Consider the following 57,671-nt stretch of genomic DNA (forward strand, 5'->3'; position numbering starts at 1 on the left):
TAATCGTATAGAAAAAAGCGTTCATTGCCCTTGTGATCCACTCGGCCTTCGATAACACGAGAAACGAGGAAAGGACGCCCCATTGGACGTCCTTTCCTTCATGTAAGTCTGCATATATGTATTGTACTAACTGATGCATCCGTTACACTATTTCAGCATTTGATACACTTGCTCAACATCCTTATCCCCGCGACCAGACAGATTAACGATAATGATCTGATCTTGACCCATCGTCGGTGCCAACTTCTTCGCGTATGCAACCGCATGTGCACTTTCTAATGCTGGGATAATTCCCTCCGTGCGGGACAGCTCTTGGAAGGCTTCCAACACTTCCTCGTTGGTGACCGTTGCGTATTCTCCGCGGCCCGTCACCTTCAGATGGCTATGCTCCGGCCCAATACCAGGATAGTCCAAGCCCGCTGCGATCGAATAGGTTTTCCTCGGTTGGCCTTCTTCGTCCAGCAACACAAGACATTTAAAGCCGTGAATGATGCTCGGGACACCTTGCGTTAAAGATGGTGCTTGATCCGGCTCAACACCGATCAGGCGAACAGTCGGTTCATCTATGTAATGAGCGAATGCACCAATCGCATTGCTACCGCCACCTGCGCAAGCGACGACCGCATCTGGTAAACGGCCTTCTTTTTCCATAATCTGACGCTTCGATTCTTCACTAATAATAGCCTGGAAGTGCTTGACCATCGTCGGAAACGGATGTGGACCCACTGCCGAACCGAGCAAATAAAATGTATTTGTATAATTGCGAACCAGATCGTCTAGCGCCGCATCTACTGCATCCTTCAATCTGCCTTGGCCATTGTGAACCGGTACGACCGTTGCGCCAAGCAACTCCATGCGGAATACATTTAGCGCTTGTCGGCGCGTATCTTCAGCTCCCATGTAGATGACACAGTCCATTTCAAACATAGCGCAAGCTGTTGCCGTAGCCACACCATGCTGACCCGCACCCGTCTCGGCAATGATCCGCTTAGCCCCCATTCGCTTAGCGAGCAGAATTTGGCCAATGGCATTGTTGATCTTATGCGCTCCGGTATGATTCAAATCCTCGCGCTTTAAGTAAATTTTCGGTCCTCCCCAAGCTTTGGTCAAGCGCTCTGCATAGGTCAGTGGATTCTCGCGACCGACATACTCGCTCAAGTAATAGCGAAGCTCTTCCTTAAACTCTGGGTCGTCTTTAAACTTGTTGAACTGCTCACTCAAATAATTCAACACTTCCTGCAATTCTGGTGGAACGAAGCTCCCGCCAAACTCTCCAAAGTATCCCTCTTGCTGCAACTGTTGATCCATAAGTAAGCGCCTCCATAAATTATAATAGGAATGATACTCTCTAAATATATTACCATAATTTTCCCATGCCGTATTTAAAAGAACATAGGATGACAAGCCCTCCTAGCTTGCCTGCAGAGTAAAATAAAGAGCACCCTACGTGGGTGCCCCTACATAAAATCTGATCCGTTCTACATCTCATTCAAAACGCCTCCTCTATAAAATCATATTGAAATTTAGTTTCACTATCATGTCGTTCAAGATGTTTGGATTTCTACAAGACTAGAAAAAAAACTATTGATTTGCCTGCGTCTTCACCAATGAGGCCTGTAGCAGTCCCGATCACACTGTAAAATAGTGTCCCTGCTCAAGGTCCTGCATGAGCGAGACTTGGACTGGACGCCACTCTAGAAGAACCTTTGTATCTACGCTCGACCTAGGAATATCGAGTGCCGTAAGAATGCCCAGGAAGCCGAAGTGCGCATTCGCGTCTTCACGTGAAATACTCACCACTGGCAGGTTGAGATGCTTACCAATGACACCTGCGATGTCGCGAAATGGCACGCCCTCATCGTCCACACCGTCCAAACGTGACCCTGCTGGGGCTGACTTCAGCGCCAAGCGGAACAAAGACGCTGCATCTAAACGATGTACAGCCGGCCAGCGATTAGTTCCGTCGCCGATATAAGCGGACACACCTTTATCCCGCGCGATTTGGATCAATCTCGGCACAAATCCCTTATCACCTACGTCGTGTACGGTTGGTGCTAGCGAAACGATCGATGTGCGCACGCCTTGCTGCCCGAACGCAATCGCGGCTTTCTCCGACGCTTCGCCATTGGCGTGAGCCGTTATCACGAAAGGCTTGCCTGAGCCTTTCAGCGCTTCGCCCATCGTTTCGATGGCACGAAGATCGGTCCTAAGCGCACCAGCGAAATCCGCGAAGTTATGCTCAAACGCCAGGTGAATGACGCCGTCTGCAGCGGCTGCTCCACTGCTCAGGCTCTCGAGGTCATCAAGCGACCCGACATGCACGATCGCACCTGCTTGCTCTAATTGTGCAGCACCACGATCTGAGCGAGTTAAGCCGACCACCTGATGACCCGCTTGGATAAGTTCATGAACGACAGCGGAACCAATATATCCTGTTGCTCCTGTTACGAAAATACGCATCTTATGTGCCTCCTAAGCCTTTTTTTGAAAAACCACAACTCTACTGTAAACTATAGAGTGAACTCTAAGGCAAGCATTTAGAAGGAGGCACTCTCGATGAAAATACAGGAATTAGCTGAAAAAATAGGATTATCGGTCCACACCATCCGTTACTATGAGAAGGAAGGATTACTAGACGAGCGACATGTCCAAAGGGAGACAAATAACTACCGCACCTATTCGGACGAAGCGATCGAGCGTTTGAAACTCATTAAAAAGTTCCAAGGAATCGGTTGTTCACTTATTGAACTGAAGGACATTTTGCAGGATCACGATACAAACACTCGTACCAATCAGCAAGTTATCGAATGGATTTTACAGAAAATAAACGAAATCGAACGTAAGAAAGAGGAATTTGATCGGATGCTAGAAACACTTAACTTTATGTTAACGTACCGAGTAACACTAGAGACCGACCCGGAGAAAGCTCGTTCGTTATTAGCGGCGGCCAAGTTAAACAGCGATAAGTGAGTGTACTTTATCCTACTTCCTACTTGTTGACTGAGATGGATCCTCGTTATTCAAGTAAATCGGCAGCAAAACCTCATCAACCAATAAACGCAAGTAGGAATCGGTCAGCTTGCCACCTTGAATCATAAATTCATATCTCATCATGTTAAAAGGTATCTGTAACTGCATAGGCGTGAAATTATCCGTTATTTCTCCACGCTTCTGTGCGAATTCCCCAATCTTTTGAATGATTTGCACGTTTTTTTCGTGCGCATGAAGCAAGACTTCCTTCCAACTTTCCTGGTTTCGACTCAGTTCCAACAAGACAGTACCGAACAGTTCGGGGCCAATCGCATCCAAGAAACGTTGATACACATGAACAGCCGCGAGTAAATCTGCGCGTAGGCTTCCATGGTCTTCTATGAGGTCAAGTAACGTAGACTCACCGAACACTTGTGATATGCGATAATGTGCCATGGCATGTAGCAGGTGCATTTGGCTTTCATACTGACGATATAAGACGGTACGACTTGTTTGCGCCTTTTTGGCGACATTTTGGAATGTCATCTCTGGATAGCCAGACGTTTGGAAAATCTCAAATGCTGCTTCCAATATGGCGCTCTCAAGCTCTTTCCCTCGTTTTCTTATACTTGGCATTTCAAAACTCCTCATCAAATTCTATGTAATGAGTATAACATGAATTTAAGATACATATTGTACCTTGCAACTTCGTTCAAAGCGATGTATAGTTCATTATGTAAATAAGGTTCAATTTGTACCTTATATAGAAAGGAGCTTGTATCATGGCTACAAAAGAAGATGAAAAAATACCTAGGCCCTTGTTAACTATGGCATTTGTACTTGTCCTTGGTGCGATTGCCCCCATGTTGGATGGAACTATGGTGAACATCGCACTGAATGATTTTGCCAAGGCTTTCGGTGCCTCACTCGATAACATTCAATGGATCGTGACTGGCTATGTATTAGCTACAGGAATAGCAGTTCCCTTTTCGGGATGGTTAATTCAGCGATTTGATGGGAAAAAGGTGTATATCGCCGCTCAGATCGTTTTCCTGATTGGTTCGGTTACCTCAGGACTCTCATGGAATTTAGCTAGTATGATTGCTTTCCGTCTTATTCAAGGCTTTAGCGCAGGTTTAATTATGCCACTGTTAACAACACTTTTAATACAAGCGGCCGGCCAAAAAGTGCTCGGTCGATTAATGTCTATTGTCGGTCTTCCCATGGTTCTAGGGCCAATTCTGGGACCCGTTATTGGCGGGGTCCTTGTCGACTATCTTTCCTGGCATTGGATCTTCTTCATCAATGTTCCCGTCGTGTTCATCACGCTATACTTTATTCATAAAAAGCTGCCCAGCTTCCCCCCTGCCAACCACCAAGCGAAACTTGATTGGCTAGGGATCTTATTGCTCGGTGGTATTTCGGTTAGTTTTATCTACGGTATCACTGCAGCTGCGGAGATGGCGGGTTTTACTAATACGAAAACCATAACGTTCATCCTTATTGGCGCTGTATTAACAGTCATTTATGTCATGTACGCACTTTGGAATGAGAAAACAGTCATTATGCCCTTAAACTTATTTAAGTTTAGAAGCTTTAGCGCATCTTTCTGCGGCTTATTCCTAACTGGGATCGGCACAATGGGTCCAATGCTTCTGCTGCCGCTATTATTTCAGAATGTGCGCAATGATTCCATCATCGTCGCTTCCTTATCTTTAATCCCTCAGGGGGTCGGCATGTTGCTTGTAAGGCCCCTAATCGGGAAAATGATTGATCGCATCGGTGCCAAGATTGTTGTCATCATCTCGATCGTAATTTCTTTAGTTGGAACAATTCCTTTTATTTGGTTTGATCAACATACGAGTTATTGGATGATTGCAATTGTACTCCTTATTCGCGGCATCGGCGTTGGCGGCGTAGCAATCCCATTAATGAGTGATGCCTATACAGGTTTAGCCAAAACGCAAATTCCACAAGCCAGTATCGCCACCCGCATTGTTCAAAATATCGGCGGCGCCTTCGGTTCAGCCGTATTAGCAACCATTGTCGTCAATCAGTTGAAAGTTGCGACTCCGGATGTTTCCCAGTTGGCATCTGCCTACCAAGCCGGTTTCTTAACAGCGAGCATCCTCATGGTCATCATGATCGTTCCTTCCCTATTTTTAACTAGTAAGGTGGCCTCCAAGGTCGCTGCGAAGCAGTAAAGTGACTAATCTAATTTACGGCTGTCTCAAAAGAAAATGGCGTACGACCTCATTTCTGGGATCGTACGCCATATGATGGCCCTGTATTCAGTAAGCAGCTATTCATTCCTCGAAGTATTTATGTCTAATACAGAAATATGCCGGCCTTTCTCCTTCTTGCTCCACTTTGTCGAAATCACATTTGAAACCTTAATATTGTCCTTTAATCACAAAGAACGAACCTCGAATCGTCCCAGCTAGTTTAGACTTCTGTCTAGCAAATTTAAACTTCTTCTCTTCCAATTCCTTAGGTACTTCCATCCCCTCAGAAAGCTTAAAACCAACAGCCCGCTTCTTAGGGTCATCAACCGTATACATGACATTGATCCCAAGACCATCCTCATAAAAGACGTAGGTAAATTGGATGTTTTCCACTTGAAAACGAGACGTTTCTAACGGTTTAGCCGCAAACTGAATATCACGTTCTTTCAGAACGAGGTTTACATAATCAAGATTGTCCTGACTTTCACTAGCGGGTATCACCGTAAATTCATGTTTGTATTTGTTCATAAAATAACGGGCTTCATTCGCACGTAAACCAGCAAGTGCTTCTACTACTGGTGATGACTCTAAACCAACCGTAGACACATTTTTAAAATCAACGATCTTCGACACGCTCATCCCTCCCATGACCTCGCTTATTTCCCAACTACAGGAATCCAAACTTCTCCATAGACGAGGCCATCTCGCTGCCCCATCTCAACCGTTGCATTTGGCCCGCCAACATAAGCGAAATTGTCGGCTGCTGGCAAGACTTGACCAAAGGCAATGCCAGTGAGCCTATTACTCAACTCATCCGCTGTCTTTCCTTCGCCTTTAACGACGAGGTATTGTCCCTTAGGGAATTGAATCACCCTGTGTTCTTCCGGTACCGTTGCTCCTGTCATAACTCCGGCATAATACATCATCTTGTGATTTACTGCTTCGTTCACAGCAAAAATATACTCATTTGTGGCAAGCGATTTTAAAACTTCTAGCCTTCCATCTTGCTCAACGGCCCGCCAAAAGTTTTCTTTCTCCTGGTTGATACCAACATAATCCGTGTAACTGCTCTTCAGCTCCGTGCCAATACCTAGAACGATAAAACTGTCTTTTTCCTCAAGGGTATACATTGTCATAATTAAATCTCCTTTTTTTTAATGGATGAGTTACTTGATACGTTTATCTTAACCTTAAATAGTGTCAAAATGTGATACTGTTTAGAGGACCCAATGAAATCCCTACTACTTATTAAAGTTTGCGGTTTTTCGGACGCAGTGCCCAAGAGGCAATACTTAGGGCCGCATAGAAAAGCGGAAGAATAATATGGAATCCGTAATCACCGTAATCGTTAGCGAACACATGAGATAAGGCCGCACCCGTCATTAGAAAAAAGATACCGCTATAAGCCCATTCCTTAAGCCTAGGGAAACCTGGCATTACGATTGCAATGACGCCAAGCAACTTCCAAGTCCCGAGAATGTTAGTAACATATAACGGGAAACCTATATCGGTCACTAAATCCACATTCCCCCCATATCGCATGAGTTGCCCGATACCGCTTAAGGCAATTGAGCACGCGAGTATGATTGTAACAGTCCAATAAACGGCCATACTTCCAAAAGGGCGGGTCTCTATTTTCACCATTTTTTCATTACTGATGATCGTACTCATCTTATTCCTCCTCTAATCTAGTTTACTTCATAACAACCGGAATCCACATTTCCCCAAATACAAAGCCATCTCGTTGACCCATCTCAACCGTTGCATTAGGCCCGCCAACATAGGCAAAATTGTCGGCTGCTGGCAAGACTTGACCAAAGGCAATGCCAGTAAGCTTACTACTCAACTCATCAGCCGTCTTCCCTTCGCCTTTAATGACGAGGTATTGTCCCTTAGGGAATTGGATCACCCTGTGTTCTTCTGGTACAGATCCTCCTGTCATAACGCCAGCATAATACATCCTCTTATGATTTACGGCTTCATTCACCGCAAAGATGTAGTCGTTCGTAGCGATAGCCTTTAAATCGTCAAGCCTTCCATCTTGGTCAACTGCCTTCCAAAAGTTTTCCTTCTCTTGATTCATGCCAGCATAATCCGTGTAATCGCTCTTCAGCTCCGTGCCAATACCTAGAACAGTAAAACTGTCTTTCTCCTCAAGGGTATACAATGTCATACTTACATCTCCTCTTTTCAAATGGATGATTTGTTTTTCTATTTGATAGGTTTATAATAACCATAAACCATGTCAAAATATGATACTGTTTAGAGGACCCGATGAAAAAAGTAGAACGAATCAACATCATCATGCGGTATATCAACAACCGCGCCCACTTTACCATTTCTGAGATTATGCGGGAATTTCATATCTCTCGTTCCACAGCCATTAGAGATATCAGAGAAATTGAGTCGATGGGAATGCCGCTTGTCGCCGAAGTCGGGAGGGACGGGGGTTATTTTGTCATGAAAAACTCCGTCCTACCAACTGTCCGCTTTACCGATAATGAGATCAAAGCCTTGTTTATTGCCTTTATGGCCACTAGAAATCAACAACTCCCCTATCTCAAGAGTCGCCACTCTTTAGCGGAAAAATTACTCGGACTCATCTCGGAAAACCAGCAAGATGATCTTGTTCTGTTAAATCAAATCTTGCTATTCGAGGGAACCAACCCCCTCAATCCCGACCTGCTTGATCTGTCAGATCTGCCCCATCCTATGTTAGAACAGCTTATCCAAATCATTATTATGGATAGCTACTTAGTGGTTTCCGTAGAAATAGGAAGGGAAATAAAAACTTATCCCATTTATCTCTTGCACTTATATCGTGAAAAAAGTTCTTGGCAAATTGAAGGCTTTGACCTAGAGGAAGAGAAGCCGCGGATTATACCTGTCGACAATCTCACCGATGTTACACCCTACTCTGGGAAAAAAAGAATTACCAAGAAGAAGATTCTAGAACAACTGAGCAAACAGGAAAAAGTCATCAATCTTATCCTTGAACTTGGTCCAAAAGCGATTGCTCAGTTCAAAAAATACCATCCGTTAAACATGTCCATTTCATACACGAATCCTTATCAGTCTACGGGTATTTTAAAAACTTTTATCAATGTTCATCACTCAGATGAGTTGGCCGAAATCACAAATTGGCTGCTTTTCTTAGGTGGAGACATCACGATTAGGGAAGTGCCTAAAGAGGTTATGGAAGGTTTACGGGAGAGATTGGTTCTTTTGGGGAATACGTAAAATAATTAATGAAGAAGAAGCATCATAGAAAATCAGATCGATATCTTGGCTGATGCCATTCTGGCTGGCCGACAGCATGTAATGCCATAATCTAAATGCAGACCCTCTTCTATCCGTTCGTATACGGTTGTGAAGTGGGTCTTTTGGCGCATAAAGGGATTTGTAAAAATTTGTCGGAGACGAAAGGATGTATGCATAATTTTGTCGAATCTATAGGTATACATGAAAATTTTGGTATTCCCCCATGAGGTGCGCAAATGAAGCGTTTTCAATTAATCTTGTTACTACTCACATTAGGCGGAGCTGCCTTCTTGGCATTGCTCTTGTATCCCAATTTAAGCTCATCGGAGAATTCCACCAATACTCCAATAACCACCTGGGAAGTACAATGGATTCCTGTGGGAGCTCCAGAAGAGGCCCTACCTGACATAGGCGGAGAGTGGCTGTCTGCCACGGCTGAGCACCCGTTCGATGCCATACCCGAAGGGAATGTCGGCGCATGGATTCACCTGACGGTTCCCCCGACGTCCAACCTTTCCAAACCCGGTTTGTATATTGAACGCCTATACGCCATGAACGTAATGGTTTATGAGAACGGCAGGCCCGTCTATCAGGTTAATCACAACTTTGACTTCGAGCGCACCCTTCTCCAACTGCCGCTTGATCATACTGAGATAACTAGCGATCTCTATCTACGGCTCACGGCAAAGGAACGGGCAGGCATCAGCAGTGCTGTCCAGCTTGGTGAGCTTCCTGAAAACTCCCGGCAAGCTGTCCGCAAGGAACTGCCTAACTTGTTGCTGGGAGGAGGCTTCGTTTTCCTGTCATTCTTGATGCTTCTCTGCTCCTGGTACCTAAACCGGTCCCAACGCAGCACCGCCTTGGCGCTGACCCTATTCGTCATGTGCAGCGGCATCTTAATCATGACCTACTCGGCTATGCCTTACTACTATTTTCCTGAGCTTGGACACTTTTTCGTATTTCTATTTGATACGTCTATTTATATTTTGTTTCCTGCCCTGCTGTACTTCGTCATCCATATATTTGAAGGTCGGTACCCATGGTTTAAGCGGGTGTTCAGCTGGCTCGTCGTTTATTATTTGATTAGCTTCTGCATAATGGTATTGTATAAAATCATCGGAACTCCCTTGTATTCTCTTTACGGGTTTCTGACCTTCTGGCTGGGTGCACCGCTCATTATCGGACAATTAATTCTCGTCAGCGTCCTCGCCTTTCGGAACGCCATGCAGAATCCGCTTTCCCTGATCCTCTCCCTGGGTATTCTGAGCTTTACCCTTTGCAGTGTGGCAGATCTCTCGCTGATGTACGCGATAGATACACTTCGTATATTCAGTTTTTGGAAGCTTGGCATCATCATTCTGATCGCTTCCCTAGTGATAATCCTGAACCGCCGCATTGCATCTGACTATGCCCGGCTCCTATCCTACTCCAAGGAGCTAGAGCTTTACAATCACCAACTGCAACGGACGGAGAAAATGGAGATCATCAGCGAACTGGCCGCATCCATTGCTCATGAGGTGCGCAATCCGCTTCAGGTCACAAGAGGCTTTTTACAGCTACTCTCTGGAAAATCAGTGGATCACGACAAGTCCTACTTTAGCTTAGCCATCCAGGAGCTGGATCGAGCGTCAAGCATCATAACGGACTTCCTGACCTTTGCGAAACCAGAGCTGGATACCCTGGTAGAGCTGAATTTGCAGCATGAACTCGCACAGATCGAAACCATGATGACGCCGCTGATCTTGCTGAACAATGGTGAGCTGGAGGTCCACGTGCCCGAACCCCAAATCATTCTGGGCAACTCATCCAAGTTCAAACAAGCATTGATCAACATCATCAAGAATAGTATCGAGGCCATTCAAGAAAATGGCCACATTACCATCAACGCTTGGGCCGAGGGAGGAACCGCAGTCCTCCGAATTGTAGACAACGGTGAAGGCATGGAGCCGGAGCAGATCGCGAAACTAGGAGAGCCTTACTTCTCAACGAAATCGAAAGGAACCGGCCTTGGCCTGATGGTTACCTTTCGTATCATCGAAGTCATGGAGGGCACCTTAGAATTCTACAGTGAAAAAGGAAAAGGAACCGAAGCCATCGTCCGATTCCCTCTAGTTTCCAACCCTAGTTCCAAGAAAACTTCACTTCTGCCCCAGTAGGTTTCAATTGATCCATTTCCTCTGGTTGCGGGGGAATGACCAGCGCATAATGAGCTGGTGTTTCTGCCAGTACACTTAGCTCAATATCTTCAGGAACTTCAATGCCGAAGTCCTGCTTCAGCGCACTACGGGGATCTGCCAACAAGCGTGCCTTGAAATCGGCGTCTTCCCAAGCTTTCTGAATAATCTTCACTCTCAATGCATCCGTGGACATGACAACACAACCCTTCAAAATTTAGGATATCCTGCATTTTCATAATACCATGGAACTAGATCTTTTGTACCATTGTTTTCCATTTATAGACAAATAAATTTTAAATTCGCCATTATTCAACAAATCCAGGTGCCCTGAAATTCCATAGTTACACAGGAAAGGAACCGAAGCCATCGCTAAGCCATCGCTCGGTTCTTTTCCTGTTTTACTCTAGCTCCAAGTAATGAACATAGGTGTACATATTTTACTACAGCTGAAACCGGCTCACGCCATCATCTAGCTCGCCAGCGAGTGAACGGAGCTGGCGAGCGGCTCTGGCGACTTCTTCGACGGAGGCAAGTTGCTCCTCCGACGCCGCGGCCACTTGCTGTGAATGGCTGGAAGCTGCTTCGGCGTTGCGTCCTGATTCCTCAAGTGAAGCGGCAATCTGCTCGCTGCAAGCGGACATTTGCTCGGAAGCGGCGGATACTTCCTGCACCTGCTCCGAGACTTGCTTCACCGATTCCAGAATCGCGCGGAACGATTTACCGGATGTCCCGGCAAGCTCCGTGCCGATGCGCGCCTGTCTGGCGGATGTGGACAAGGCCTCGCTGACTTCGCCAGCCTGGGAGCTAATGGCATGCAGAATAGCGGCGATTTCCTCCGAGGACTCTTTGGAGCGCTCGGCCAGCTTGCGAATTTCTTGAGCGACGACAGCGAAGCCTTTACCATGCTCGCCGGCTCTGGCCGCTTCAATGGAAGCGTTCAAGGCAAGCAGATTCGTCTGGTTGGCGACATCGGCAATGTGATTAAGAATGTCGCCGATTTTACTGTTGGACGCATTGAGTTCCTCCATTGTTGCCGCCGCTTGAACGACTTGATCCTCGATCGTCTGCATCTGATCCACGGTGCGGTTGATAACCTGCTCGCCATTTACGGCTTGCTCCGTCGTCTCCATAGCCAAGTCCGAGACCGACGACGATGATTCCGCGATGCGTTGAATGCCGACGGCCATCTCAGTCATTGCCCGCAGGCATTCGTCCATGCTTACCAACTGCGTGGAAGCGCCTTCCGCCACCTGTTGGATAGCCAGCGTGATTTCGTTTGTGGCCATAGCCGTTTGACCAGCGGTTTCTTTCAGATTGCCGGAAGAAGAGGCGACTTCGCTGGCGGTTTGTTTAATATGGACCGTCAAGGTGCGCAGGCTGCCGATCATTTCGTTGAATGAGCTTGCCGCCTGACCGATTTCATTCTCTCCGAATGCGGGCACCGTGACAGTTAGGTTGCCTTGAGCGGCAATTGCAGCCGTTTGCGCGAGCAAGCGGAGCGGCCGGACGACAAGGCGGACGAGCACCAGTACAAGCGCGATAGCAAGCAGAGTGACGAGCAAGCCGACCCCAATGGCTTTGGCCAGAATGAGATGTATTCGATTCTGCACTTTCCCATAATCGTAGTCCAGCCCGATCACGGCGATTGTTTGGCCATGCGCGTCGACGATCGGCGACAGGTAAGAAATCCATGTGCCAAATTCATCTTTGTACGTAGCCGAAAGGGAAGCTTGTCCTTTAACCGCTTGTTTGAACGCATCCAGCAACACGTCTGGAGGGAGAACTTCGCTGCCGATGGTTACGCCCGCGGCGGCGAGCTCCTTACTGGCCAGCACGTCGAGCAGGTAAGTGCCGTCAGTTTTAGCTATGGAGACGGTTGATAATAAATAAGCATTGGTCATGATATCCTTATCCGTCATGCTATCGAGCATGAGCTGTAAGGTTTGCACATCGTTATCCGGCGTGGGCCCCTTGGTATTGACAGCTTGTGTGAGCAGTCCAATATGGTTAAGATTCGCTTGTGCTTGGGCGCTGAGCTTGCTTCCGAGGTCGATAAACTCGTCATACGCGGCGTTCTTCTGCGTGTTGTAGAGGAGAAAAGCCATGATCCCGATGATAAGTAAAAAAACGAGAGACAGAATCAGCGAGCTGCTGAACAGGAGACTTTTTCGTTTGAACCAGCGTAACAAAAACATACACCTCTTCGTTATAGGTCATAAGGTAGGCACAGCCATTCCAATATCACAAACATTATAATATTGCATGGAGATGATCAAACAAGAGATTATTAACTCTGTGTACAGAATTATTTAACAACTGTTATTTCCACTCTCCGCTTTACCACTATTTCAAAATGTTCGTAACGATTCGATTATTATTGCTGCATTATCCTTAATCCCTCAGGGAGTAGGCATGCTGCTTGTTAGACCTTTGATTGGGAAAATGATAGATCGCATTGGGGCTAAGCTGATTGTCATCATTTCAATTCTATTTCTTTAGTCGGCACCTTCCTTTCATTTGGATCGATCAACATACAAGCTATTGGATCCTCGCCTTGATCCTTCTTATTCGTGGTATCGGCGTTGGTGGCGTCGCAATTCCATTAATGAGTGATGCCTATACGGGTTTGGCAAAATCGCAAATTCCTCAAGCCAGCATCGCCACTCGCATTGTTCAAAATATCGGCGGCGCCTTCGTCTCGGCTGCATTGGCAACCATTGTCGCAAGTCAACTCGATCGTGCAACGCCAAATGTCCCTCATTTGGTATCCGCTTGTCAGTCTGGCTTCTTGACTGCTAGCATTCTCATGGTTGTCATGATCGTTCCAGCGTTATTCTAGACCAATAAGTTGGAATCCAAGGTTGCTGTGAAGCAAAATTAAACGCAAAAGGGCGCCCTATCGGACGCCCCTTCGTTCATACATTTATAGTAACTTAATCAGCTCTTCTAATTCCTCAACCAATACTTTTGCAAGTTCAAAATTAGTATCTTTTAAAGCCAGTTCAATTTTAATTTCAACTGCTTTTTTATTTTGTTCTTTTTCTAGATAGTCTCTATCAAAATGGCTCGCATAAATCATCTGTCTAAATTTGCGCATACTCATCTTTCTAATCGTCTTATCATCAATGATTAACACATAATCCATCCCATTAACGACAGAATAGAAATCATGAGAAATCATGAGAATCGCACCTTTATAGTCCGTAATCGCTTTCTCCAGTGCAATTTGTGTATAGGTGTCCAAATGGCTTGTCGGTTCATCAAGTAGCAGCAGGTTTGCTTTACTAGCAGAAACTTTAGCCAATTGAAGCATATTTTTTTCTCCACCAGATAAAGATGCAATCTTTTGATTAACGATTTCTCCTTCAAAGCCATAGTTTGAAAGATACGATCTAACTTCATCATACGTTTTAAACCCAGCATCGATGAATTCTTCTAGAATAGTATTAGAATCCTTTAGCACTTCGCCTTGATTCTGAGATAGATAAGCCACTTTAGCATCAGCATTTATTTCAATTGAAGCATGATTATTAGTAAAGATATCTCGGAGTAAAGTCGTTTTCCCAGTGCCGTTTGGACCAATAATGGCTACTTTATCTGTAGATTTTATCTCAAAGTTAACATTGTCTAAAAGCAACTCTTCAAAAGTAACACTGTAATTATTAACATTTACAACAATGGTGTCTTCCATCTCATTTTCAATACCAAAGCTAATTGTAGGTTGCTTAATATCAACAAATGGCGCTTTAATTCTACGCGCTTCCAATCTCTCTTGAAACCTAACTCTAGCTTTTAACGCTCTACCTCTAGAGGCTTCTGAATTATACGTTGCGATAGCTCTAAGATTATCAATAATGTTATCGTATCTCTCAATTTCCTCTTGTTCAGCGACTGCGATTTCTTGCAGCTCTATTTTTGTTTGAAGTAATGAGAAATTGTATTCGATATATCGCCCATCAAACTCTTGGATCTCCATGTTTTCAAGATGTAGAATTTTGTTGAAACAATGATTCAATAGATATCGGTTGTGCGTAACGACTAGCAGCATACCTTTGTGAGAATTAATCAAATTTTTAAGTGCATTTAGGTTTTCAAAGTCTAAAAATACATCGGGTTCATCCATAATCATTAAATCTGGACTACTAAGCATTTCCTTCATCACTTGAATCAGTTTGAATTCCCCACCACTCAGATCGGATACCCTTAGATCTTTTAGCTTCATGAGGTTTGCTAGATTTAGTTTCTTATTAATGTTACTTTCAAAATCAGCCCCACCGATTGTATCAAATGTGTCTAAAGCTACTTGATACTTTTCTAATAACGTATCCATATCCGATGATGTTTCCATCTCCGTACAAATAGCTGTTATTTCATCTTGTATCTTAATAAATTCTTCCCCGATATATTCAAAAACCGTTGTTTCTTTCGTTTTGTCGAATTGTGGGAATTGACTTACATGCCTAATCTTGCAAGCCGGGTCTATTTCTAACTTGCCCTCGAACAAATATCTTTCTGGATCCATCAGTATATCTATTAATGTACTTTTCCCACTGCCGCTTGTTCCTATGAAAGCGCAATGTTGTCCCTCTTCAAGCGTAAATGAAATGTTTGTATATAGTTCTTTTTGCGGAAATGAGAAGGATAAGTTATCAACTTTTATCATAGTATTACCTTTCTTTATAACTAAAATAGTGACTATTAGTAGGTGTTTTGCAAATCATAGATGTTGAGTTTACCGTTGTTAGACTAACACTGTTTACAACCAACTTCAATCTATTTGTATTTCCATCCCTCAACTGTTTATTGATTTACCTCGTTGAATTAACCGGCACGATATCATAATCCCCAAATCGCGTCTCGTCAAGAGATACTGTGCGAATGTGCGACATAGCGGGAGATCCCCCCTTATGCTTTCTAAATAGGAATGAAATTGCGAATATGCAGGGCGATATCGCTTTTTCCAATTCATCCCGTGTCACGTAAAATATTATTCAGTTCGATGAGAAGATGTGGAATAAGGAAAGGGGATCTGCATGAATAGCCTGGACAAAATCAGATTTTTGCTCTTATACAACAAAGCGCCCGAGGCAGCTTGTTACGGGTATCTGGAGCTGAATCGGGATGGCAATATGATTGCGCTCTACAATAGTTACGGTGAGGAAATCGATATGTTTGGCGGACATGAATTTGTCAGGGTACGGCCGCTTGGCAAATTCGATGATGAAGACCGCGACAATTTTTACTCCTTGTTGGAAAGTGATGGTGTAGGATAACCTGCAAGACAGACAGGTTACGATTAGGTGTCAAGACACTGCGTGGCACGCAATGCCTATTCTCTGGAGGTAGAAGATGAGCAGAAGGGAGTCTAAAGGGATGAATGATCAGCAACTCGTTTGCCAGTATAAGAGGGGTCCACGATACACAAGCATTCAATAATTTTTAAGGCAATCGAATTCGGGCTTTTTCCATAGGGGTTCATCTCCGAGATAAATACACCAGGGTCGAACAAGTTAGCCCGAATACCGTGCCTCCCTTCTTCCTCAGCGATAACGCGTACAAGAGCTTCCAGGCCGGCCTTACTCGCACTATACGCAGCATATCCTGCATAGCCATGCGTGGCCAGACTAGACGTGATACTCAGAATATCCCCTCCGTTGTCTCGGAGAAATGGAAGCGCGGCATGAATCATCAGAAATGCCCCTGTCAAATTCGTGTCTAATTGGTCCTGCCATTCGCTCACAGTCATATCAAAAACGGTGGATTCCATAGCTATGCCAGCGTTATTAATAAGAATATCGATTTGACCAAAATGATCTAACGTGCGCTTGATGACATCTACGGTATCGGACTCTTTGCGAACATCAGCCTGAACACACAGGGCATGACCTCCTAAATTGCCAATGTCACGGGAAGTGGATTCCAGCTTTTCCAAACGACGACCCGTGAGCACCACGTTCGCACCGGCTTCAGCTAGTGCAAGACTGGTTGCATAGCCAAGTCCCGTTCCTGCTCCTGTTACGACAGCCGTCTTCCCATTCAATCCATGGTGTTTTTTCAATACCACCACAACCTTCCTTGGTTTTTCCGCACCCTCCGGCATTAATGGGCCGCGGTATCCTAGCAATACTTCCCTCTGATAAGAAAGTTGATTTATAGCGCATCATCAAGTATATTGATTGTAAAGTATCTTGATGATCAAGACACTTTACATTTTAAGAGGAGGGCCACCAGTTGTCCAGTGATCAGCAATTACAGCCAACGGTGCAGCAAGAGAATCTCACATTGCGCATGCGAAGCTTAGGAACTCGAACGGTGCTCTATCAGCAAAGCGTCGCGACCGCTCTCGGGTTATACAATAATGATTTCTTATCCATCGATATCTTACACGAGAAAGGCCCTATCACGGCAGGCGAGCTCTCGAAGCTAACCGGGCTCACGACAGGGAGCGTTACTGCGTTAATCGATCGGTTAGAAAAACACGGCTTTGTCCAAAGACAGCCTGATCCACAAGACCGTCGCAAGGTGATTATCGTCCCGCTATACGAGAATAATGAGGACGTAAGCAGAATATATTTTCAGCTTCATGCGGAGATCGTAAAGCTAACCACTTTCTACTCAGATGAAGAGCTCGCACTCATAACAAAGTTCCTTGGCCAAGCAAGCGCGGTCCTGGAGGATCAGATCCATCATCTTAATTCGAATGCGCGTAACAAATCATAACGAGATAAGGGTGAAGAAAACATGGTTGTACTCGTTCTATTCGCAACAAAAACCGGAGCAACGGCGCAATGCGTAAACGTATTATCGGAGCAATTGTCGAATTGCACGACATGCAACTTGGAGACGGACAAGCCCGCCATACGAGAATTTGACCGTATCATTCTGGGGGCGGGAGTAAGAGACGGGAAAATATATAAGCCGATTCGAGACTTCATCAAAAAAAATCATGACGAGCTCCTTAAGAAAGGCATGGGATACTTTATTTGTAACGAGAAGCCCAAGGAGACGGAAGAGATTATCCAGAGGAATATTCCAGCCGACCTTAGAGAAGCGGCGCTCTGCATAGAATCATTCGGAGGCTATAAAGCCTACAAAGCACCAAAGGAAGGCACCGATCAGTTGCAAGGGATTTTCGTCGATCGGATTAAGGCTTTCGCCGAGAAGTTCGCGCAGTAACAGGGTCCCTCCGCGCGATGTGAACCTTGTTACTGTTTATTTAAGCTAACCCTATTTTAAGTTAGTCAGCCTCTGGCGTATCTTCTCAAGACTTTCCTGATTAATCTTGCTTCCATAACCGTTCAGTTTAAGAAAATATCTTAGTTTCTGCTCTTCAGAAATTCCACTCAGGACTGCAAATCTGGTTGAATAGAATATAAAACTACCTTGATCATTGTCACACAAATCGCTATAAAGCATTCCTTTATACGAAAATCTATCTTCATAAAACTCTAGAATCGTTTTAATTCGTTCTTTTCCATCTAAGATTTCATACTCAAACATTCCTTGATTTTTTGATTCTAATCGAACAAAGACAAATTCTCCAATCCCAAATCCATTAAATATTGAGTCAATCAATTTCTCCTTTTCATCTAAGCTCCAAATAAATTCGCTTTGATAACTAGGTGATAAATCCACACCAATGTAATAAGCCTTATCAATAATTCCTTGTAGAAATATCTGAGAAAAATCCAAATGTAAATCAAGGTTTTTAGTCATTTGTTCAGGAATTACATGCATTTTTTTTCTAATTTCTGTCCAGAGAACTATTCTTTTTTGATTCTCCTTTTTAACTAGTCTCCAGCCTAGCTGGTTAGGCTCATATGTAGTATATGAAATTTCATATGCCTTACCATCAAACAATACTCTTTCAATTTTTATATCTTGAGTATTCCCAATCCTTATAGGACTTCCAACATCAAAAATATACGTTGGCTCTGGTATTAATTCAAGGGACTTCTCAATACGATTAATTGATTCTTCCAGAGCCAGTTTTTGCATCTCTAACTCTTCAGGTGAAACTATTTTCTCTTTCTTTTTAGACATTTCTTATACACCTCAAAATTTCATAGTAGCTTTTTAAATGAAATCCATGTTTTACTGTATATCTTAGAATCATCAAAAGTATTAGTAGACAACTCTTTATTTCATACAAATCCAAATAGCCGAATTTCCCATTTACAGGTCTTAATGCAATAGGGATACTCAATGAGAATGTCGTATTTGAATAGAAAATCATATATTCTTTCACCTGTGTCTCTAAATCTTGAGTTAGTCATAGCTTAACTTCCTACGCATTTCTAGATAAATTCATTCTTTTCTTAATGACTCTTCGCTCCCTATTTATTATAGCATCAACTTACAAATTAAGGATAATGGCAGAACACTTTTTCCGAAAGATACAATAATGCTTTTCAACGCAAAAAAAGCCCCTCAAAGAGGCTCTCCGCCATTTCAATTAGTCATCGTATCGTTAGGTCACAAGAGAATGACTTCTTGCTATGTCAATCAAATCAGCTCTCACTTCAACTCTCTGCTTTACCACTACTTGTGATACGGTTCCCCCCGATTTATCCGCATCGCGCGATAAATCTGCTCCACCAGCACCAGCCGCATCAGCTGGTGCGGCAGCGTCATGCGGCCAAAACTCAGCCGCATATCCGCACGGCGCAGCAGCTCGCTGGACAGCCCCAGCGAGCCGCCAATAACAAAAGCCACCTGGCTCCGCCCATAGGTGGCCAACTTATCGAGCGAGCTCGCCAGCTGCTCGCTCGACCACATCTCGCCGTCGATGGCCAGCGCCACGACGTACACATCCTGGCGCAGCGCAGCCAGCAGCCGCGCGCCCTCACGATCCCGCACCTGCTGCTCCTCAGCAGGGCTCATGTTCTCTGGTGCCTTCTCATCCGGCACCTCTATCATTTGCATCTTGGCATACGGGCCAAGACGTTTTATATACTCCGCGATCCCGTCCACGAGATAGCGCTCTTTCAATTTACCAACGGTCAGTATCTGTATCTGCATAACGTTTCGTGCCCCTTTTCATCTCTCCATCGTTCTACCCATCATACCATTCGATCTACTAACACAACAAACACCCGACGCCACATACGGTAAGCAAGCTTATTGTTCTTATTCTTTGTTCTTTCCAGACAAAAGGCGTAATAAGACCTCGCCAAATGCTTAATTTCATGATTTTGCTTCAATCTGCCCCCGCTTTCAGCAAATAAGCTCACCCAGCTTGCTTATTACCTCTCTGATTCGGCTTTTTACACATTAAGCACTTTTGGTGTGTCTATTTAGTGTGCCTAAACACGCCTGACAAAGAAAAAAGAGGCCCTCAGGCCCCCCTCATACGATTAGAAAACGTGATAATGACTGGCAATGCTCGCAGTGCTCAGGCGGTGCCCAGTGGGCAAAGTGGGTTTTCTGCAAATCCACAACGTCTGGAGCTTCCTCGTACTCATCAACAAATTCATCTATGGCTATTTCCACATGATCTTTACAAACGACATGCATGTTTAGTACCTCTCATCCGTTGGCGGCTCTGTAGATTTCTTTTCTTTCACTTGATCTTTTCTCCTAAACTACTTATCCGTCGCCTCAACCAGCGTCAGCACCGTCGACAGCTTCTTTCCGCCGCGATAGTACACCACGTTGATCTTATCGCCGATTTTCTTTTCGTTATAAAGGTACTTCCTCAATCCAATCGTGCTCTCAATCTTGCGATCATCCAACTGTACGATCACATCTTGCGCTTTCAGTCCCGCTTCCTTCGCAGGCCCTGACACGTCAAAGACGATAACTCCAGTTTTGACATCTGCAGGCAGCTTTAATACATCCGTTCCCTTAAAAGCTTGCAACTCCTGTGTCGACACCCCAATCAATGGTCGTTTCACCTTGTGATCCTTGATAAGACTATCAATAATCGGTTTGACACTATTAATCGGAATCGCAAAACCTAAACCTTCTACACCCGTATCCGATATCTTCATGGAATTGATGCCGATGACTTTGCCCTCGATATTGACCAGCGGTCCCCCACTGTTGCCTTGGTTAATCGCGGCATCCGTTTGGATGACGTCCATTTCCCAGTCATAATCCGTACCCTCACGGGAAAGGGAGACAGGTATCGTCCGTTTCGGTGAAGAAACGATGCCTTGCGTCACCGTGGGTGAGAAGCCCAGACCTAGCGGATTGCCCACGGCAATCGCCATCTCACCCGCACGCAGCGTGTCAGAGTCCCCGAACTCGGCAAGTATTTTAATGTCTTTGCCATCCGCCTCTAACACAGCAAGATCCGTAATGCGATCGCGGCCAACCAACGTAGCTTTGCGATGCTCGCCTTCAAAGTTCACGATTTCGAACTGGTTCCCGTTCTCCACGACATGACTATTCGTCACAATGCGAACTTTATCCCCGTTCCGCGCAAACATAACGCCTGATCCGATGCCGATGCCCGACTCTTGCCCCGCTTCGTCCTTCTTCGAGGAGATGACGCTGACCACGGCTGGTTTTATTTTGTCCGTTGCCGCAACAACCGAGTCATTGCTATTCATTGGATGGACATCCGCTTTGGCCACCACAGGAATCGCAAGTGCGTTCCCTGACGAATTACTTCCTCCGATAGCATGAACGATCCCTACGACTATGAGCATGCCTAGTGCCCCGATGAACCCTGCGATGAGGGCAACATACCGTCTTCGACCAGCAAAACTCGTGAAACTGGATAAATTCCCTGTCCCTTTGGGACGCCAAACCGGCTCGCGCCTTCTGGATCTTTTGGTCGAATAAAAATCATCATCAAACAAACTCATTTCGGATCCCTCCTCGCTGACGGGGCCAACTTAACACTCGCGTTGCTTTATTTCAATCGGTGGACGCGTTCAAGACATCCTGTGATTGTTTTTTTGCAAAAAATAGGAATGTTTCGCTCGCTTCTTGCCTACAATAATAGTAAACCAAATCTCTTACCGAATTACTAGAGTGATAGAAAATTTTTAATAGACCTTATTTAAAGGAGAATGCCAAGATGAACCGTATTCCTTCTCATTTTGAAGAAATTAACATGATCGGTAAGCTAGCTGACCTCAAGGAAAGCCACTATCACCAGTCCCTCGTTCTCTCATCTCTCATTCAAGTATTGATTGATAAAGGTCTCATTACCGCACAAGAACTTCAGCTCAAATCCCAGGAGCTTGACGCAGCGCTTACTCCGAATCCAATACATCCCATTTCGTAGAACGGTCAAAATACGTATCCATCAGCCGCAGCTGCTTCGCCTCTGGCGCCCGCTCTTGTACTATATTATTCACGGTTAGCCTGGCCAAATCCATTAAGTTATGATCACGGCTAAGGTGCGCCATATAGACAGATTTCGTCTTATTCGTCATGATATCACAGAGTGCTTCCCCTGCGGCTTCGTTGGATAAATGTCCCTTGTCTCCGAGAATGCGTCGTTTAATGCTCCATGGATAATGACCCACGCGCAGCATGTCTACATCATGATTTGTTTCCAAGACCAAGGCATCTGAATCCGAGATCTTTTCTTTCACCTTTTCGCTCATATAGCCGAGGTCCGTCACCACGCTTAACTTCTGTTCCCCTTCATAAAAGACGTAACCAACCGGCTCCGCCGCATCATGTGAAATCCCGAAGGATTCCACTTTGAGCGTTCCAAATTCCTCTACGCCGCCCGTGTCCATCACGCGCTTGTTACCTTCAGCGATGACGCCAATTTGGCGATCCAGCTCTACCCACGTCTTTTCATTGGCATAAATCGGCACATCATACTTACGAGCGAACGCACCCAACCCTTTAATATGATCAGAATGCTCGTGTGTGACCAAAATGCCATCTATACTGCTCGCCGCGAGCTCCCGCTCCTTCATAAGCAGCTCCATCTTCTTCGCACTGAAGCCTACGTCGATCAACAGCTTAACTTCACCGTTATCGACAACCGTTGCATTCCCCGTAGAACCACTTGATAATACCGTAAATCGAATTCCCATCTTCCCTACTCCTCTATGCCTACCTATGTGCCAGTTCGTTAATCCTTGCTACTTCTTAGGCGTACTCTTATCGCCTGGAGATGGAGAAGCTACTCCACCTTCTGATTCAAATGGTACGGGCTCAGAACCCTTTTGCAGTGACTCTACTGCCCCATTGAATGCTTGCACATAATACACATATCCATTATCGATCGTAATCCGCCACTGTGGGAACATCGGTTGTGTTTGCGAATTATAAGGTTGTCCATGATACCCCAAGCGAACCTCTGTAATAATCGAGCCATCACTTAAGTAATTGTCCACTAAACTGCGGACCGCTAATTGGGCGGAAATTAACTTCTGCTCCGTCTGTTCTACTTCTGATTCTACTTCAACAAAAGCTTGACGGTAACTGGTAATTTCTCCATTTTTCTCTTTGAGTTCGACCGTCACATCGAAGAGTGGAACCTTGCCATACAATTGGGAGAAGACATAGATCCCATTTTGACTCATAACAGAATCTAGTTGATACATAGCGAAGTTCGGAATCTCCGAAAGTGACTGCGCTTCTTTACTTGCCCCTTTTCCGAGCAATGTGCTCATGTAAATTGGGGTCTTGAGCTTTTTCACCTCGCCCAGCTTGATACTGTCATCATATTTCACGGTTATAACCTTTAGCTTTGGTGAATCTGTCGGCAACTCGTCTGTCAGACGAATATTTTTATTGCGGAGCGCACGATTCAAATCCTCCACCGTACTGGAGGGATCTAAGGAAGTCCCCGTCTGGTTGGAGCGATTGGTGGACCACAGCTGGAAGCCGAGAATCATATTTAACAGTAAAAACGAAGCAATCAAAATCGTCTTGGCCCTACTCCAATTCATAATCTCACCAACCCTCCTCAGTGATTTGTCTATTCGATAAAATCATACGTGCCATCGCGCAGCTCCAGTGCCCACGCACTCGTTAGGGTTAATGTCTTATCTGAGATCACAGGACGATACGCTGGAAAAATAGAAACGATACTGGATCGACGTTGATAGTACTGTAATCGTTTCTCAACAGCCTCACCCGACATCAACTCATTCTCGCGTCGCTGCCCCGACTTCAGATCGGGAATCACCATGGATCGCTCGAATCCGGAAATAACACCCTTCTGCACTTCCATTCTCATCGTTCCAAAACCCTCAGGCTGCGCGGTGACAATCGGAAGTGATTCATAGTACTGACGGAACATGAATGTCTGGTTGTCTAATTGCTTCTCTGGGGTACGGGCGACCATGTATCTTCCATCCCAGCCAATATGCTGATTGATGAATTTGATCCCAGCCATCAAATCTTCCAACACCTCGGTTTTGCTAGCCGCAGGTGCTACCGGATCGAAATACGTAATCCATCGTTGATCTCGATTAAGCTGGAAGCCGCGCTTGCTATCGGTGTAAATCTCCGACCCATCTCGCTCTTTCAAATACCGAGTAATCCCAGGGTCCACGAACAAGCTCTGCTTCAACTGATCCGCCGTAAGCTGCGTATACGTGAACGTATAACTCGGGAGATGCAGCGATTTCAACGGCAAATAGTAATCACCGCTATTGGTTGTCTTGTATAAGTTAGTTGGCTCGCCATACGCTACGAAATTCTCAACGTCCTTGCTCGTGAAATCCGCCCCAATGACCTCATAGCCAACACCGGGCGAATCCGTGAAGAAAAACGCACGAACCTCATCATTCGTTCCCTTGGAGTAAATCCAGATTTTCGTGATTTTATCATTCTCAACTGGGATTTCGCCCTCAATACGGAATAACTGTTGCAGGATCGTGAATGGAATGCCTTCCCGGAACCGAATCTCCACGCCAAGCTGCTTCGTTCGAACATCTTCCCAGTTCACATTCACGAGGTACATTGATGTCTTACGAAAGCCTTTGAAGCTACGTTGCTTAATATTATCTAGCAATCTGGTGTAGTAATAGTTGTTCGGATATAGCACAGAATGCTGCTGATTACCTAAGTGGATAATAAGCTGATCTGGAAATAGCATATCCGACAGCTCCGATTGCTTGCCCAACGTCTCGGTCTGTACATAATTACTTTGCTGAATCGGCTCAATCTTCGGAGGACTGTAGGAAGCAAGGATAAAGCTCTGATACAAGCTTGTCCCGATCAACAGAACAAGAAAGATCGTTTTCAAGCTCTCTATCATACTTCCCCCTCCTCTTCTTGCCGAATCGGCAATGTAAATAGGACGCGTGTTCCTTGACCTAGCTCCGACTCCAAAGCAATAGTTCCACCGTGTGCTTTCACTATTTCCCGGGCAATGGACAGACCCAGTCCTGTGCCTCCCATGTTGCGAGATCGTGCTTTATCTACCCGATAGAATCGGTCAAAGATACGCGACAGATCCTTCTTCGGGATCCCCATCCCATTATCTTGTACAGATATTTCTAGCATGTCTTTGTCAACTTTGCGTGCTTCCAACCGAATGGTTCCTTCATCGCCCGTATATTTAATCGCATTGGATACCAAATTATCGAGGACCTGATCAATTTTATCGCGATCAAGCAATAGGCTTGTTACGCCATGTTCCACGTGTAACATTATTTGAATTTTTCGTTGCTGCAGCTGAAAAGAAAACCGGTCCGCAACCTCCTCCAGCATCTCGCTGACAAGTGTTGTGGACTTACTCATCATCGACTGCTTCGAATCCAGTCGTGATAAATGCAGTAAATCCGTTACCAAGCGGATCATCCGCTCCGTTTCACTGCGTGTCACGCTGATGAACCGTGACGCGAGCTGCGGCTCCTCGATCGCTCCATCATCGAGCGCTTCGAGATAGCTTTTGATCGTCGTCAGCGGCGTTCGCAGCTCGTGTGAGACATTCGCTACAAACTCTCGTCTGGCTTGCTCCAGCTTCTCTTGATCCGTTACGTCCTGCAGCACCGCAATGATCCCGTGCTGGCCTTCGCCACGTTTATGTATCGGCGTAAACGTAATACGAACCGACAATTGCTCATCCTCGTCGTCTGGCAGCTGAATATCCAGCAGCGTCGTATTCACTTGCCCAGTAACTAAAGCGCGAATCGTATCGATTGGAATGCTGATAACCTCAGCAATATCCCGACCTAGCGTTGTTTCCTCTTCTACTTGCAGGATCTGCTTCGCGCGACGATTCAACACAATCACTTGTCCTCTATCGTCTGTAGCAATTACGCCATCGTTCATATTCGTGAGAATCGAGGCGAGCTTCTCTTTCTCCTCTTCATTAAGCGAGAGTGCTTCCTTCAGCCGATTCATCATGAAATTAAAGGTTTGCCCCAGCTGACCGATCTCATCCGTCCCTTGAATCACGACTTGTTGATCGAAATTACCCTCGGCTACAGCCGTTGCTTGCTTTGTAATCTCTTTAATTGGGTTCGTAATCGTGCTCGTTAAAATAACACCCAGAATCGCTGTCAGCCCCAAAGCAATCAAAGTACCGGAAATGAGAATTCGGTTAATCGAGCGAATCGTCTTGTACACATCTTCCATGGAGGCGATAATGTACACGGCCCCTAAGACACGTACCCCGCTGCCGACCGGCTTGGCGATAATCACCTTCCGGTACCCATCCTCATCTGTGAAAATCCGCTGATTATCCTTAATCCCTTGCAGCGCCCGAATTACTTCTGGCTGTGTATTTTTTTGCTTCAAATGGCTCGCAACCGACGTGCTGATCACGTTCCCATTCGCATCAATGATTTGGATTTCGGCATTATTAATAGAGAATAGATTGCTAACGAATTCGTTTAAATCCGCATACGTCTTCTTGCCTTCTGTCGCATTCTTGCTCTCCTGATCCCCCGTCAAATACGATTCAACGAAGCCAGCAAGCAGCGTAACCTGACTATTGCGGGAAGCTAGGAAGTCATTTTTGAAATATGTCTCTACTGTCTTATAGAAATACACGCCAATCAGCTGCATCGCGATTAAAATCAGTAGAACATAAATAATAATTAGCTTCGCTTGAATCGATTGAAAGAAGCGGATGCCCTTCATGTTTAGAAGCCTCCGGCTTTCGGACTGCGCATCAAATAACCGAGACCCCTACGCGTCATAATGTATTCTGGACGACTAGGATCTGTCTCCAGCTTCTCGCGCAGACGACGAATCGTCACATCGACAGTCCGTACGTCACCGAAATATTCAAAGCCCCACACCGCTTGCAGCAGGTGCTCACGGGTCATCACTTTGCCTGAGTTTTTAGCCAAATATTGAATAAGCTCGAACTCCCGATGTGTCAGGTCAAGTGGTGTTCCGTCCTTGTAGACCATATACATATCGTTATCGATGAATAACGCATGAATGCGCATCCCGTTCCGCTGTGCTTCTGGCTCATTCGTTGTCGATTGCACCTTCGTCTGCCTGCGCAGATGTGCCTTTACACGGGCCAGCAGCTCTCTCGTGCCGAATGGCTTCGTCACATAGTCGTCTGCGCCCATCTCTAAGCCCAAGACCTTGTCCAGCTCCGTATCCTTCGCTGTCAGCATAATAATCGGTGTATTGAGCTTAGAGCGCACCTCACGGCATACATCCATGCCATCTTTTACAGGCAGCATAAGGTCAAGGAGAATGAGATCGGGCTGTTCGGAGAACGCCAGCTCTACAGCGCTTCCACCATCGTACGCACAGATGACCTGATAGCCCTCTTTCTCCAGGTTGAATTTCAAAATATCTGCAATTGGTTGTTCGTCATCCACCACGAGAATTTTCCCAAACATGTGACCACCGCCTACTATAAAGTAACTGACACTGCCACACCTAATTGCGCGCGCAGCTGCCAGAGTTAGATCCTTGTACCAGCCAGTAATTTCCTACATACTCTTCTTTATTTTAACATACATTTAACTAAAAAGAGACAAGGCCCCCGAGTTGTCCGGTTCGACCTTGCCTCTATTTTTATTTAGCGATTCAAATATTTCAAAGGATTTTCCAAGCTTCCACTGCTGTGCACTTCAAAATGCAAATGCACCCCTGTGGAGTCGCCTGTGCTCCCCATAATGCCAATCTTTTCGCCCTTTTCGACGATAGTGCCTGACTTCGTAGTAATTTGACTTAAATGTCCATAAAGTGTTTCATAACCATTCAGATGGTTAATAATAATATAATTTCCGTAATCTGACTTATAACCTGTTTCAACAACTTTGCCATTATCTGCAGCCATAATATTTCTGTTACCTGTGATGTCGATGCCTTTATGTAACTTGCCCCAACGATAACCGAATGTACTAGAGATGCTTGGTGAAATGACAGGCCATGCGAACTTCCCTGTGCCTTCACCTTTAATGACTTTCGTTCCTTTTTTCACTTTAGCGGTAACGGGTTGATCAATAATTTCTTCATTAACGACTTGCTCTTCCGTCAGTAAACCATCGACTTTCGTCACTTGAATCGTTACTTTCTTAAGCCCATTCTTTCCTGCTGAAATCGGTTGGACGACGCCTACTCGCATCGAATCGTCCTTCACATATTCGGTATCGTACTGAATCTCTTGATTCTTTACGATCTTCTCCGTTGTTTTGACAGACAGGGTTGGCTTCAATACCGTAACGTCCAGTTGATTGCCTATCTTAAGCTTATCATCTTGAATTCCTGGATTATTATCATAAATAAATTGCTTAGTAATTCCTAATTTCTTCGCAATACAGGAAACACAGTCACCTTCAACAACCGTATACTTCGCTGGTGCAACATCGCCAGTCTGCAATGTCTTCACGACATCTTCAGGCTTTGCTAACTCCGTTGGATCGATGGGAACTTCCGCTGTATCGATCTTCTGCACGAATTCCACCTTTTCAAGCTCGGATGGTGCTGTAGATATATCCTCACCTAGACCGGTAGATAAGGCAGCTACTTTTTCGTTATTTTTCCCTTTAGGTGTAAATGGTTCACTCACTTGATTTAGAATTTGATCGGCAGTCGCCTTATCCTTCACAATCGCGATCGTCTTGCCATCCACTTTCATTGCTACACCCACTGGTTGAGGTATGAGCAATTGATCCAACGAGGAAATAACAGCAGAATCCTCCGTTTTCACATTGTAAGCCCTTTCAGACGTGTAGCTAATTCCGTCTGTTTTAAGCACCACATGAACATTAGGAAAATTCTTCTGTACATCTAACGGTTTGTTCATCTTATATTCATCAATTATTTTATTGTCGCTTACGATACCGATTTCTTTGTTGTTAAGCATGACATGATACACATTGTTCATGCCTGCTTCTACATATTGATGTCCGGCGAACGTAATCGCGCCCGTAAGTGCAATTGCGCCTACACCCAGCGAAAGAGCCCATTTATGTCGTTTAATCACCGTTAGTGTCTTGTTGGATGTCGCTACTTCGTTTGGCTGAACGTCCTCTAGCTGCTTGTCTGATAATGATTCATTTCCGGTCAAGCTTTCTCGCTTAGGCGTGAATCTCTTCATGAGATCCATGACAAAACGCATTCCCCTGAAACCTGTCATGATCTTCTCCCTTTGAACGGTTTTGCATCCGTGCTGTAACATAGTTACTTTGTGGATACATAAATAAACCTTGATTAGACATAATATCCATTATGCTATCTTTCTTTTGTTAAATTTAACACACTTTCTGTGCCTATTTCAACAAAATACTCGATAACCATGTGATAGATTCGTGTCCACCACCAAAAGAAGTCGCTAAAAGTCTGTATTTTTGTTCGAAATCCCAATTTCATTTGCCTCTATTTTACATGAATTGACGAAAAGGCAAGAAACTTAGTAGGGAAGCTACGGATGAGATCCATGGGTCAGCAACTCCCCTAACATAAACCTAGTATTTGTTTAATATGTCAGTTAACTGCGCCAGCTCTTTGTCGCTCAAATATTTCTTGAGTGTCGCATTTACTACATCAAGCTCTTGCGTCGTAATCCCATCTTCCAGGATCCCGGAGAGTGTCTGCACCTCTGTCTGTGGAAGCTTAGCGACAACAAGAGAAAATATTTTCATTTTATCATCGCTGGATAGGGCTTCTTTCTTCTTCGCAAAATCCTCAGTGGACATGACAAGCTCCTTCTTCTCGCTCTCCTCCGTTCGAGCGCTTCCCATCACGGCTATCGCATCGTCCTGATTCGTTGTAGATGCATCTACACCGCTTGACGAACTAATACCGCCTACAGGTTGTTGATCATTCGGATTTGGACTTGAACTCGGGCTTGGAAACGCCCCTGACGGGTTGGGACTAGGAGTTGGCGATGGCTTCGTTGTAGGGGTTTCCCCTAATGCTGCCTTCTTCCCCCCGTCTTTCCCCTTAACTATATTCAGCTCTTCCGCCAATCTTGACGCAAATTCACCAAATTGAATCTTTTTACCCATCGCGGGTAGCTGATACTGTCGAAATATATCCTCCACGTACATGTTTACCACATACCACGTTGTAAACATCGTAATTGATGTAATAAGGACGGTACTTATGACGATTTTACTTAACCAAGTTAATAGTTTCATATGCTCTGTATCACTCCTAACATTGCTCACACATAGATAAGCTTCTCTTCCCAGTATGGACGAAAACCCTGCCATTATATCCCTATAGGAAAAAGAAAAATCCCCTAAGCTGCGAAAGCAGTCTAGAGGATTGTTTAGGTTATCTATGATTAAGCGTAGATAGGACGAACTAAATTTGTTTGCTCACGGTTACGACCTACGGAGAAGATCGCGATTGGGATACCTGTTAGCTGGGATACACGCTCTACATAGTGTCTAGCATTCTCAGGTAGATCGCTCAGCGTACGCGCTTCAGAAACATCTTCTGTCCAACCTGGAAGCTCTTCGTACACCGCTTCACACTCGGAGATAGCTTTCAAGCTCGCTGGGTAGTGCTCAATCAACTCACCGCGGTACATGTAGCCTGTGCAAATTTTGACGGTTTCTAGACCTGTCAGAACGTCAATAGAGTTCAAGGACAAGCCCGTGATACCGCTCACGCGTCTTGCGTGACGTACAACAACACTGTCGAACCAGCCTACACGACGAGGACGACCTGTTACCGTACCGTACTCAAAACCTTTTTCACGAATCCAAGCGCCGATTTCATTGTCCAATTCCGTTGGGAACGGACCGTCGCCGACACGTGTTGTATAAGCTTTTGCCACACCGATGATGTTGTGAATCTTCGTTGGACCTACACCGGAACCGATACAAACACCACCAGCTGTTGGGTTGGAAGAAGTAACATACGGGTATGTGCCTTGGTCGATATCCAACATAACGCCTTGCGCGCCTTCGAACAACACTCTGCGACCTTGGTCAATATATTCATTCAGGATAACCGAAGTATCCTTCACGTATGGACGAATGATTTCAGCGTATGCGAGGTACTCTTTAAGAATTGGCTCCACATCAAGACCTGTTGAACCGTAGACTTGCTCGATCAAAACATTTTTCTCAGCAACAATGCGACGAAGCTTCAATTCGAACTCTTCTGCATCCATCAAATCCGCGATACGAATACCGTTACGAGCAGCTTTATCCATATAACAAGGACCGATCCCTTTGCGGGTCGTACCGATTTTGCTATCACCCTTACGATCTTCTTCCAGACCGTCAAGTAACAAATGATACGGCATAATGACATGCGCGCGATCACTGATATTCAGGTTCGTTGTTGTAAAACCATTATCATGAATGTAATTAATTTCTTCAATGAGTGCAGCCGGATTAATAACCATCCCATTCCCGATTACACAAGCTTTATCTCTGTAAAAAATACCGGAAGGAATCATCGTTAGCTTGTACTTTTTCCCGCTAATAATGATCGTGTGGCCTGCATTGTTACCACCTTGATAACGCGCAACAACCTCAGCAGATTCCGCTAAGAAATCCGTGATTTTACCTTTCCCTTCATCTCCCCATTGCGTACCGACAACAACAACCGTTGACATATGCACTTACCTCCGTACGGTGACAAGTCACCCATAATGAGCCTGTTATGGCTGTAAGACCACAGATGAAAGTTGGACTTCATTAAAGCGCTAAAGCGTTCAGCGTCCATTGCACTTTCCCTCTGGCGATTCTGGTGATGCAACTACCTCTATTCACTGCTACGCGCGGCAACAGACAAGAGAGCTAACTCTCACTTACTCACCGCAAAGGAATATCTGGTCTCTTTCGGCAGTGATCTGCAGGAAGGAAACCTACCCTTCGGCATGAAAAAACGACCTTATTTCGAGTTACCTGCATCAAGCCGGCTTATCGATCAAGGTTTTTTCACCGTCTTTAGTTTAGCAGTCCCCCATGCCAAAGTCAATGAAAAACGAACGATTATAGGGGTGTATGTATAATTGTTCGGAAATTACGCATACTTTTCTTTGCTGTCGCTGAAAGAAAGGAAACCTCTGGCTTTGCCATTTTCATATGGATTTTGTTACCCCTAAGATTCCTCTTAGGGGCAATTTTTATGTCTGTCGCTGGAGAAAAACACAGACACATTCGGGATTTCGCGTTGGAAGAGTTTATCATTGGTTAGACCTTAGCTGTAACGACGATGTTTTTCTTGCTTACAGCATGTATAACAGAGCATTCAGCTGTAACGATGTTTTTCATCATGATTGCGGCGCTTTCGCGGATTTCGCCCACTCTGAACTCCTCCCAACTCCCTCTACATCATTCCTCTCACTCTCCAATTAACACGCTACTCATCATTAAATGGAAATACTACAGCTATTTTCGAGAAATTCTGCTGAAAAGAGGATTTAGCTGGATAACATGCAGTTATTTCCAGCAGTTTCGCTCAAAAGAGTGAAATGCTAAGGAATTAGCTACATGAAATACAGTTAAATGGACTTAGTACTGAAATTTTACAGATTTAGCTACATAAATTACTGTTATTTCTGTGGCGTCATGGGTGTAGACAATTGTACACGGTCTTCCACAGGGGAGCACCTGCCCCAGCTACAAACAAAAAAAACAGCCGTCAATACTGCCCGGCTGCTGCTTCTTGATGACTGCGATCCATATTCACGAACTTATTGAATTGTTTAAGGAAGGCCAGCTCGACGGTTCCTACGGGACCATTCCGCTGTTTAGCAATAATAATCTCGATAATGTTCTTCTTCTCCGATTCCTTATCGTAGTAATCATCCCGGTATAGGAACGCTACGATGTCAGCATCTTGCTCAATGGAACCGGATTCCCGAAGGTCAGACATCATCGGACGCTTGTCCTGCCGCTGCTCAACGCCCCGGCTCAGCTGCGAGAGCGCGATAACCGGTACATTCAGCTCACGGGCAATTTGCTTCAGCGTACGGGAGATCTCAGAGACCTCCTGCTGACGGTTGTCGCCGCCTTTTCCGCCACGCCCGGCAATTAACTGCAAGTAGTCGATGAGAATCATGCCGAGCCCCTTCTCCTGCTGCAGTCGACGACACTTCGCTCGGATATCTGCAACCGTAATCGTCGGCGTATCGTCGATGAAAACATTCGCCTCGGACAAAGCACCAATCGCCATCGTCAGCTTCTCCCAGTCGTCTCCTTCTAGATTACCCGTACGCATCCGATTCGCATCGACGTTCGCCTCAGCGCAGACCATACGTTGTACGAGCTGCGCGGCGCCCATCTCGAGCGAGAAGATCGCGACGGTCTCTTTGGCTCGGACGCCAACATTCTGCGCCACGTTCAAGGCGAACGCGGTCTTCCCTACGGAAGGACGCGCCGCAAGAATAATTAAGTCTGAGCGCTGGAAGCCAGACGTCATCTTGTCTAGATCAATGAATCCAGATGGAATTCCCGTTGATCCGCCCTTGTTTGAGTAGAGGCTTTCAACCTTCTCGAATACTTCCATCAACACGTCGCGGATCACGACGAAACCCGTGGAGCTGCGGCGCTGCGAGATCTCGAGGATCTTTTTCTCTGCATCGCTGAGCATCATCCCGACATTGTCCTCATTCGCGTAGCCATCGGACACAATTTGAGTCGCCGTACGGATCAAACGGCGAAGCATCGATTTCTCCTCGACAATTGCCGCGTAGTAGTCAATGTTGGCAGCGGTTGGCACCGCATTCGCCAAATCGGACAAGTACGTGACACCGCCGATCTCTTCCAACTGCTGCTTGTTTTGAAGGAGGGCCGTTAGGGTAATGAGATCGATCGGCTCCTGCGCTTCGGCTAACTCAACGATCGACTCGAAGATGCGCTGGTGAGAACCGCGATAAAAATCATCGCTTGTGATCCGCTCCATGGCGGTAATTAACGCATCACCATGAATCAGGATAGCCCCTATGACGGCTTGTTCAGCTTCTATATTTTGAGGCGGAACACGATCCACAAACATATTATCTCCATTGCTCATGCTACTGTGCCCGCCTTTCATTTTCACTATTTAATAGTTTACTAGTTTTGTGACTACAAGAGAGAAGAGCCCCAGACTGGGACTCTCGTTCTGTTCTTTCTATGCGAATCTTCATGCCCTGTGCTCCAAAAGCTTACTTCTCTTCCGTAACTTGAACGTTCAAGCTAGATGTTACTTCCGCATGCAGCTTAATAGGAACCTTCGTTACACCTAGTGTACGAATCGGCTCTTCCAGCACGATTTTACGCTTATCAATCACGATTTTATATTGTTTCTCCAGTACTTCTGCAATTTGCTTACTTGGAATGGCTCCGAACAAACGTCCACCCTCGCCAGATTTCGCTTTAATTTGTACCGTCATTTCACTAAGCTTCTCACCTAGTGCCTGTGCATCCGCCTTCTCTTGATCCTTGCGGCGTTGCTCGGCTTTCTTTTGATTATCCAACACTTTTACCGTGCCCTGTGTAGCTGGAGCAGCAAGTCCTTGTGCGATTAGGAAATTTTGCGCGTATCCCTCGGATACTTCTTTTACTTCGCCCTTTTTACCTTGGCCTTTTACGTCTTTCAGTAGAATAACTTTCATTCGAAAAGTCCCTCCTCTTCCTGCATATCGGCTAGTACTTGTTTTAATCGATTCGTTGCTTCCTCTAATGTGCAGTCCGTCTGAGTAGCCGCATTGGTAAGATGTCCGCCGCCACCTAAACGCTCCATGACCACTTGAACGTTCATTTGACCTAGCGATCTCGCGCTAATTCCAATCAATCCGTCCGGTCGTTCGGCAATTACAAAGGAAGCCATAATATTCGTCATATTTAACAATGTATCAGCAACTTGCGCAATCATCAACTGAGAATATTTGCGTGATGGCTCAGCAACTGCCAATGCAATATGATCATAGATCGTTTCGGTGTGCTTAATAATCTCGGAACGCTCAATATAAGAATCCAAATCTTCCTTCAAAAGCTTCTGAATGAGTGCAGAATCTGCCCCATTACGTCGTAAGTAGGACGCTGCCTCGAAGGTTCTAGCACCAGTCCGAAGACTGAAGCTCTTCGTATCCACAACAATACCCGCTAAGAGCATCGTAGCTTCCAAAACTTCCATTGATAGCTTCTCGTTGATATATTGCAGGAGCTCAGTCACTAACTCACACGTAGAGGACGCGTAAGGCTCCATATAGACAAGCGTAGCATCATGGATGAACTCCTCACTTCTACGGTGGTGATCGACCACTACGACCCTGTGTGTCAGCTGTAGGAGCTTGGGCTCGGCGACCATGGAAGCTTTATGCGTATCGACAACAACTGCAAGTGAACGCTGTGTCGTAATTTGCATCCCCTGCTCAGGTGTAATGAACCAACGGTGCAGCCGCTCATCAGCCGAAATCGTCTCCATCACTTTCTGAATGGCAGGATTCACACCCTCCAGCACGATGTAGCCTTCTTTGCCGACAACTTGAACCGCCTTGAGCACACCAATCGCCGCCCCGATCGAATCCATGTCCGCGAAACGATGACCCATGATGATGACCTTGTCACTGTCCTTCATTAGATCACGCAGTGCATGTGAAATCACTCGGGCTCTTACCCTGGTGCGTTTCTCAACCGCATTCGTTCTTCCACCGTAGAAGGACAGACGCTGCCCGACCTTCACGGTCACTTGATCGCCGCCGCGGCCGAGTGACATGTCCAGTCCCATTTGTGCCATCTGACCTAGCTCTGTTAACGATTCTGCACCTGAGGCGATCCCGATACTAAGCGTTAAAGGCAGCTTGTTCTCAATCGTCAGATCCCGAACATCATCCAACAGTTCAAAGCGGGTTTGCTCTAATTGACGCAACGCTTTCTGATCCATCAAGATTAAGAAGCGATCTGACGATGTCCGACGTAGATAAAGTTGATGCTTCTGAGCCCATTCTGTAATCTCACCGGTCACCTTGGCCAACATAATACTGCGTGCCTGATCATCCAGTCCCTGGGTAGCCTCTTCCAAATTATCCATCATCACGATACCAATAGCCGTCTTACTATCCTCATACTTCTTCGCCAACACAGCATGCTCTGTAATTTCACGTAAATACAGGAGTCTCTCTTCCGGTTTGGTCCACACTTGATAAATAAATTGACCAACTGTCAGCTCTATTTTATCACTTTTGTCTTTCTTGTTTTTGAGATCGGGGAAATACTCAAAGAGTGATTCACCAATCACGGAGTCCTGTCCTAGCATTTTCGCTACAAAAGGGTTGTGCCACTCGATACGTTTCTCTTCATTATATAAAATAATGCCGATGGGCAGCCCGCTCATAACTTCATTGCCGGCTTTCTTCACTCGATGAGTTATCGTTCCGACGTACGTATTCAATTCTCGACGAAAAGCTGTCTCCGCTTGCAGTGTAAAATACGCCATCACTCCGCAGAGTAAGAAAGCCGTTAGGCCCAGCCACCATTTGAACATATAAATAATGGCCGTCAAGGCGATGAGCAGAACGAACATCCACACAATATGCTGACCGTGCCACCGCTTCAAAAGGAACTTCGGCATTCGAACTAGCTCCTAATCCTATAAATTTTTCTTGAACCGTTCACGGATTGGAAACGCAACATCAAATACCCCTAATAAGCTATACACAATAAATAGTGGCGGCATGAACACCAATACGATGATCGCCACGATTGGCAGGATGGGTTTCCATTTATTCGCATGTGCCACAAAGAACAGAAAGCCTATCGCTTGAACAGCGAATGCGAGCATCAACAGCGGCATGGCATTCATCAGCAACGTCGAAATGAGTGAGCTCGAATCAGGTTTTGAAAACAAATCTAAGACAAATGCCACTAAATAAATCCAAACTAGAGATCTCTGCAACTTCCACTCTCTCATTGGTCGCAAGCCTGGAATACCTTCACCGGATTTGTTCAAAAACCACCGCGTTACGCCATGCGTCACAAAAGTTATGAACAACGCCACAAAAATCAAATACAACGGAATGACCTGCACAATGAACCCAACGTACCAGTCTTGATCCTTCGGTAAAATTTCCTGAATGCTTTGCGGCATGGTTGCAATACTATCTATCATAAATTGTTTAAATTTCGCAACCGGATTAAGACCTAATACAAAGCCTAGAAGCAAGCTTATTAATGACTCAGCCAAAATGGTAACGATACCCGCAGTTAATACAGATCTTGCTGCCGCTTTACGTTTGTACAGATTACCCATCACTAACACAGGTGGCAATATGAACAACGCGATGGTTATTAAATAGAGGCCTATCCACTGTGTAAGTATGTAAATAACGAGAAGGCTAAGTACATAACTTATGACGAAACGTTTTGTACTTGTTTTGACATATAACATTAGAACCGGAACCAATAGAAAACTACATGTGAAAATAATAAATGGCGTCATCAACGATAGCAATGAAATGATCATAACTACGCTCCAGATGACACTTTGCCAACTTCGATTCCCCAACCGGGCTCACCTCTTACGTAAATGTTCTTCGAGCGATGAAATGTCGCCGTACCAGTCCTCAAGTTGATGGCCCTCTTGGCGGTGCTTCTTCATTTTCTCAATAATAGCTTCGTCCAAACTGTGATAAGAAATCCCCAGTCTTCGGCCTAAAATATAGCCACTCGAAATCAGACTGGCCAATCCGTCCATCATCTTTGCATGACTGCCTTCCCACATGCCTTTGAGCAGGTGAGCTACATGATCTACGACTTCTGTTTTGAGCCACTCAATGACTTTGGCCCGTCTGGCTAGGTCAACTTCTTTTTCCCTATTCAGCAACCGTCATCACTCCTCATCTCAGCAGAAACGATATTGATCAATTATACCACAAATAGGCACTAGAAAAGAAAGCCTCTGCAGGAGTATTCAATCTCTTTCTGGACAAACAAAAAAGACAGCCGTTTGACCAGCTGCCTTTGATGATAAAACCTATTCCGTTGTGTAAGGAAGCAACGCGATTGTACGGGAACGCTTGATAGCGATCGTCAAAGCACGTTGGTACTTAGCGGAAGTACCAGTTACACGTCTAGGAAGAATCTTCCCGCGCTCACTGATGAACTTTTTAAGAGTCTCGATATCTTTATAATCAATATGCTTGATTTTGTTTACTGTGAAGTAACAAACTTTACGGCGTTTGCCTTTACCGCCTTTGCCACGAGGAGCAAATTTGCGATCAGCACGATCATCACCATTGTTGTCTCTTTTTTGGAAGGCCATTGTGTCTCTTCAGTCCTTTCTACGTTTAAAATGGCAAATCATCATCGGAAATATCGATCGGTTTTCCGTCATCTATGAAAGGATCCTGCTGCTCGCGCGATCCACCGCCACGATTGCTGCTTCCGCCGCCGCTATAGCCGCCTGCGTTTGCATTAGAGGATCCGCCCTCTTCGCGATTCCCGCCGCTAGATTCAAGGAAACGTACATTGTCGGCAATAATTTCGGTCACGTAAACACGTTTTCCTTCATTGTTGTCGTAGTTACGCACTTGAATGCGTCCTTCAACTGCTGTTAAACGACCTTTACGCAAATAATTCGCGCATGTTTCGGCAAGCTGCCTCCACGTGACGATATTGATAAAGTCCGCTTCACGTTCTTTCGAGCCACCGCTCGTGAAAGGACGATCTACAGCAAGTGTGAATTGGGTAACTGCTACCCCAGCTGGTGTATAACGAAGTTCTGGATCTCTGGTCAATCGACCGATAAGAATGACACGGTTCAACATGGAACAACCCTCCTGACGAAAAATACTGGCATGATTAAGCTACGTCGTTTACGATTAAGTGACGAATAACTTCGTCCGAAATCTTAAGTACGCGATCAAGTTCAGTTACAACAGCAGGTTCTGCGTTGAAGTGTACAAGCACGTAGTGCCCGTCACGGAACTTCTTGATCTCATACGCAAGACGGCGTTTACCCATCAGGTCATGTTTGGAGATTTCTCCCCCACCGTTCGAGATGATGCCTTGAAATTTTTCAACCGTAGATTGAACAACTTCTTGCTCAATGTCAGTACGAATGATGTACATCAATTCATATTTGCGCATGTATTTCACCTCCTTTTGGACTAAGCGGCTCCTATTCAAACTTGCTAGGCAAGCGATGGAGCAAGGAGCGAGGATTCTTATTCAAAACTCGCACCTGAATACTATAGCAAATCACGCGGCAAATTACAAGTTTTTATCCCACGATTCGCACAGGTGGAAGCTGGTAAGTAATCAGGTACATGCTTGGGCCTTCTTGGGGCAATCTAACTATGATTGTTATTCTGATAAAGAGGTGATTCAATCGTGGGTGAATGGACACATTTTAATGAAGGCGATCATGTTCCTAACGATGGTGAATATATGGAAATTGGCGAGAATGCCTTCCATATGGGGATTAACAATCCTAAGACAGTTACCTTGAGAAAAGGCGATACCTTCCCAGCAACAAGCAATCATAATCGCAAATGGCATAAAAAAGGCGGCAAACGGATGTAATTTCATACGATGAACAAACACCCCTCATGAACTCAAAATGAGGGGTGTTTCATTTTAATGCTGTTATTTCCCGAAATACGAATCTACTTACTCAATCCCCTACTTCTGATACACTCGCTTCTCAGAAATTTTCCCATCCGCAAAATAGACAATTTCAGCGTAATATCCTGGTTGGTTCGTAATCGCAAATTCATACGTACGTTTGCCATTCTCTTCTTTCACTAACTTACCTTTCGATCCCGTTTGTTTCACCATATCATCGTACGTGCTCGTCATCGAGATCTTCTCTACTTGTTCTTTGGTTATCGGTGAAGGTGTCTCTGCCGCTCCACCGCCTGCCGTAGCTTTCGGTGTAGGAGACGCAGTTCCAGCCCCACCACTCGTCGTCCCACTAGGCGTCGCAGAAGCCCCTGCTGAGGGCTGAACCGTCACTCCCGGTGTTGGACTAGCTGTTGTCGTATCTTCCTTCTTAGCGCAGCCTGAGGCCATTACAGCAACCACCGCAAGTACTATCATCCATCTTTTCATGTATATCGTCCTCCTATAAGCTATTTTCCATAACCTAACTATTAGGTTGCTACGTATCCTTAGGTTTTATCCCTTATTTTTCATATAAACCAATTTCACGATTTCTAAACAGGACAACAAAAAAACCGCCTATACCCTTAAAGGATATAAACGGCTTTTATTTTGTGTGTTCTAGTACGGAAAGAGTGGGAGTCGAACCCACGCACGCCTCGCGACGCCTAACTGATTTCGAGTCAGCCCCCTTGGACCACTTGGGTACCTTTCCAAGAAAATGAGAACAGGACTTATTGTATCAAAAAAGTCTGTCTCTCGCAAGTGTTTTACTATTTTTTGTGAAAAGTTTAGCTCGTCTCTTCTTCTGTTGCTGCATTGCTGCGCAATATTTTTTTGAGCTTGCTTTCGAACTTCGTTCTTGGCACTAGGACACTGTGCTTGCAGCCTACACATTTAATCCGAATATCCATACCCATTCGAATAATTTCCATTTCATTTGTACCGCATGGATGGGGCTTTTTCATCTGTACAACATCGCCAAGTTGGTATTCTTTCTTCTCCATCTTAGTTCCCCTCCACTTTTTCTTGTTTGATGCCATGGGTATCTAAATACTTCTTAATCTCTGCATTTAAAATCCGGCTGACTTCCCCTTGTTTGTTCGGCTTGCATTCCGCAATAACTCGGATCTTCAAGTCCGTATTCCCAATCATCTGCACACCAAGTACTTGAGGCGCTTTAACGATACTTTCTGTGCGTTCATGCACTTCAGCGACAACTTCATTTAATAAGACCATCGCACGATCAATGTCAGCGTCATACGCAATGGATACATCAACGATAGCAATTGAATTATAAGTTGAAAAGTTGGTCACTTGCTTAATATTTCCGTTAGGGATAATGTGAACCTCACCGGTCCAGCTTTTGATACGTGTCACACGAATGCCAATTTCCTCAACGGTCCCTTTGAATTGATCAATTTGAATAACATCGCCAACACCGAACTGATCCTCGAAAATAATAAAGAATCCTGTAATAACATCCTTCACCAAACTCTGTGCTCCGAAACCTATCGCCAACCCGAGTACACCTGCACCAGCGAGTAATGGGCCCAAGTTCAAGCCTACTTGACCGAGGATCAACATGATTGCAACTAGATTTACCGTATAGGCAATAAGATTATGTACGAGAATGGAGATGGTATTCGATCTTCTTCTATCAATATTGAGTGGCGACCTCTCTCTGGCTATCACCATGTGAGCTATCGTTTTGTCAGCAATTTTAATGATCACTCTAGCAATGACGTAAATAAGTGCGATTTTAATAATAATCCAGAATACGGAAGCAATGATTTCAGGTTTACTGATATGCTCTCGAATCCAATGAATCAGATTTTCAAAAAATTGTGTTTCAAAAGACACTAGTAAGCCTCCTTATTTTTCTACTATGGTACCATATCCATCTTCTTTTTTAAAATAGATTCCCCTAATTTCAACGCTTTCGCTCTCTATGATCTCTTGAACTTGCACAAGATCGGCTCCTGGAAATTCAATAGATAGCGCACATCCCGCTGTAATCTCTTTCGGTGTGGGCCTGATATCTATCTCGATATCCGCATACTCTAGCAGCATCTCTGCTCTTAAAGCTTGTTGGGTAGAATCGAAAGCTATCAACATAATCGAATATTCCAGAGAAAGCTCTCCCCTCTACGTATAAATGTGCCTCTCTCTCCATATACTAGTAAAAAAGATTTACTACTTTGGAGGGATATCATGAAATTCCATTTTGGATTCGACGGCGATAAAACCCCAGTGCAAGAACCATTGAAAATTCAGCATACCGATTCCAATACACCTTATCTTCTCGCAAAGCATTTGCAAGCGATTTTCAGTAAACTACCAACCTATCAACCTATCGTTGTTATCTGTGTAGGGACAGATCGTTCTACGGGGGACGCTCTCGGACCACTGGTTGGCTCCCATTTAAATCGTACAACTACTCTCCGCAATCTTCATTTATTCGGCACGTTAGATGAACCTGTCCATGCGATGAATTTAGCTGAAACGGTTGAAACGATTCACAAGCAATTCCAAAATCCATTCATCGTAGCCGTTGATGCTTGCTTAGGGCAAGTTGCTAGTGTCGGCTGTATCCAGGTAGCTTATGGACCACTCAAGCCAGGTGCCGGTGTCAATAAAGATCTGCCTCCCGTTGGTGACATTCATGTCACGGGGATCGTGAACGTAGGCGGATTTATGGAATACTTCGTCTTGCAAAATACGCGGCTTAGCCTCGTTATGAATATGGCGACGGTCATCGGCGATGCCCTCTACGCTGCAATCAGACGTACCCAATCTTTTGCCCCAAGTGCTACGACTGCTTTAAAGTTTGAGTAAGCGTTTCTTTCTCTTCCGGACTTAATGTGTAACTGGATTGCCCCTTTGTAATCGGCTTAGCGTATACATACATTTGCTCTCGACTATGTATTCCTGTAACAATCACACCATCCTGTTCTTCATTTAGCATAGCTAAAGAAAAACTAAGATCACTACCGCCTTCATTGAAAGCATTGTAGCGGCGAATTTTTATGCTTGATGTCATCTTCTTCATGGATTGATGAATATTAGAAATTCGGGTCGAAGTCTCTACGGATTCGGCCTTTTGCTCGTTCAACGCGGTCTGCATATCGAGTAATACTTGCTCCATATTTTCAGCACTAGAACCATTAATCATCCGCATATAACGTTTCCGCAAAGATGACAAGCGAATTGAAATAATAATAATCGTAATAAACAGCACCAGAATGCATGCAAAACAAACTAACATTACGTACTCTGCATTCAAGCCAAACAGTTCCCCCATGCCCTATCCCTCTTTCTACTTCGCATATTGCGTTTGAATCTCTTTAACGGCCTCAATAAGTGCAGCTACTTCTTCATCCGTTGTAAAATAACCGATACTTGTGCGCACTGCTCCTTTTGCCAAGGTCCCAGCAACTTCATGAGCAAGCGGTGTGCAATGATAGCCTGCTCGTACGGCTATTTGGAATGACTGATCGAGAATGAATGCCACTTCCGATGAATCCACATCTTGAATGTTGAAGGAAACGATTCCTGTTTTATTTTGTCCAAGCTTCGGCCCTAGAATCGTCACTCCTTCAATTCCCAGTAGCCCTTCCATTAATTGCTGCGTGTGTGCCCATTCTTTGGCATGAATCTTGTCCACTGTTTCGCTAAGGACGAACTTCACACCTTCGTTCAATCCTGCAATGCCTGGGGTGTTCTGTGTCCCTGCTTCGTAGCGATCAGGACGCACCGTAGGTTGATAGATCGCTTCAGATTGACTGCCCGTTCCACCGTGTAGTAACGGCTCCAAATCTATATCCGGATGGATATATAACCCACCCGTTCCCTGAGGCCCCAGGAGCCCTTTGTGGCCTGGGAAGGCAAGCATGTCGATATTCATATCTGCGACATGAATAGGCAGTACACCAGCGCTCTGAGCCGCGTCTACAAGCAGCTTCGCACCATGACTTTTGCAGATCTCCCCAATCTCGGCAATCGGCATAATCGTGCCAAGCAGGTTGGAACTATGATTCACCACGACCAATGTTGTATTCGGTCGAAGGGCTTCTTTCAGATCATTTAAGTGCATATTCCCTTGTTCATCATGTTGCAAATAGGTAAGCTCAACCCCAGCTGTTGCTTTCAAATATTCAAGCGGTCTTCTCACCGAATTGTGTTCAACGTTAGAGCAAATCACATGATCGCCAGACTTCACGAAACCTTTAATCGCCTGGTTCAAAGCATGTGTTGTATTTAATGCAAACGAAATATCATTGGGGTTTCTAACACCGAACAACTTTGCTAGATTCTTTCTAGTCTCGAATAACGTACGACTTGCCTTCACCGCCATTTGGTGGCTGCCCCTACCTGGATTGGCTGCATACTCTTGCATGCATTGTATCATTGCATCCATCACCGCTGGTGGCTTCGGCCACGAGGATGCTGCTTGATCGAAATACATAACGCCCTTCATGTTCCCAACTCCTTATGAGAAATCTCTACCTGCATCATCAGCACTCCCCCATAAAAGGAGACGTCTGCCTTGGGAAGTAGGTTCTATCGCCAATGGAAAGTACACATTTGAGCTCTTAAATTACCTATTCTATATATGTATGGTCAAAAATATAGCATACCTTAGTTTGTTCTTTCTGCTCGAAAGAAAAACATAGGTATGCTAGCAATTTTTAAGAGATTTTACCTTGCAATAATTCTAGCAGTCGGTTGAGATCATCTTTTGAGTAATAGAGCAGCTCGATCTTCCCTTTATCCTGCTGAGTTTTAATTTTAACGGATGTCCGATAAATGTCTCGCAATTGCTCTTCTACTTGATTAATATACGGATCTCTATTTTTTTCTTTTTGTTTTGATTTTTCCTTTTCAGTACCCGGTTGTTCTTCTAGCATTTTAATCGCTTCTTCAAGCTCCCTAACACTCCATTGTTTAGAGATCGTTGACTCGGCAAGTTCTTTCTTAATCTTATCGTCCTTCACACCGACAATAGCTCTCGCATGTCCCATTGATAATGTTCCACGTGAAACATATTGTTTAATCGCTTCCGGAAGAGAAAGCAATCGAAGGAAGTTTGCAATGTGTGATCTGCTTTTCCCAACCTTCGCTGAAAGTTCTTCTTGTGTTAACGAGAACTGATCAATAATACCTTGGTAAGCAAAAGCAATCTCCAGTGCATTGAGATCCTCACGTTGAACGTTCTCAATCAACGCGATTTCCATTACCTGCTGATCGGATAGAATTCGTTCAACAGCTGGAATAGTTGGCGTCCCTGCAACTTGTGATGCACGGAAACGACGTTCACCTGCAATGATCTCGTAACCTTTAAGAACTTTCCGAACAATGATTGGTTGAATAACGCCATGCTCTTTGATCGATTCTGAAAGTTCTCTAATGCTATCTTCATTGAAATGTTTCCTTGGTTGATACGGGTTAGCTCTTAGCTGAGCCAATGGAATTTGAATGACTTTATCGCTCTCATCAATATGCAAGGACGTAATTAGTGCGTCTAATCCTTTACCTAAACCTTTAGAGAGGCCTTTGGTCATACTGAGATCACTTCCTTAGCAAGTTCTAAATAAACTTCCGCGCCCTTTGATCTAGGATCGTACGTAATAATGGATTGCCCATGACTCGGCGCTTCACTCAAGCGTACATTACGAGGGATAATCGTCTGATATACCTTTGTTTGAAAATACTTCTTAACTTCTTCAATAACCTGAATACCTAAATTCGTCCTTGCATCAAACATCGTCAATAGTACGCCTTCAATTTGAAGACCTGTATTTAAATGCTTTTGCACCAATCGCACGGTGTTTAGAAGTTGACTTAAACCTTCTAATGCGTAGTATTCACATTGAATAGGGATGATTACGGAATCCGCGGCAGTTAAAGAGTTGATCGTTAAAAGGCCAAGTGATGGAGGGCAATCTATCAAAATATAATCATATAAGTGTTTGACAAGTTGAAGTGACTTCTTTAATCGAACTTCTCTTGAAATGGTTGGTACTAATTCAATCTCTGCACCAGCCAATTGAATTGTAGCTGGAACAATTTTAAGATTCGGTACATTCGTGTCAAACGTCGCATCTTTCGGATGCACATCATTAATCAATACATCATAGATGCAATTTGTAACATCAGCTTTATTGATACCAATACCACTTGTTGTGTTCCCTTGCGGGTCAATATCGACCAAAAGAACGCGTTTACCAAGCGAAGCTAATGAAGCGCCTAGATTCACAGAAGTCGTCGTCTTACCGACGCCACCCTTCTGATTCGTTATTGCAATAATTTTAGACAAAACCATTTCACCTCTATCGCTTATGTTCCATAATGCTATTTAACAAGCAGTAGTACTATCTTACCATATCTATCTCTCAGTTACCTTATGAATATTTGATAGATTCGTGCCATTAGATGCAAAAAAAACGGCTTGCGCCGTTTTAGGTAGCAGGAATGCCTAAATTATCGCTTAGGAATCTTAATTATAATTTCGTAATGATCTTCATGATCTTGTTCTGATGTATTAATATGTAAGCCCGAACTTGAAACCATTTCAACGGATTGTCGAATCGTATTGAGGGCAAGTCGAACATCTTTCGTAAAGGATACTCGACGCGACTTCTTAATCTTCGCCGCTTCCTTTAAGAAACTAATTTTAATTTCGGTTTGTTTCACATTTAATTCTTTGGTGATGATTTCTTCTAGTAACTTAACCTGTTGTTCTTCTTCATCCAAGGCCAATAAAGCTCTTGCATGACGTTCTGTAATCTTACGTTCCATCAAAGCCATCTTAACCGGTTCACTCAATTGTAAAAGACGGATCTTATTCGCAATCGTTGATTGGCTTTTGCCAAGTCTCTGTGCGAGACTCTCTTGCGTAAGATCATGCATTTCAATCAATTGATGATATGCTGCAGCCTCTTCAATTGCAGTAAGTCCTTCACGCTGCAGATTCTCAATAAGTGCGATCGATGCTGCTTGTGAATCATTAAAGTCTCGAACGATAGCTGGAATCGTATCGAGCCCTAACTTTTTCACAGCTCGCAAGCGTCGTTCGCCGGCAATCAATTCAAAAGTACCATTTTTCACTCGAACAACAATGGGTTGAATAATACCATGTGTACGAATGGTTTGGCACAGTTCGTCAATACGATCATCGTCGAATAATGTTCTCGGCTGATAGGGACTAGGAATAATACTATTTACGGGTATGTTTTTGACCTCATCTGTCGTTGAACGATCTGCAAGGCCAAATAGCTTCGATATTTGTTCTTTCATAGGAAAACTTACCACCAACTCTTCCCGTAGTTTAAGCGATCAGTACAGTTGCAATAAACGGCTACATCGTCCACTATTTATCAAGGGATCTATCCGTCCTGTACAAGGTGAAACGATCTATTCGCCGTTCCGAGACGATGTCATTCATGCTGTCTGATTCTAGTAAATTTAATCTATCAATTGCGAATATCCAACTACAACATGACAAATAAAATCTAAGGCGAAGCCAGTATGAGACGGGCTTTCACCTTATATAGGTATTCTCCATTGAAGGCAATAATCCTTCTATTTAATAGGATTGCTAGCAAATGTTTCACGTGAAACATTTTTCATTTGGTGAGTGGCTCTTTCAGCGGAATTCCTGCCTTACGCGGGTATTTTGCTGGAGTCGCAGCCGTCTTCCGAATTTCAACAAAGTGTCTCACAGATTCTTCAATAGGTAAAATCATACGATTAATCTTAATAACTTTGCCTCGCAATTCTACTAAACTAAAGGAAGAGTCGTTAATCTCTTCCTCTATTTCAGAGCCCTTCATAGCAATGAAAGTACCACCACTCTTAACGAATGGAAGACAGAACTCATTTAACACTTGCATCTTCGCAACTGCTCTTGCAGTTACGAGATCGAAGTGATCACGATAGCGAGGTAACCTTCCAATATCCTCTGCCCTGCCATGCACGCAATCCATATTCGTCAAACCAAGTTGAGCCACAATTTCCTTAAGAAACAAAATACGTTTATTCAAGGAATCAACAATCGTAACTTGAAGATGAGGAAAGGCAATCTTAAGAGGTATGCTTGGAAATCCAGCGCCTGAACCGATATCAGCAAGAGACTTAACCTGCGCCATATCAAAGTTAAAAGCCACGGAAAGAGAATCATAGAAATGTTTGAGATAAACTTGATCTCTTTCTGTTATGCCAGTCAAATTCATTTTTTCGTTCCACTCTACAAGCGTCTTGTAATACTGTTCGAACTGTAATAGCTGTTGTGTAGAAAGTGTAATGTTTTCTTTCGCTAATAATTCCGTGAATTGTTGCTGTATAGCATCCATATCTTAACCTCTAGCCGCTATGACTCTATTGTAATGTTCGAGATATACAAGCAAGATCGAAATATCAGAAGGTGTAACCCCGCTAATCCGAGATGCTTGACCAATTGAGATTGGGCGAATTTTCGCGAGTTTCTGCTTAGCTTCCGTAGCAATCCCATGAATTTCGCTGTACTCAATATCATCCGGAATCTTTTTCTTTTCCATTTTGCGTAGACGATCAACTTGATTGCTTTGTTTTTCAATATAGCCTGCATATTTCACTTGAATGCCCACTTGCTCCTTCATATCTTCATCTAAATTAAAAGGAGACATCGTCATTTGTTCAATATGCTTATATTCAATCTCTGGACGACGCAACAAGGAGATTGCAGGAACCGAATTCGTCAATTCCACACTTTCCAAGCTGCGAAGCAATTCTTGAACGTGAGGCTCTGGTCTTACCTTCACTTCAGATATACGTTCAATTTCTTGATCTACTAACGATTTTTTATTCAAAAACTTCGCGTAGCGCTCTTCCGAGATTAATCCTATCTCATGACCAATTGGCGTCAAGCGTAGATCTGCATTGTCATGGCGGAGTAGCAAACGATACTCCGCACGTGAAGTGAGCAAACGATAAGGCTCGCTTGTTCCTTTTGTAACGAGATCATCAATGAGAACTCCGATATAGCCTTCTGAACGATCCAGGACAATAGCTTCTTTCTCTTGTACTTTACGTGCTGCATTAATCCCTGCCATAACACCTTGACCAGCTGCTTCTTCATAGCCAGATGTTCCGTTGATTTGCCCAGCCGTGAATAGGCCACTAACCAGCTTCGTTTCTAATGAAGGTTTAAGTTGCGTAGGCACAACCGCATCATACTCAATCGCGTAACCAGTACGCATCATTTCAACTTTTTCTAAACCAGGAATGGACCGTAGAATACCCAGTTGTACGTCTTCCGGCATACTTGTAGAGAGACCTTGCACATAGTATTCCGACGTACTGTGACCTTCTGGCTCTAGGAAGATTTGATGCTTTGCCTTATCAGCGAAACGAACAATTTTATCTTCAATAGAAGGACAATACCTTGGCCCAGTCCCCTCGATAGCACCAGAAAACATCGGAGCGCGATGGAGGTTATCATTAATAATTTGGTGAGTTTCTGCAGATGTATAAGTTAACCAGCAAGGCAATTGTTGATTATGATTAGAACCATATTCCGTTTCGAACGAGAAAAACTTCGGTTGCTCATCGCCAGGCTGAATTTCTGTTTTACTAAAATCAATCGTATCTCCATGAACGCGTGGAGGCGTTCCCGTTTTGAAACGAACTAGATCGAAACCAAGCTTGCGCAAGGACTCGGATAATTTAACAGATGGCTGTTGATTATTAGGCCCACTCTCGTACATCAGTTCGCCCATAATCACTTTACCGCGCAAATACGTACCCGTCGTCAAAACGACAGATTTTGCGTAATACTCAGCGCCTGTTTTTGTAATCAGACCTTTACAAACACCGTTCTCAACGATAAGCTCTTCTGCCATCCCTTGACGCAAAGTCAAATTAGCCGTTGCTTCAATCGTTTCTTTCATTTTGTGCTGATACGAAAATTTGTCGGCTTGAGCACGAAGTGCATGAACCGCCGGCCCCTTGCCTGTATTCAACATACGAAGTTGAATATATGTTTTATCAATGTTGCGACCCATCTCGCCACCAAGAGCGTCGATCTCACGAACAACGTGTCCCTTCGCTGGCCCACCGATGGATGGGTTACAAGGCATGAAAGCGACCATGTCTAAATTGATCGTTAATAGCAAGGTGTTGCACCCCATACGAGCTGAAGCTAACGCGGCTTCACAACCAGCATGGCCGGCACCGATAACAATAACATCATAATCTCCTGCATGATATCCCATAGAAACGTCCCTCCCTCTTTTATGAAAACGCAAATGCTGTCGATTTTCATTTTCCTAAGCAGAATTGTGTAAAAATTTGATCTATCAGGGACTCGCCTACCGAATCTCCTATAATTTCACCAAGCTGCTCCCATGCAGCTCGAATGTCAATTTGAATCATATCAATAGGAACATATTGTTCATTCGCATCCAATGCATCCTGTAGAGAACGCTTAGCCTGCTTCAACAATGAAATATGACGAACATTGCTCACATATGTTAGATCACTCGATTCTAACTTCCCTTCGAAGAATATCGCAGCGATTGCTTTTTCCAAATCCTCAATACCTTTATTCTCAATCAGAGATAGCTCTACGATACGCTCTTTCGGGAAATAACTAAGAACTTGTTCCACATCTAGCTTGCGATCCAAATCAATCTTATTTAGAATAACGATCGTTTGTTTATCAGCTAACTGCTTCATTAGTGCAATCTCATCCAGTTGGAGCTCATCATTACTATTTAATACTAGTAAAATAAGGTCAGCCTCAGCTAACGCTGTCTTCGAACGTTCCACGCCAATTTGTTCGACAATATCTGAAGTTTCTCGAATCCCTGCTGTATCTAGCAGCTTCAACGGAATACCACCAATATTAACGAACTCTTCAATGACATCCCGCGTAGTCCCCGGAATATCAGTAACGATAGCGCGATTCTCTTGCGCCAACTCATTTAACAAGGAAGACTTCCCAACATTAGGTTTGCCTACAATGGCTGTCTCAATGCCTTCACGCAGTATTTTACCTTGTTCCGCGGTCACCAATAAACGATCAATATCATACATGACCGTCTCGCACTTCGTCTTGATGAACGTGTTCGTCATTTCCTCTACATCATGTTCCGGATAATCAATATTAACCTCAACATGCGCCATCAACTCAACAAGAATATAACGCAAATATTTAATTTGCTTAGATAAATTACCCTCAACTTGCTTCAAAGCAACCTTGAAAGCTCGATCCGATTTAGCACGAATCAGGTCAATAACTGCTTCTGCTTGCGTTAAGTCAATTCGGCCATTCAAGAAAGCACGCTTCGTAAATTCACCTGGCTCTGCTAAACGAACGCCTTGTACTAGCAGCAAATCAAGCACCTTTTTAACCGATACAATCCCGCCATGGCAACTAATTTCAACAACATCCTCCATCGTGAAAGAACGCGGAGCTTTCATTAACGTAACTAGAACCTCCTCTACCTTTTCGGCAGAAGCAGGTTCTATAATGAATCCATAATGTACCGTATGCGTGTCAGCAACAGATAATTTCGTTTTTGAGCGGAAAATACGTTCAACGTATGTGACAGAATCCTCGCCGCTCACACGAATAACCGCTATCCCACCCTCACCGAGCGGTGTAGAAATAGCAGCAATCGTATCATTTAACATAGTATTTGCACCTCGAATTTACCTCATCTTAAAGAAAAAGCAATGACATATGAACCAAGTCATTGCGATCTGTGTTATTTAACAGCGATGACAACCCGACGATTCGGTTCTTCGCCTTTACTGTACGTTTTGATAACAGGATGCCCCTGCAATTCAGCATGAATAATTTTGCGTTCCTGCGAATTCATAGGCTCCAAAATCACTTCTTTTTTGGACTTAATGACACGGTTCGCCAATCTTAGCGCTAGCTCTTCGAGCGTTTTCTTACGGCGATCACGGAAATTCTCCGCATCTAAAATAATGCGGAAATGAGAATTCGCATACCGATTACCAACAATATTAACTAAATATTGAAGGGCATCGAGTGTTTGTCCTCTTTTACCGATCAAGATACCTAATTCCGAACCACTCATGTTTAAGATATAGCCTTCACGATCTTTATGCGTATCTATGGTGATGGAAATTTGCATCGCTTCGAACATATCTTGTAAGAAAGCTATCGCTTCCTCAAGTGGATCGGGTATCAATTCGAGCTCAACCTTCGCAACTCTGGATCCAATAAACCCGAACAACCCTCGTGAGGGCTGTTCCAAAATATGAATATGTACACGATCCTCCGAAACTTGCCATTGATCTAGACCAGATTTAACGGCTAGTTCAATTGTCTTTCCAGTCACCACGATTTTCTTCATTTCGACAGGCCACCCTTATTATTTTGAGATCCAGGCTTTTTTTGTGAACCAGGAGCACCATAGATGAAATAAGACTGAACGATTGTGAAAATGTTACCGTAAATCCAGTATAGCGGAAGTGCCGATGCAAAATTCATGGACATAACGAAAATCATGACCGGGAAAATGTACATTAAGCTTTTCATTTGTTGATTCATTTGGGAAGACATAAACATTTGTTGAATGAACGTCGTAGCCGCGGCAATCAACGGTAAAATGTACAAGTGATCCGGTTTACCAAGATTCAACCACAAGAACGTGTGCTCATGAATTTCTTGATTACGCATGATCGCTTGATATAGAGCAATTAGAATTGGCATTTGCACGATGATAGGAAAACAACCAGCTAACGGATTAACACCATTTTGTTGAAATAGCTTCATCGTTTCTTCTTGTTGCTTTTTCGCATCATCTTTATATTTCTCTTTAAGCTTCTTCATTTCAGGCTGCAGATCCTGCATCCGTTTAGAGCTTTTGTATTGCTTAAGCGTAAGCGGCAAAATAATCAATCGAATAATCAAGGTAACAACCAAGATAGATAATCCATATTGACCCCATAGATGATCGGCGAACCAGTCGAGCGTTTGTGAAAGCGGGTACGTAAAGTACTTAGTGAAAAAATTAGCCGTGTTCGGGTCGATTGGCGCTGATGCTGCACTTGACGGGCTACATCCGGACAAAAGTAAAATCACCGAAGACAGTGCTACTAGCATATAAATTCGACGAGTCAAAATGAGATCCTCCTAAATGTCTTTTCCAAGATAAACTATAACACATCTTAAGCCTGCAAGGAAATAATGCATTACTTTTTTGTAGTGTCATTTTTTCTATATAAAGAAGCTTTGCGAATTACATGCCATATACTCTTCTCCATGTCTGCATATGCCATATCCACAACTGGTTTTCTAGCCAACAGAATGTAGTCATATTGAGGAGTCATGTTTTCTTTTTTTAATCGAATGACTTCTTTCATCATCCGTCTCAATCGATTCCGAACAACCGCATTGCCGATCTTTTTAGAAACCGAAACTCCAAACCGAAATTCATCTGCTTTGGGCTGCGGCAAATAATAGAGCACGAATTGCTGATTGGCCATAGATTTCCCATAGCGATACACCTTGCTAAAATCTTCTCTTTTCGCTAACCGATACTGTTTCTCCACAGCCATGTACACTCCAGACAGATCACATTCATTATATTGAAAGAACACTACATATCTTATCTAGTTTTAACAAAACCAGCTCGATGTAAACCAAACAACAAAATGCAAAAAAAAAAGCCCCTTTCGGAGCCTCTTTTTACGCGCTAAGAACTTTTCTTCCTTTAAGACGACGAGCTTGTAGAACTTTACGACCGTTCTTCGTGCTCATTCTTTTACGGAAACCATGGTTCTTCTTACGCTTTCTCGTATTCGGGTTAAATGTTGGACCCATCTATAGCACCTCCCTACCTGGCTGAGGATATCCATCCTACAAAATTTCTACTACTCATTAAATCATTTTCACAGAAGAAAGTCAACCTACCCAAGTGTGCAGTATTTGGATAGCAGAATCTCGTATTGCCGATCAAAAGAATAAGCTGTGAATAAACTTTTGACGAGAAAGAACAAACTTTGTCGAAAATCAACAGAATATCAACAATATCTTGTGTTGTGAACAATTTCTACCCACAACTTGTTGTTATTGTGGATAATACGAAACAATCCGTTGATTAACAAGGTATCTTTTGTTAAGATAGTAATGTTTCTGCTGTGGATATACACCACTAAACCTCCGAGTTATCAACATCCTGTGGATAACAATGTGCACAAACTACCCTCTATAAGAATAAGTCATTTCTGCGGATCCTTAACATTGTGGATAAAACCGACAAAAGTCATCCTTTTTTGACCCCACCAGACATAAGATTCTTTTAGTAGAAATTTGGGCACACTATATGCTAACTACCTAATCTATACAATTCCAACGTGAGTTGTTCGTTTCACGTTTTATCCATAAATCATATCCATGTTTCACCTGGCCTATGCCACATGTTTGATTCAAAAGGAGTGAAGTACTGTGGAAGGCCATTCTACGGACCTTTGGCAACAAATTTTAACGATTATTCAAACAAAGCTTAGCAAACCCAGCTTTGACACCTGGCTCAAGTCGACTAAGGCAACCGTATTCAACGATTCCACAGTCATTATTTGCGCGCCGAATAATTTTGCGCAGGAATGGCTAGAAAGCAGATACACGAAGCTAATCGAAGGTACGATCTACGATTATACGGGTAAGCATGTATCCGTGAAGTTCGTCATTGAAACCGAAGAGCAAAAGACACAATCGATGACATCCATTCAACCAGTTGTCATTCCTCCTAAAGGTCCAGCTATTGTAGCTGGAGAAGAAAATTTCACAAGTATGATGAATGCCAGGTACACCTTTGATACTTTCGTTATCGGATCTGGTAACCGTTTTGCTCACGCAGCTTCCCTTGCAGTAGCTGAAGCACCAGCAAAAGCTTACAATCCGCTCTTTTTATACGGGGGAGTTGGATTAGGTAAGACTCATCTCATGCATGCTATCGGACATTATGTACTTGAACATAACCCAGGTTCTCGGGTTCTATATATATCCTCCGAAAAGTTTACGAATGAATTCATTAACGCTGTTCGTGATAACCGCGGGGAAGGCTTTCGCAATAAGTACCGTACAATTGATGTCCTGCTTATCGATGATATTCAATTCCTTGCTGGGAAAGAAGGAACGCAAGAGGAATTTTTCCACACATTTAATGCGCTTCATGAAGAAGGAAAGCAGATTATTATTTCGAGTGACCGTCCGCCCAAAGAGATTCCGACCTTAGAGGATCGGTTGCGTTCACGATTTGAATGGGGACTTATTACGGATATTCAGCCACCAGATTTAGAAACACGTATCGCCATTTTGCGCAAAAAAGCTAAAGCCGAAAATCTCGAGATTCCAAATGAAGCTATGATCTATATCGCAAACCAAATTGATACGAACATTCGAGAGTTAGAGGGTGCATTAATACGTGTAGTTGCGTATTCATCACTTATTAATCAAGATATCAGCGTTCATTTAACAGCCGAAGCGTTGAAAGATATCATCCCATCGAACCGGCCAAGGGTCATTACGATACAGGATATTCAACAGCGAGTTGGAGAATTCTATGGTTTAAAGCTCGAGGATTTCAAAGCGCGTAAACGAACAAAGGCCGTGGCGTTCCCAAGACAGGTAGCAATGTACCTTGCACGGGAGCTCACAGACTTCTCATTGCCGAAAATCGGAGATAATTTTGGGGGTCGCGATCATACAACCGTCATACATGCGCATGAGAAAATCGTGCAGCAGCTAAAAGTCGATCAAGAATTATATAAGATTGTTCATAACCTAACGGAACGTATAAAAAACCCCTCTTAATAACATCACTTTTTTCATAAGCCTATGCACAATCTATTCACATGTGGATAGGCTTGCTCTATCTCAGGTTCATCCACATATCCACATATCCAGAGCCCCTACTGCTATTACTAATAAAGAATGTTATTATATAATGATTATGCTAACGCATCGTAAAAAAAGAACTGCAGGAGTGAAGTCATGAAATTAACTATCCTAAAAGACCATTTAATCGAATCCATTGGTCACGTTTCCAAAGCCATATCCTCTCGAACTACGATACCCATTCTTACAGGGATCAAAATAGATGCAACCTTAAGCGGTGTAACACTAACAGCTAGTGATACCGATATCTCTATTCAAAGCTTTACAGCTAGCGAAAACAGCACAATTAAAATCATTGAATTAATCCAAGCTGGGAGTGTTGTACTTCCCGCTAAATTTTTCGTTGAAATCATCCGTAAGCTGCCAGCTCAATTGATTGAAATTGAAGTCAAAGCTAACTTCCAAACGATTATTCGTTCAGGGTCTTCCGAAATTCAGATTATGGGTCTAGATCCAGATGAATATCCACTACTTCCTGAAATCGAAGAAAGTAAAATGCTTCGCCTTCCAAGTGATTTACTTAAAACAATGATTAAACAAACGTCTTATGCGGTATCCACCAATGAATCGACACCTATTCTTACAGGGGTTCTTTGGAACATTACCGGAGATAAACTAAAGTTTATTGCCTGCGATCGTCATCGTTTGGCAAGTAGAGAAGTAACTGTTGATAATGAGCTCGCGCAAAATCTACCCAATATCGTTATTTCAGGACGGACCCTGAATGAGTTAAGCAAAATTTTGCCTGATCAAAACACCCTTATAGATATAGTTATTTCGGACAACCAAGTTTTATTCAAAATTCAATCGATTTTATTTTATTCGCGTATTTTAGATGGGACTTACCCGGATACATCTAAGCTCATTCCTCAATCTTTTCAAACGGAAATGGTTGTTCCAACGAAGGAATTGGCGGAAGCAATCGATCGTGCTTACCTTCTCTCCAAAGAAGACAAAACGAATATCGTTAAAATGATGATGCTTGAAGACAAATCCATTGAAATCTCTTCCAGCTCTTCAGAGCTAGGAAAAGTTACGGAGCAAATTGCCCTGCAGCATATTGTTGGTGACTTACTTAAGATTTCGTTTAACTCCAAATATATGTTGGATGCACTTAAAGTGCTGGACTCCGAGTTTATCCAAATTGGGTTTACAGGAGCTATGCAGCCGATCATTATGAAACCGCAAGATTCCACGAATATCTTGCAATTAATTCTGCCATATCGAACAACGAATTAAGGAGCGCTCGTTATGAAACAAATAGTTATCAACACTGCATACATTACACTTGGGCAGTTTTTGAAATTATCGGACTGTATATCCACAGGTGGACAAGCTAAATTTTTCGTTGTGGAAACCAAAATTGAAGTAAACGGGCAAGCTGAAAATCGTAGAGGTCGGAAACTTGTGCCACAGGATATCGTCAAGGTAGAAGGTTTTGGACAATTCGAGGTCATAAGCTCCTGATTGAATGAACCAGGAGGATGATCGGCCATGTTTCTAAACAAACTCGTACTCAGTCATTATAGAAATTACGATCATGTTGAATTATCAACATCGAATAACGTGAACATTTTCGTTGGCCCTAATGCGCAAGGCAAAACCAATTTGCTGGAATCCATTTATGTAATGGCCATGACCAAGTCGCACCGAACACATCAAGATAAAGAATTAATTGGCTGGAATGGTGAGCAAACGCTGCTACATGCAGAGATTCAGAAATTGTACGGGAACTGTAAGTTGGATCTCTCCATCTCGTCCAAGGGGAAAAAGGCGAAGATTAATGGCCTTGAGCAAAAAAAGCTCAGTAATTTTATTGGTGCACTGAACGTCGTCATGTTTGCGCCAGAAGATTTAGAGATCGTCAAAGGAACACCTGGCATCAGGCGTCGTTTTCTGGATATGGAAATTGGCCAGGTACAACCCTCTTATATTCATGACCTATCCCAGTATCAGAAAATTTTGGTGCAGCGGAATAATTATTTAAAGCAAAATTACCCGGGGAAAAGCTCACCGGACGCCATGTTGGACATCTGGAACGAACAATTAGCACAGTATGGTGTTAAAATTATGAAAAAGCGTCAAAACTTCATAAAGAAGCTTCAAAAATGGGCGGAGAACATCCACAGAGGGATAACGAACGATAGTGAATCGTTAGTTATCCGTTACTCCCCTTCTTTTGACATGGAGCCATTTGAAGATGAATCTGTTTTATTAAACCAAT

Annotated in this window: 62 protein-coding genes and 1 tRNA gene (1 of these 63 cut by a window edge); 15 read left to right on the forward strand and 48 right to left on the reverse strand. The window is 44.0% G+C overall.

Annotated elements, in window-relative coordinates:
• Window positions 1–147: 147 nt before the first annotated feature.
• The gene (gene trpB / locus AC58QM_RS24065) at window positions 148–1,308 is read right to left on the reverse strand and encodes a tryptophan synthase subunit beta (RefSeq protein WP_497287385.1); all 1,161 of its coding nucleotides are present in this window, start codon (window positions 1,306–1,308) and stop codon (window positions 148–150) included.
• A 321-nt stretch (window positions 1,309–1,629) separates the two neighbouring features.
• Window positions 1,630–2,460 carry an SDR family oxidoreductase gene (locus tag AC58QM_RS24070; protein ID WP_497287386.1) on the reverse strand — a complete coding sequence of 277 codons (831 nt, stop codon included), beginning with the start codon at window positions 2,458–2,460 and terminating at the stop codon, window positions 1,630–1,632.
• 96 nt (window positions 2,461–2,556) lie between these two features.
• Between AC58QM_RS24070 and AC58QM_RS24075 the strand changes: the two genes are divergently transcribed.
• Window positions 2,557–2,970, forward strand: a complete 414-nt coding sequence (locus AC58QM_RS24075) for a MerR family transcriptional regulator (RefSeq protein ID WP_497287387.1) — start codon at window positions 2,557–2,559, stop codon at window positions 2,968–2,970.
• A 12-nt stretch (window positions 2,971–2,982) separates the two neighbouring features.
• Here AC58QM_RS24075 and AC58QM_RS24080 read toward each other — a convergent pair whose 3' ends face one another.
• Window positions 2,983–3,606 (reverse strand): TetR/AcrR family transcriptional regulator, encoded by a 624-nt coding sequence (locus AC58QM_RS24080; protein ID WP_497287388.1) that lies wholly within the window; start codon window positions 3,604–3,606, stop codon window positions 2,983–2,985.
• 146 nt (window positions 3,607–3,752) lie between these two features.
• On the opposite strand from AC58QM_RS24080, the gene AC58QM_RS24085 reads away from it, so the two are divergent.
• A complete protein-coding gene (locus AC58QM_RS24085; RefSeq protein WP_497287389.1) occupies window positions 3,753–5,174 on the forward strand; it encodes an MDR family MFS transporter in 1,422 nt (473 codons plus the stop codon).
• A gap of 189 nt (window positions 5,175–5,363) precedes the next feature.
• On the opposite strand, the gene AC58QM_RS24090 is transcribed toward AC58QM_RS24085, so the two are convergent.
• The 4 genes from AC58QM_RS24090 to AC58QM_RS24105 all read right to left on the reverse strand — a co-directional run bounded on the left by AC58QM_RS24090 (window position 5,364) and on the right by AC58QM_RS24105 (window position 7,368).
• On the reverse strand, window positions 5,364–5,828 hold the full coding sequence (locus AC58QM_RS24090) for a DUF8821 family protein (protein WP_497287390.1): 465 nt from the start codon (window positions 5,826–5,828) through the stop codon (window positions 5,364–5,366).
• Between the two features lie 23 nt (window positions 5,829–5,851).
• Entirely contained in the window at window positions 5,852–6,331 is a 480-nt protein-coding gene (locus AC58QM_RS24095; protein WP_497287391.1) for a GyrI-like domain-containing protein, read from the reverse strand.
• Between the two features lie 112 nt (window positions 6,332–6,443).
• Complete coding sequence (locus tag AC58QM_RS24100; protein ID WP_497287392.1) at window positions 6,444–6,866, reverse strand: DoxX family protein; 423 nt, start codon at window positions 6,864–6,866, stop codon at window positions 6,444–6,446.
• Window positions 6,867–6,888: 22 nt separating this feature from the next.
• Complete coding sequence (locus AC58QM_RS24105; RefSeq protein ID WP_497287393.1) at window positions 6,889–7,368, reverse strand: GyrI-like domain-containing protein; 480 nt, start codon at window positions 7,366–7,368, stop codon at window positions 6,889–6,891.
• A 101-nt stretch (window positions 7,369–7,469) separates the two neighbouring features.
• On the opposite strand from AC58QM_RS24105, the gene AC58QM_RS24110 reads away from it, so the two are divergent.
• Entirely contained in the window at window positions 7,470–8,435 is a 966-nt protein-coding gene (locus AC58QM_RS24110) for a helix-turn-helix transcriptional regulator (RefSeq protein ID WP_497287394.1), read from the forward strand.
• Window positions 8,436–8,692: 257 nt separating this feature from the next.
• A complete protein-coding gene (locus tag AC58QM_RS24115) occupies window positions 8,693–10,612 on the forward strand; it encodes an ATP-binding protein (protein ID WP_497287395.1) in 1,920 nt (639 codons plus the stop codon).
• On the opposite strand, the gene AC58QM_RS24120 is transcribed toward AC58QM_RS24115, so the two are convergent.
• Window positions 10,578–10,826, reverse strand: a complete 249-nt coding sequence (locus tag AC58QM_RS24120) for an NHLP leader peptide family RiPP precursor (protein WP_497287396.1) — start codon at window positions 10,824–10,826, stop codon at window positions 10,578–10,580. The two genes, AC58QM_RS24115 and AC58QM_RS24120, sit on opposite strands and share 35 nt — an antisense overlap.
• A 247-nt stretch (window positions 10,827–11,073) precedes the next feature.
• On the reverse strand, window positions 11,074–12,822 hold the full coding sequence (locus AC58QM_RS24125) for a methyl-accepting chemotaxis protein (RefSeq protein ID WP_497287397.1): 1,749 nt from the start codon (window positions 12,820–12,822) through the stop codon (window positions 11,074–11,076).
• A gap of 281 nt (window positions 12,823–13,103) precedes the next feature.
• On the opposite strand from AC58QM_RS24125, the gene AC58QM_RS24130 reads away from it, so the two are divergent.
• Window positions 13,104–13,472, forward strand: coding sequence for a hypothetical protein (locus AC58QM_RS24130; protein WP_497287398.1), 369 nt, complete (start codon window positions 13,104–13,106; stop codon window positions 13,470–13,472).
• An 84-nt stretch (window positions 13,473–13,556) separates the two neighbouring features.
• On the opposite strand, the gene AC58QM_RS24135 is transcribed toward AC58QM_RS24130, so the two are convergent.
• Window positions 13,557–15,296: an ABC-F family ATP-binding cassette domain-containing protein gene (locus tag AC58QM_RS24135; protein ID WP_497287399.1), complete on the reverse strand. Its 1,740-nt coding sequence runs from the start codon at window positions 15,294–15,296 to the stop codon at window positions 13,557–13,559.
• A gap of 370 nt (window positions 15,297–15,666) precedes the next feature.
• Between AC58QM_RS24135 and AC58QM_RS24140 the strand changes: the two genes are divergently transcribed.
• Window positions 15,667–15,906, forward strand: coding sequence for a hypothetical protein (locus AC58QM_RS24140; RefSeq protein WP_497287400.1), 240 nt, complete (start codon window positions 15,667–15,669; stop codon window positions 15,904–15,906).
• Between the two features lie 92 nt (window positions 15,907–15,998).
• Here AC58QM_RS24140 and AC58QM_RS24145 read toward each other — a convergent pair whose 3' ends face one another.
• Window positions 15,999–16,697 carry an SDR family NAD(P)-dependent oxidoreductase gene (locus AC58QM_RS24145; protein WP_497287401.1) on the reverse strand — a complete coding sequence of 233 codons (699 nt, stop codon included), beginning with the start codon at window positions 16,695–16,697 and terminating at the stop codon, window positions 15,999–16,001.
• A 224-nt stretch (window positions 16,698–16,921) separates the two neighbouring features.
• On the opposite strand from AC58QM_RS24145, the gene AC58QM_RS24150 reads away from it, so the two are divergent.
• On the forward strand, window positions 16,922–17,353 hold the full coding sequence (locus tag AC58QM_RS24150; protein ID WP_497287444.1) for a MarR family winged helix-turn-helix transcriptional regulator: 432 nt from the start codon (window positions 16,922–16,924) through the stop codon (window positions 17,351–17,353).
• A 21-nt stretch (window positions 17,354–17,374) separates the two neighbouring features.
• A complete protein-coding gene (locus tag AC58QM_RS24155; RefSeq protein ID WP_497287402.1) occupies window positions 17,375–17,809 on the forward strand; it encodes a flavodoxin domain-containing protein in 435 nt (144 codons plus the stop codon).
• 51 nt (window positions 17,810–17,860) lie between these two features.
• On the opposite strand, the gene AC58QM_RS24160 is transcribed toward AC58QM_RS24155, so the two are convergent.
• From AC58QM_RS24160 to AC58QM_RS24175, 4 genes are all read right to left on the reverse strand, one after another.
• Window positions 17,861–18,676 carry a DUF262 domain-containing protein gene (locus AC58QM_RS24160; protein ID WP_497287403.1) on the reverse strand — a complete coding sequence of 272 codons (816 nt, stop codon included), beginning with the start codon at window positions 18,674–18,676 and terminating at the stop codon, window positions 17,861–17,863.
• Window positions 18,677–19,174: 498 nt separating this feature from the next.
• A complete protein-coding gene (gene rlmH / locus AC58QM_RS24165; protein WP_497287404.1) occupies window positions 19,175–19,654 on the reverse strand; it encodes a 23S rRNA (pseudouridine(1915)-N(3))-methyltransferase RlmH in 480 nt (159 codons plus the stop codon).
• Between the two features lie 327 nt (window positions 19,655–19,981).
• Window positions 19,982–20,149 (reverse strand): CxxH/CxxC protein, encoded by a 168-nt coding sequence (locus AC58QM_RS24170; RefSeq protein WP_063795715.1) that lies wholly within the window; start codon window positions 20,147–20,149, stop codon window positions 19,982–19,984.
• Window positions 20,150–20,217: 68 nt separating this feature from the next.
• Window positions 20,218–21,447, reverse strand: a complete 1,230-nt coding sequence (locus tag AC58QM_RS24175; protein ID WP_497287405.1) for a S1C family serine protease — start codon at window positions 21,445–21,447, stop codon at window positions 20,218–20,220.
• Window positions 21,448–21,662: 215 nt separating this feature from the next.
• Here AC58QM_RS24175 and AC58QM_RS24180 point away from each other — a divergent pair, with 215 nt between their 5' ends.
• On the forward strand, window positions 21,663–21,872 hold the full coding sequence (locus AC58QM_RS24180; RefSeq protein WP_310499897.1) for a hypothetical protein: 210 nt from the start codon (window positions 21,663–21,665) through the stop codon (window positions 21,870–21,872).
• Here AC58QM_RS24180 and AC58QM_RS24185 read toward each other — a convergent pair.
• The 16 genes from AC58QM_RS24185 to rpsF all read right to left on the reverse strand — a co-directional run bounded on the left by AC58QM_RS24185 (window position 21,841) and on the right by rpsF (window position 39,018).
• Window positions 21,841–22,641, reverse strand: a complete 801-nt coding sequence (locus tag AC58QM_RS24185) for an MBL fold metallo-hydrolase (RefSeq protein ID WP_310499896.1) — start codon at window positions 22,639–22,641, stop codon at window positions 21,841–21,843. The genes AC58QM_RS24180 and AC58QM_RS24185 overlap by 32 nt on opposite strands.
• A 48-nt stretch (window positions 22,642–22,689) precedes the next feature.
• Window positions 22,690–23,502: a two-component system regulatory protein YycI gene (gene yycI / locus AC58QM_RS24190; RefSeq protein ID WP_497287406.1), complete on the reverse strand. Its 813-nt coding sequence runs from the start codon at window positions 23,500–23,502 to the stop codon at window positions 22,690–22,692.
• Window positions 23,503–23,531: 29 nt separating this feature from the next.
• Complete coding sequence (locus AC58QM_RS24195; RefSeq protein WP_497287407.1) at window positions 23,532–24,818, reverse strand: YycH family regulatory protein; 1,287 nt, start codon at window positions 24,816–24,818, stop codon at window positions 23,532–23,534.
• Window positions 24,815–26,650, reverse strand: a complete 1,836-nt coding sequence (gene walK, locus AC58QM_RS24200; RefSeq protein WP_497287408.1) for a cell wall metabolism sensor histidine kinase WalK — start codon at window positions 26,648–26,650, stop codon at window positions 24,815–24,817. Before walK ends, AC58QM_RS24195 begins: the two co-directional genes overlap by 4 nt.
• A 2-nt stretch (window positions 26,651–26,652) precedes the next feature.
• Window positions 26,653–27,372 (reverse strand): response regulator YycF, encoded by a 720-nt coding sequence (yycF, locus tag AC58QM_RS24205; RefSeq protein WP_310499892.1) that lies wholly within the window; start codon window positions 27,370–27,372, stop codon window positions 26,653–26,655.
• A 182-nt stretch (window positions 27,373–27,554) separates the two neighbouring features.
• On the reverse strand, window positions 27,555–29,117 hold the full coding sequence (locus AC58QM_RS24210; RefSeq protein WP_497287409.1) for a peptidoglycan DD-metalloendopeptidase family protein: 1,563 nt from the start codon (window positions 29,115–29,117) through the stop codon (window positions 27,555–27,557).
• A gap of 328 nt (window positions 29,118–29,445) precedes the next feature.
• Window positions 29,446–30,120 (reverse strand): hypothetical protein, encoded by a 675-nt coding sequence (locus tag AC58QM_RS24215; RefSeq protein WP_497287410.1) that lies wholly within the window; start codon window positions 30,118–30,120, stop codon window positions 29,446–29,448.
• Between the two features lie 149 nt (window positions 30,121–30,269).
• Window positions 30,270–31,556, reverse strand: a complete 1,287-nt coding sequence (locus AC58QM_RS24220) for an adenylosuccinate synthase (protein ID WP_173116987.1) — start codon at window positions 31,554–31,556, stop codon at window positions 30,270–30,272.
• 1,031 nt (window positions 31,557–32,587) lie between these two features.
• Window positions 32,588–33,961: a replicative DNA helicase gene (gene dnaB, locus AC58QM_RS24225; RefSeq protein ID WP_497287411.1), complete on the reverse strand. Its 1,374-nt coding sequence runs from the start codon at window positions 33,959–33,961 to the stop codon at window positions 32,588–32,590.
• A gap of 133 nt (window positions 33,962–34,094) precedes the next feature.
• Window positions 34,095–34,544, reverse strand: a complete 450-nt coding sequence (gene rplI, locus AC58QM_RS24230; RefSeq protein WP_497287412.1) for a 50S ribosomal protein L9 — start codon at window positions 34,542–34,544, stop codon at window positions 34,095–34,097.
• Window positions 34,541–36,502: a DHH family phosphoesterase gene (locus AC58QM_RS24235; RefSeq protein WP_497287413.1), complete on the reverse strand. Its 1,962-nt coding sequence runs from the start codon at window positions 36,500–36,502 to the stop codon at window positions 34,541–34,543. The genes rplI and AC58QM_RS24235 overlap by 4 nt, the downstream gene beginning before the upstream one ends.
• Window positions 36,503–36,520: 18 nt before the next feature.
• Window positions 36,521–37,435 carry a DUF2232 domain-containing protein gene (locus AC58QM_RS24240; RefSeq protein WP_497287414.1) on the reverse strand — a complete coding sequence of 305 codons (915 nt, stop codon included), beginning with the start codon at window positions 37,433–37,435 and terminating at the stop codon, window positions 36,521–36,523.
• A gap of 6 nt (window positions 37,436–37,441) precedes the next feature.
• A complete protein-coding gene (locus AC58QM_RS24245; protein WP_310499885.1) occupies window positions 37,442–37,753 on the reverse strand; it encodes a MazG-like family protein in 312 nt (103 codons plus the stop codon).
• 150 nt (window positions 37,754–37,903) lie between these two features.
• The gene (rpsR, locus tag AC58QM_RS24250; protein WP_028557221.1) at window positions 37,904–38,191 is read right to left on the reverse strand and encodes a 30S ribosomal protein S18; all 288 of its coding nucleotides are present in this window, start codon (window positions 38,189–38,191) and stop codon (window positions 37,904–37,906) included.
• Between the two features lie 25 nt (window positions 38,192–38,216).
• The gene (gene ssb, locus AC58QM_RS24255; RefSeq protein WP_497287415.1) at window positions 38,217–38,696 is read right to left on the reverse strand and encodes a single-stranded DNA-binding protein; all 480 of its coding nucleotides are present in this window, start codon (window positions 38,694–38,696) and stop codon (window positions 38,217–38,219) included.
• A gap of 34 nt (window positions 38,697–38,730) precedes the next feature.
• On the reverse strand, window positions 38,731–39,018 hold the full coding sequence (gene rpsF, locus AC58QM_RS24260; RefSeq protein WP_436239400.1) for a 30S ribosomal protein S6: 288 nt from the start codon (window positions 39,016–39,018) through the stop codon (window positions 38,731–38,733).
• Window positions 39,019–39,261: 243 nt separating this feature from the next.
• Here rpsF and AC58QM_RS24265 point away from each other — a divergent pair, with 243 nt between their 5' ends.
• Window positions 39,262–39,453: a YjzC family protein gene (locus AC58QM_RS24265; RefSeq protein WP_028557224.1), complete on the forward strand. Its 192-nt coding sequence runs from the start codon at window positions 39,262–39,264 to the stop codon at window positions 39,451–39,453.
• A 99-nt stretch (window positions 39,454–39,552) separates the two neighbouring features.
• On the opposite strand, the gene AC58QM_RS24270 is transcribed toward AC58QM_RS24265, so the two are convergent.
• From AC58QM_RS24270 to AC58QM_RS24290, 5 genes are all read right to left on the reverse strand, one after another.
• The gene (locus AC58QM_RS24270; protein ID WP_497287416.1) at window positions 39,553–39,981 is read right to left on the reverse strand and encodes a hypothetical protein; all 429 of its coding nucleotides are present in this window, start codon (window positions 39,979–39,981) and stop codon (window positions 39,553–39,555) included.
• A gap of 177 nt (window positions 39,982–40,158) precedes the next feature.
• A tRNA-Ser gene (locus tag AC58QM_RS24275) sits at window positions 40,159–40,246 on the reverse strand.
• Window positions 40,247–40,322: 76 nt separating this feature from the next.
• On the reverse strand, window positions 40,323–40,538 hold the full coding sequence (locus tag AC58QM_RS24280) for a DUF951 domain-containing protein (RefSeq protein WP_497287418.1): 216 nt from the start codon (window positions 40,536–40,538) through the stop codon (window positions 40,323–40,325).
• A 1-nt stretch (window position 40,539) separates the two neighbouring features.
• Window positions 40,540–41,394 (reverse strand): mechanosensitive ion channel family protein, encoded by an 855-nt coding sequence (locus AC58QM_RS24285; RefSeq protein WP_497287419.1) that lies wholly within the window; start codon window positions 41,392–41,394, stop codon window positions 40,540–40,542.
• A 12-nt stretch (window positions 41,395–41,406) separates the two neighbouring features.
• Window positions 41,407–41,649 carry a putative Se/S carrier protein gene (locus tag AC58QM_RS24290; protein WP_497287420.1) on the reverse strand — a complete coding sequence of 81 codons (243 nt, stop codon included), beginning with the start codon at window positions 41,647–41,649 and terminating at the stop codon, window positions 41,407–41,409.
• A 96-nt stretch (window positions 41,650–41,745) separates the two neighbouring features.
• Between AC58QM_RS24290 and yyaC the strand changes: the two genes are divergently transcribed.
• Complete coding sequence (yyaC, locus tag AC58QM_RS24295; RefSeq protein WP_310499877.1) at window positions 41,746–42,369, forward strand: spore protease YyaC; 624 nt, start codon at window positions 41,746–41,748, stop codon at window positions 42,367–42,369.
• Here yyaC and AC58QM_RS24300 read toward each other — a convergent pair.
• The 12 genes from AC58QM_RS24300 to rpmH all read right to left on the reverse strand — a co-directional run bounded on the left by AC58QM_RS24300 (window position 42,344) and on the right by rpmH (window position 53,371).
• On the reverse strand, window positions 42,344–42,835 hold the full coding sequence (locus tag AC58QM_RS24300) for a DUF4446 family protein (RefSeq protein WP_497287421.1): 492 nt from the start codon (window positions 42,833–42,835) through the stop codon (window positions 42,344–42,346). The two genes, yyaC and AC58QM_RS24300, sit on opposite strands and share 26 nt — an antisense overlap.
• Window positions 42,836–42,850: 15 nt before the next feature.
• Window positions 42,851–44,011, reverse strand: a complete 1,161-nt coding sequence (locus AC58QM_RS24305; protein ID WP_497287422.1) for an aminotransferase class V-fold PLP-dependent enzyme — start codon at window positions 44,009–44,011, stop codon at window positions 42,851–42,853.
• Between the two features lie 211 nt (window positions 44,012–44,222).
• Complete coding sequence (locus tag AC58QM_RS24310) at window positions 44,223–45,095, reverse strand: ParB/RepB/Spo0J family partition protein (RefSeq protein ID WP_497287423.1); 873 nt, start codon at window positions 45,093–45,095, stop codon at window positions 44,223–44,225.
• Window positions 45,092–45,850 carry a ParA family protein gene (locus AC58QM_RS24315; RefSeq protein ID WP_068667017.1) on the reverse strand — a complete coding sequence of 253 codons (759 nt, stop codon included), beginning with the start codon at window positions 45,848–45,850 and terminating at the stop codon, window positions 45,092–45,094. The genes AC58QM_RS24310 and AC58QM_RS24315 overlap by 4 nt, the downstream gene beginning before the upstream one ends.
• A 164-nt stretch (window positions 45,851–46,014) precedes the next feature.
• Window positions 46,015–46,830, reverse strand: a complete 816-nt coding sequence (gene noc, locus AC58QM_RS24320; RefSeq protein WP_497287424.1) for a nucleoid occlusion protein — start codon at window positions 46,828–46,830, stop codon at window positions 46,015–46,017.
• A gap of 329 nt (window positions 46,831–47,159) precedes the next feature.
• Window positions 47,160–47,885 carry a 16S rRNA (guanine(527)-N(7))-methyltransferase RsmG gene (gene rsmG, locus AC58QM_RS24325; protein ID WP_497287425.1) on the reverse strand — a complete coding sequence of 242 codons (726 nt, stop codon included), beginning with the start codon at window positions 47,883–47,885 and terminating at the stop codon, window positions 47,160–47,162.
• A 3-nt stretch (window positions 47,886–47,888) separates the two neighbouring features.
• Window positions 47,889–49,784: a tRNA uridine-5-carboxymethylaminomethyl(34) synthesis enzyme MnmG gene (gene mnmG / locus AC58QM_RS24330; protein WP_497287426.1), complete on the reverse strand. Its 1,896-nt coding sequence runs from the start codon at window positions 49,782–49,784 to the stop codon at window positions 47,889–47,891.
• Window positions 49,785–49,830: 46 nt separating this feature from the next.
• Complete coding sequence (gene mnmE / locus AC58QM_RS24335) at window positions 49,831–51,207, reverse strand: tRNA uridine-5-carboxymethylaminomethyl(34) synthesis GTPase MnmE (RefSeq protein ID WP_497287427.1); 1,377 nt, start codon at window positions 51,205–51,207, stop codon at window positions 49,831–49,833.
• 74 nt (window positions 51,208–51,281) lie between these two features.
• Complete coding sequence (gene jag / locus AC58QM_RS24340; RefSeq protein WP_057314190.1) at window positions 51,282–51,899, reverse strand: RNA-binding cell elongation regulator Jag/EloR; 618 nt, start codon at window positions 51,897–51,899, stop codon at window positions 51,282–51,284.
• A complete protein-coding gene (gene yidC / locus AC58QM_RS24345) occupies window positions 51,896–52,669 on the reverse strand; it encodes a membrane protein insertase YidC (protein WP_056622684.1) in 774 nt (257 codons plus the stop codon). The genes jag and yidC overlap by 4 nt, the downstream gene beginning before the upstream one ends.
• A 71-nt stretch (window positions 52,670–52,740) precedes the next feature.
• Window positions 52,741–53,100 (reverse strand): ribonuclease P protein component, encoded by a 360-nt coding sequence (gene rnpA, locus AC58QM_RS24350; RefSeq protein WP_497287445.1) that lies wholly within the window; start codon window positions 53,098–53,100, stop codon window positions 52,741–52,743.
• A gap of 136 nt (window positions 53,101–53,236) precedes the next feature.
• Window positions 53,237–53,371, reverse strand: coding sequence for a 50S ribosomal protein L34 (rpmH, locus tag AC58QM_RS24355; protein WP_028557239.1), 135 nt, complete (start codon window positions 53,369–53,371; stop codon window positions 53,237–53,239).
• Window positions 53,372–53,995: 624 nt separating this feature from the next.
• Here rpmH and dnaA point away from each other — a divergent pair.
• The 4 genes from dnaA to recF all read left to right on the forward strand — a co-directional run.
• Window positions 53,996–55,363, forward strand: coding sequence for a chromosomal replication initiator protein DnaA (gene dnaA, locus AC58QM_RS24360; RefSeq protein WP_497287428.1), 1,368 nt, complete (start codon window positions 53,996–53,998; stop codon window positions 55,361–55,363).
• 180 nt (window positions 55,364–55,543) lie between these two features.
• A complete protein-coding gene (gene dnaN, locus AC58QM_RS24365; RefSeq protein WP_497287429.1) occupies window positions 55,544–56,686 on the forward strand; it encodes a DNA polymerase III subunit beta in 1,143 nt (380 codons plus the stop codon).
• Between the two features lie 12 nt (window positions 56,687–56,698).
• Window positions 56,699–56,914, forward strand: coding sequence for a S4 domain-containing protein YaaA (yaaA, locus tag AC58QM_RS24370; protein ID WP_056622694.1), 216 nt, complete (start codon window positions 56,699–56,701; stop codon window positions 56,912–56,914).
• A 27-nt stretch (window positions 56,915–56,941) separates the two neighbouring features.
• On the forward strand, window positions 56,942–57,671 hold the 5' portion of the coding sequence (gene recF / locus AC58QM_RS24375; protein ID WP_497287430.1) for a DNA replication/repair protein RecF. Its footprint extends 389 nt past the window's final position; 730 of the gene's 1,119 nt are visible here — the first part of the coding sequence; its start codon is at window positions 56,942–56,944; the stop codon falls past the right edge of the window.

This window comes from Paenibacillus sp. J22P165 (genome assembly GCF_059692015.1).

Coding starts and splice junctions, on each gene's coding strand:
- AC58QM_RS24185 (WP_310499896.1), bottom strand. CDS start 22,641: ATGGGAATTCGATTTACGGTATTATCAAGTGGTTCTACGGGGAATGCA.
- yyaC (WP_310499877.1), top strand. CDS start 41,746: ATGAAATTCCATTTTGGATTCGACGGCGATAAAACCCCAGTGCAAGAA.
- AC58QM_RS24095 (WP_497287391.1), bottom strand. CDS start 6,331: ATGACAATGTATACCCTTGAGGAAAAAGACAGTTTTATCGTTCTAGGT.
- AC58QM_RS24140 (WP_497287400.1), top strand. CDS start 15,667: ATGAATAGCCTGGACAAAATCAGATTTTTGCTCTTATACAACAAAGCG.
- AC58QM_RS24150 (WP_497287444.1), top strand. CDS start 16,922: ATGCGAAGCTTAGGAACTCGAACGGTGCTCTATCAGCAAAGCGTCGCG.
- AC58QM_RS24155 (WP_497287402.1), top strand. CDS start 17,375: ATGGTTGTACTCGTTCTATTCGCAACAAAAACCGGAGCAACGGCGCAA.
- AC58QM_RS24115 (WP_497287395.1), top strand. CDS start 8,693: ATGAAGCGTTTTCAATTAATCTTGTTACTACTCACATTAGGCGGAGCT.
- yycI (WP_497287406.1), bottom strand. CDS start 23,502: ATGAATTGGAGTAGGGCCAAGACGATTTTGATTGCTTCGTTTTTACTG.
- AC58QM_RS24270 (WP_497287416.1), bottom strand. CDS start 39,981: ATGAAAAGATGGATGATAGTACTTGCGGTGGTTGCTGTAATGGCCTCA.
- AC58QM_RS24135 (WP_497287399.1), bottom strand. CDS start 15,296: ATGATAAAAGTTGATAACTTATCCTTCTCATTTCCGCAAAAAGAACTA.
- AC58QM_RS24170 (WP_063795715.1), bottom strand. CDS start 20,149: ATGCATGTCGTTTGTAAAGATCATGTGGAAATAGCCATAGATGAATTT.
- AC58QM_RS24220 (WP_173116987.1), bottom strand. CDS start 31,556: ATGTCAACGGTTGTTGTTGTCGGTACGCAATGGGGAGATGAAGGGAAA.
- AC58QM_RS24105 (WP_497287393.1), bottom strand. CDS start 7,368: ATGACATTGTATACCCTTGAGGAGAAAGACAGTTTTACTGTTCTAGGT.
- ssb (WP_497287415.1), bottom strand. CDS start 38,696: ATGTTGAACCGTGTCATTCTTATCGGTCGATTGACCAGAGATCCAGAA.
- AC58QM_RS24175 (WP_497287405.1), bottom strand. CDS start 21,447: ATGAGTTTGTTTGATGATGATTTTTATTCGACCAAAAGATCCAGAAGG.
- noc (WP_497287424.1), bottom strand. CDS start 46,830: ATGAAAGAACAAATATCGAAGCTATTTGGCCTTGCAGATCGTTCAACG.
- yycF (WP_310499892.1), bottom strand. CDS start 27,372: ATGTTTGGGAAAATTCTCGTGGTGGATGACGAACAACCAATTGCAGAT.
- AC58QM_RS24100 (WP_497287392.1), bottom strand. CDS start 6,866: ATGAGTACGATCATCAGTAATGAAAAAATGGTGAAAATAGAGACCCGC.
- rsmG (WP_497287425.1), bottom strand. CDS start 47,885: ATGGATGCTATACAGCAACAATTCACGGAATTATTAGCGAAAGAAAAC.
- AC58QM_RS24160 (WP_497287403.1), bottom strand. CDS start 18,676: ATGTCTAAAAAGAAAGAGAAAATAGTTTCACCTGAAGAGTTAGAGATG.
- rplI (WP_497287412.1), bottom strand. CDS start 34,544: ATGAAAGTTATTCTACTGAAAGACGTAAAAGGCCAAGGTAAAAAGGGC.
- AC58QM_RS24215 (WP_497287410.1), bottom strand. CDS start 30,120: ATGAAACTATTAACTTGGTTAAGTAAAATCGTCATAAGTACCGTCCTT.
- AC58QM_RS24075 (WP_497287387.1), top strand. CDS start 2,557: ATGAAAATACAGGAATTAGCTGAAAAAATAGGATTATCGGTCCACACC.
- AC58QM_RS24235 (WP_497287413.1), bottom strand. CDS start 36,502: ATGCCGAAGTTCCTTTTGAAGCGGTGGCACGGTCAGCATATTGTGTGG.
- AC58QM_RS24280 (WP_497287418.1), bottom strand. CDS start 40,538: ATGGAGAAGAAAGAATACCAACTTGGCGATGTTGTACAGATGAAAAAG.
- rpsF (WP_436239400.1), bottom strand. CDS start 39,018: ATGCGCAAATATGAATTGATGTACATCATTCGTACTGACATTGAGCAA.
- AC58QM_RS24110 (WP_497287394.1), top strand. CDS start 7,470: ATGAAAAAAGTAGAACGAATCAACATCATCATGCGGTATATCAACAAC.
- dnaN (WP_497287429.1), top strand. CDS start 55,544: ATGAAATTAACTATCCTAAAAGACCATTTAATCGAATCCATTGGTCAC.
- AC58QM_RS24085 (WP_497287389.1), top strand. CDS start 3,753: ATGGCTACAAAAGAAGATGAAAAAATACCTAGGCCCTTGTTAACTATG.
- AC58QM_RS24080 (WP_497287388.1), bottom strand. CDS start 3,606: ATGCCAAGTATAAGAAAACGAGGGAAAGAGCTTGAGAGCGCCATATTG.
- mnmG (WP_497287426.1), bottom strand. CDS start 49,784: ATGGGATATCATGCAGGAGATTATGATGTTATTGTTATCGGTGCCGGC.
- jag (WP_057314190.1), bottom strand. CDS start 51,899: ATGAAGAAAATCGTGGTGACTGGAAAGACAATTGAACTAGCCGTTAAA.
- walK (WP_497287408.1), bottom strand. CDS start 26,650: ATGAAGGGCATCCGCTTCTTTCAATCGATTCAAGCGAAGCTAATTATT.
- AC58QM_RS24180 (WP_310499897.1), top strand. CDS start 21,663: ATGAACCGTATTCCTTCTCATTTTGAAGAAATTAACATGATCGGTAAG.
- AC58QM_RS24300 (WP_497287421.1), bottom strand. CDS start 42,835: ATGGGGGAACTGTTTGGCTTGAATGCAGAGTACGTAATGTTAGTTTGT.
- rpmH (WP_028557239.1), bottom strand. CDS start 53,371: ATGGGTCCAACATTTAACCCGAATACGAGAAAGCGTAAGAAGAACCAT.
- rpsR (WP_028557221.1), bottom strand. CDS start 38,191: ATGGCCTTCCAAAAAAGAGACAACAATGGTGATGATCGTGCTGATCGC.
- rlmH (WP_497287404.1), bottom strand. CDS start 19,654: ATGCAGATACAGATACTGACCGTTGGTAAATTGAAAGAGCGCTATCTC.
- mnmE (WP_497287427.1), bottom strand. CDS start 51,207: ATGTTAAATGATACGATTGCTGCTATTTCTACACCGCTCGGTGAGGGT.
- AC58QM_RS24305 (WP_497287422.1), bottom strand. CDS start 44,011: ATGAAGGGCGTTATGTATTTCGATCAAGCAGCATCCTCGTGGCCGAAG.
- dnaB (WP_497287411.1), bottom strand. CDS start 33,961: ATGAGCAATGGAGATAATATGTTTGTGGATCGTGTTCCGCCTCAAAAT.
- AC58QM_RS24120 (WP_497287396.1), bottom strand. CDS start 10,826: ATGTCCACGGATGCATTGAGAGTGAAGATTATTCAGAAAGCTTGGGAA.
- AC58QM_RS24210 (WP_497287409.1), bottom strand. CDS start 29,117: ATGACAGGTTTCAGGGGAATGCGTTTTGTCATGGATCTCATGAAGAGA.
- AC58QM_RS24290 (WP_497287420.1), bottom strand. CDS start 41,649: ATGTTGATAGCTTTCGATTCTACCCAACAAGCTTTAAGAGCAGAGATG.
- AC58QM_RS24070 (WP_497287386.1), bottom strand. CDS start 2,460: ATGCGTATTTTCGTAACAGGAGCAACAGGATATATTGGTTCCGCTGTC.
- trpB (WP_497287385.1), bottom strand. CDS start 1,308: ATGGATCAACAGTTGCAGCAAGAGGGATACTTTGGAGAGTTTGGCGGG.
- yaaA (WP_056622694.1), top strand. CDS start 56,699: ATGAAACAAATAGTTATCAACACTGCATACATTACACTTGGGCAGTTT.
- AC58QM_RS24195 (WP_497287407.1), bottom strand. CDS start 24,818: ATGATAGAGAGCTTGAAAACGATCTTTCTTGTTCTGTTGATCGGGACA.
- AC58QM_RS24310 (WP_497287423.1), bottom strand. CDS start 45,095: ATGACCAAAGGCCTCTCTAAAGGTTTAGGTAAAGGATTAGACGCACTA.